Below are 44,674 nucleotides of genomic sequence, written 5' to 3' on the forward strand. Positions count from 1 at the left end.
TAGTTTGGTGTGCCGAAATTCTGGGCCCAGAACGAGGTGAAGCTTTGGCTTTGGTCGCGACCCGTGAAGAACGCCAGTTTCTGAGGGGCGGTTTCGTGCAGTTCGTGCAGCCAGCCGACGGCGGTGCTGATCGCTTCGTCCCACTCGATTTCGCGGAATTCACCCGAGCCACGCGGCCCGACGCGACGCAGCGGTTTGCGCAGCCGGGACGGGGCGTTCACCTGCATGATCCCCGCGCTGCCCTTGGCGCACAGCACGCCCTTGTTCACGGGGTGGTCGCGGTTGCCCTCGATATAGGCGACCTTGCCATCCTTGAGGTGCACGTTGATCCCGCAGCGGCAGGCGCACATGTAGCAGGTGGTCTTGCGGACCTCGTCCGAAACTTCGGGTGACGTATCCAGCTTTGGTTGGCTCATGTGTTTCCCTGTGGCTCATGGCCGCCAATGTTGCGCAGGCGGTTCTATCTTGACGCTACTCTAGGCAATTCCCCGTCCCGATCCAGAGGCTTGCGCCGTTCAGGCCGGTGCGTCGACGTGCGGATCACCGCCCGTGGCCCGGGCGATGATCGGGTTTCAGGCGCCCGCTCGCGTCAGGCGCCGGTCTGCGGCCGCATGTCGTCACGGCTGATGCCGGCCACCGCCACCGGCTTTTTCATCGCATCGCGGCGGAACGGTTCGCCCAGTTCCTGGTTGATCAAGGCTTCGATCAGGGTGGTGATGCCGTTTTTCTGATCTTCGATCGCTTGTGCCAAGGCTGCGGTCAGTTCATCCATGGTGCGGGCCACCACGCCCTTCAGGCCGCAGGCCTGCGCGATGCCGGCATACGAGACCTTGGTGTCCAGTTCGGTGCCGACGAAATTGTCGTCGAACCACAGGGTCGAGTTCCGCTTTTCGGCGCCCCACTGGTAGTTGCGGAACACGATTTGGGTGATGGCGGGCCATTCCTCGCGGCCGATCGCGGTCAGTTCGTTCACCGCGATGCCGAATGCGCCGTCACCGGCAAAGCCCACGACCGGCACGTCCGGGCAGCCGATCTTGGCGCCGACGATGGCCGGCAGGCCATATCCGCAGGGGCCGAACAGGCCCGGCGCGAGGTATTTGCGGCCCGCCTCGAAGGACGGATAGGCGTTGCCGATGGCGCAGTTGTTGCCAATGTCCGAGCTGATGATCGCCTCTTTCGGCAGGGCGGCCTGAATGGCGCGCCAGGCCATGCGGGGGCTCATCCAGTCGGGCTTGGCGGCACGGGCGCGCTCGTTCCAGGTGGTGCCCGGGTCGTCGTCCTCGTGGTCCATGCTGGTCAGCTGCTGGGCCCAGCGCGATTTCTTTTCGGCGATCTTCGCCTTGCGTTCGGCGCGACCTTCGTCGCCCGCGGTGTCGCTCAGCTGGTTCAGGATGCCGGTCGCCACCTTGGCCGCGTCACCCACGATGCCCACGGTGACCGTCTTGGTTAGGCCGATTCGGTCGGGGTTGATGTCAACTTGGATGATCTTGGCGTCGGCTGGCCAGTATTCCATGCCATAGCCCGGCAGGGTCGAGAACGGGTTCAGGCGGGTGCCGAGGCACAGCACAACGTCGGCCTCCTTGATCAGCTCCATTGCAGCCTTGGACCCGTTGTAGCCCAGCGGACCGGCGAACAGCGGGTGGCTGCCGGGGAAGGCGTCGTTGTGCTGGTAGCCGACGCAGACCGGGGCATCCAGACGCTCGGCCAGCGCCTTCGAGGCTTCGATCCCGCCCTTGGACAGAACCACGCCGGCACCGTTCAGGATAACGGGGTTCTTCGCCTTCGAAAGCAGCTCGGCCGCCTGGGCCACGGCGGTTTCACCGCCCGAGGGGCGCTCGAACTCGACGATGGCGGGCAGTTCGATGTCGATCACCTGGGTCCACATGTCGCGCGGGATGTTGATCTGGGCCGGGGCGCTGGCGCGCTTGGCCTTCATGATGACCCGGTTCAGAACCTCGGCCACGCGCGACGGGTCGCGGACCTCTTCCTGATAGGCGACCATGTCCTCGAACAGTTTCATCTGCTCGACTTCCTGAAAGCCACCCTGACCGATGGTCTTGTTCGCGGCCTGCGGCGTGACCAGCAGCAGCGGTGTGTGGTTCCAGTAGGCTGTTTTGACGGCGGTGACGAAGTTGGTGATGCCGGGGCCGTTCTGCGCAATCATCATCGACATCTTGCCGGTGGCGCGGGTGTAGCCGTCGGCCATCATGCCAGCCGATCCTTCGTGAGCGCAGTCCCAGAACATGATTCCGGCCTTGGGGAACAGGTCCGAGATCGGCATCATGGCCGAACCGATGATCCCGAACGCATGTTCGATCCCGTGCATTTGCAGCGTTTTTACAAAGGCCTCTTCCGTGGTCATTTTCATCTGGGCGATCTCCGAACAGGGGTGAAAACAGGCAGGCGCGCCGCCTGGGTCGCCATAGGTTTTGGCGCAATGCCGGCCACCGGGTTAGGGCCAGTCGGGCAGTCGGCTTAGGTCCAGAGCGCGGTCAGGTTGCCTGAACCGCCCCGGCGATCCTGGCGATCCCGTCGGGAATGCGGTCGGACGAAATCGAGGAATAGCCCAGCCTGTAGAAGTTGCGCGGACGGTTCGGGCCGGAAAAAAACGGCGCGCCGGGTTCGATGTGAACACCCTGTTTCTGCAACTGCCGCGCCAGTTCGGCGGTATCGACATGGTCGGGGGCCCGCATCCACATCGACGAACCGCCGAACACCCCGCGTCCGGCGACGGTCAGCCCGTGCCGCTCGATGGCCTCTTCCATGGTCTGCCGGCGGTGCAACAGGGCTTTGGACATGCGGCGGATCTGGGCGTCATAGTGCCCCAGCGACAGGAAATAGGCCGCGGTGCGCTGGATGTGGCCCGGCGGATGCCGGAACACCAGCGACCGAAGGGCGCGCGCCTCGCGGATGAAGGCCTCGGACCCGACCATGTAGCCCAGCCGCAGACCCGGAAACAGCGATTTGGAGAAACTGCCGACATAGATCACGCGGCCGTCCTTGTCCAAGGACTTGAGCGCCGGGGAGGGGGCGCCCAGAAAGGCCATCTCGAATTCATAGTCGTCTTCGACGATCATTGCGTCCAGCGCGCGGGCGCGTTCCAGCAGGTCGTGGCGCCGCGCCACGGGCATGGTCGCCGTGGTGGGGCATTGGTGGCTGGGCGTGGTGTAGATGACATCGGTGTCATCGGGGATGGCGTCGGGCGGCAGCCCGTCCTGATCGACGCGCAGCGCCGCCATGGTGGCATCCGAGCAGCGCAGCAATTCATGCAGCGCGTAATAGCTGGGATCTTCGATCGCTGCCTTGCGCCCGTGTCCCAGAAGGATGCGCGAGGTCAGCCACAGCGCGTTCTGCGCGCCCAGCGTGATCAGGATTTCCTCGGGCCGGGCCGCGATGCCACGGCGGGGCAGCGTGTGGCGGGCGATGAATTCGACCAGCAGCGGGTCGTCCTGATCCACATAGTCGCCGGTCAGTGAGTCGAAATCCTTGTGCCCCAGTGCTCGCACCGCGCACAGCCGCCAGTTGGCATGGTCGAACAGGGTGCGGTCGGGCTGACCGTAGATGAACGGATAGCGGTAGTCCCGCCAGTCCTGCGGTTTGGTCAGAACGTCGCCGTCCGAAAACCGGCGGGCCAGCGCCCTGTCCCAGTCGACAGTCTCGGCGCCGCGCTGGACCGGCGTGTATTTCGGCGGAACCGGCGCGTTCTCGGACACATAATAGCCCGATCGCCCCCTGGCCGTCAGATAGTCATTCGCCAGCAGCTCGGTATAGGCCAGCGTCACGGTGATGCGGCTGACGCCCAGATGTGCGGCCAGCTTGCGTGACGAGGGCAGCTTTTCGCCCACGTGAAATCGCCCCGACAGGATGCCCTCGGCGATCATCTGCTGGATCTGCGCCTGCAGCGTGCCTTGCCCGTCCGGCTTCAGAAAGAAGGTGTCAACTGAAATCCCCATACCTCGTTATAGGGTGGACCTAAGGTGCGGGCAATCTGGACTTATCCTTGATCACCCTCTTCCGGCATTGACATGTCTCTGATAATAATTCTATAAAGCTAGAAATTTAGTTTAATGGAGGGTAGAGCATGTGGGAAAAAGCGGCAGCAGGGTTTTCGGCCATGGGGTCCGAAGCCCGATTGCAGGTGCTCAAGACCTTGGTGCGCGCCGGCGAAGACGGGCTGAGCGTCGGAGAAATCCAGAGCCGGACCGGCATCGCCCCGTCGACCCTGGCCCATCACCTGCGGTTTCTGGCCGCCGGCGGCGTGGTCGAACAGGAAAAAGTGGGGCGCAGCACGATCAACCGGGCCTGTTTCCACGAACTGAAGAACCTCGCGCAGTTCATTCTCAGCGAATGCTGCGCGGACCAGCAAGGAAAGGCCGCCAACGATGGCTGAGTTGACGCAGACCCCAAAGGCGGTTGGCAAGCGCCTGACCGACTATCTCAAGACCCCTTGGGCGCCGATTGCGGCGATCCTTGCCTTGGTTGCCGTGCTGGACCCGGGCAACTGGGTCGCTGTCGTCAGCTTCGCGGGAAGGGCGCTGGCGCATACCGGTCAGTACATCTTGTTTGCGGTTCTGTTGCTTTCGTATCTCAAGGCCACGGGAGCGGAAACGATGGTGGCCCGCGCCTTCGAGGGGCGCGAAGCCCGGATGATCTTTCTGGCCGCCCTGTTCGGCGGGCTGGCGCCGTTCTGTTCCTGCGAGGTGATTCCGTTCATCGCCGGCCTGCTGGCCCTTGGCGCGCCGTTATCGGCGGTGATGGCGTTCTGGCTCAGCTCGCCTCTGATCGACCCGCCGACCCTGCTGATCACCGCCGGTGCGCTGGGCTGGCCCTTTGCCATCGGCAAGGCCGCGGCCGCGGTGGCCCTGGGCCTGTTCGGAGGCTTTGCCGTGCGCTTTCTGATGCGTCGCGGGGCGTTCGCCCGGCCGTTGCGCCGGTACGAGCCGGCCGGATGCTGTGGCTGCGCCCCGAAGCAAAACGAGAAGCCCGTGTGGAAGTTCTGGCAGGTGCCCGAGCGCCGCGCCCGGTTCCGGGCCGAATTCGTGCAGAATGCCCTGTTCCTTCTGAAATGGATGGCCTTTGCCTATGTGCTCGAGGCGCTGCTGGTCAGCTATGTTCCGGCGGACCTGATCGCGCGCGCGGTCGGGGGCGAGGGCGTGGTTCCGATCGTGATCGCGGCCTTCGTGGGCATGCCCGCCTATCTGAACTCGTATGTCGCGCCGCCGCTGCTGGCCGGGCTGATGGAACAGGGGATGAGCGCCGGCGCGGCCATGTCGTTCATGATCGCGGGCGCGGTCAGCTCGATCCCGGCCATGGCTGCGGTGTGGTCGCTGGTCAAAGCACGTGTCTTTGCGGCCTACCTGGGCCTTGGCATCAGCGGCGCGATCGCGGCAGGTTTCCTGTTCCAGATGCTGTGAAACGCATGCCACCCGGCGACGGTCCGGGTGGCGTAGCCCGCCGGCCGATCAACTGCCCGCGCAATATTTCGGCAGCTTGAACCGGTATCGCGGTTCGCCGGTATCCATGTAGACGCGCTTTTCGATGCAGGCGGTCGTGCCGACGGTCTGCGCGATCGGGGCCTCGGTCGCCGTGATCGAAGCGGCAGACCCATCTGGCAGGCGCACCGAAGCAATCACCCCGTTCTTCAGGTCACCGTTGATCGGCGTCGCCGACAGGACCGGCACGGTCAGGAAGGCCTCGTGTTCATGCCTGCCATCACCGCTCAGCAACAGCAGGGCCGCCGCCACTCCGATGACGCTGACGCCACCGAGAATGACCAGTCCCCTGGTTTTCATGAATGCGTAGATCGAGACCGCCCGGTGCGGCCCGACGACTTTGGACAGTATGTTCAGCATAATCCGTTCCGATGAAAAAGGCCCCGTACCTGCGCGGTCGGGGCCCAAATCTGATTAGTTGCGATGGTCATCCTCGTCGTCTTCTTCGGCACCGCCCTTGGGCAGGTTGAAGAAGCTGTCGGCATCGACGATCGGTTCCGCGTCCTTTTCTTCTTCGTCGTCATCGGACAGCGAGAAGGTTTCCAGCCCCTCGATTGCCGTGGGGATCTTGGGCGCGGCGTCCATCTCCAGCGACTGTTCGGTCGAGACCAGCTTGCGGCGCTCGTCATCGCTCATCACGCCACCTTCAGCGGCCTTCTTCGCAGCGGCCTTCTGAACGGCTGCATCCAGTTCGGACTGTTTGCACAGGCCCAGAGCCACCGGATCGATCGGCTGCATGTTGGCGATGTTCCAGTGGGTGCGCTCGCGGATCGACTGGATCGTCGGCTTGGTGGTGCCTACCAGTTTCGAGATCTGGCCGTCGGAAAGTTCGGGGTGGAACTTGACCAGCCACAGGATCGCGTTGGGACGGTCCTGCCGCTTGGACAGCGGGGTGTAGCGAGGCCCGCGGCGTTTTTCCTCGCCGGCTGCGGCCGGGTTGAACTTTAGCTTCAGCTTGTGCAGCGGATCCTTCTCGGCCTTGTCGATCTCGTCCTGGGTCAGCTGGTTGTTGGCGATCGGGTCGAACCCTTTGACGCCGGCGGCCACATCGCCATCGGCGATGCCCTGAATTTCCAGCTCGTGCATGCCCACGAAATCCGCGATCTGCTTGAAGCTGATCGTGGTATTGTCCACCAGCCACACGGCGGTCGCCTTGGCCATCAGGGGTTTTGCCATGAGCCCGTCTCCTTTGAATACATCTGTCCCGTCGCCGGAATTCGGCGGCCCCGAGGTCTTGGGGCAGGTTTCCGTTGTCGGGGAACTCGGGGCGTATATAGTCGCGCAAAAGCCGGAAGGGAAGAGGCGAATGCGTTGGGTGGTTCTGTGGGCGTTCAGTGCGGTGGCCGCGCTAGCCGAGGGCGAGAAGGCAGGGGAATTCGACTATTACGTGTTGTCGCTGAGTTGGTCGCCCAACTGGTGCGCCCGCGAGGGTGACGCGCGCGGGTCCGACCAATGCGATGCGCGCCACGATCACGGCTGGATCCTGCACGGGCTGTGGCCGCAATATCACCAAGGCTGGCCGTCGTATTGCCCCACGCCCAAAGCGCCGCCCTCTCGCGGGAAGACCCGTGAAATGCAGGATATTCAGGGCAGTTCCGGCCTGGCCTGGCATCAGTGGAAGAAACACGGCACCTGTTCGGGCCTGTCCGCGGCAGACTATTACGCGCTGTCGCGGCAGGCCTATGAGCGTATCAACCGCCCCGCGGTGTTCCGCAAGCTGGACAAGCCGGTCAAACTGCCGGCGCGCGTGGTCGAGGAGGCCTTTGTCAAAGCCAACCCGGGGCTGGAACCCGACATGATCACCGTCACCTGCAACAGCGGATACATCGAAGAAGTACGAATCTGCCTGTCGCGCGAATTGGACCCGGTGCCCTGCGGGCGGGACGTGATCCGGGACTGTACCGCCTCGGACGCGGTGTTCGATCCGATTCGCTAGAGCTTCTTGTTCTGGCAGTCGCGGGCATAGTCCAGTGCCTTGGCGGTGCCTTTCAGGTCGATCGCCAAAACCCGCTCGCCCGCCGGATTGTAGACCGTCATCGTCTTGTTCCGGGCGATGGCGGTAACAAAGTTCCGGTCGGTGAAGAACACGGTCGCACCGGGCACCCGATCCTGCTTGAAGCCGATGGCGGTGGCGTCAAAGCTCTTGCCATCCAAATCGAACCGAATCGGATAGGATTTGCCGGGCTCGATGTCGCCCCAACCCTTGTGGAAAACGGTGAAATAGCCCCGATTGTCCAGCGCGTCATAGCCCAGACGCACCACCGACAGGTCCTGATACACCGTTTGGATCAGGCAGCCGTTACCCAGATTAGGATCCATCATGATGTTCCAGCCTTCGACGAACCCCTTGTCTATCAACTGCTGTGACCAAGCGGAGGTGGCGGTGAAGGCGGCAAGAACGAGCGCGATGACGCGGGTCATGGTCGGAATCTCCGGGCAAACAGGGTTCAGACCCGCAGGTTAGAGAAGTATCGTCAGATTTCAATCGGATCGCGACTCGATCCGGGACCTTTCGCCCTGCCGAAGGACCTGTACACCCGGCAATCCCGCCCATAGAGTTCGTGCGAATTCGTTGGACAGGACCCGCAGGATGAAACTTGCCACCGCCGCATACTCTCTCAGCTGGCTGGATAGTTGGGCGCAGTATGAAGACAAGCTGGCCGACTGGGTTGCGCAGGCCGCGGGGCAGGGCGCGCAGTTGCTGGTGTTCCCGGAATACGGTGCAATGGAGCTGTCAACTCTGGATGGTGCTGAGGTGGCCGGCGACCTGGAGCGCTCGATCCAGGCCGTTTCCGACCGGATGGAGGAAGTCCACACCCTGCACCGGCGCCTTGCTGTCGAGTACAATGCGTACATTCTGGGCGCGTCCGCACCGGTGAATGCAGGGCAGGGCCGCCCCGTGAACCGGGCCGCGTTCTACTCGCCCGCCGGTGGCCACGACCACCAGGACAAGCAGATCATGACCCGGTTCGAGCGCACCCCTTGGAAAATCGCGCCGGGAGGGCCGCTGAAACTGTTCGACACGGCGTTGGGCAAGATCGGCATTCTGATCTGCTATGACAGCGAGTTTCCTCTACTAGGCCGCGCCCTGTCCGAGGCGGACCTTATCCTTGTTCCGTCCTGCACCGAGGCCCTGTCGGGCTATTGGCGCGTTCGCATCGGTGCGATGGCGCGGGCGTTGGAAAACCAATGTGTGACCGCGATGGCCTCGCTGGTCGGCGACAATGACTGGTCTGAGGCGGTCGACAAGAACACCGGCATGGGCGGAGTGTTCGGCCCGCCCGATGTGGGCTTCCCCGAAACCGGCGTTCTGGCACAAGGCAGCTTGAACCGGCCGGGCTGGACCTATGCCGAGGTCGATCTGGACGCGATCGCCCATGTGCGGGCTGATGGCGGGGTTCTGAACCGGTCACACTGGTCGGAACAGGATCCCCGCGTCCAATCGGTCACATTGTCGCGCCTTTAGGCGATTCCGCCCTTGAAAAATTGGCAAAAGGGGACCATTTAAGCGCACACCTGCGGATTCCGCGGGACAACGCAACAATGGAGACAACATGGCCAAGGAAGATACGCTCGAATTTCCCGGTGTCGTGAAGGAACTCCTGCCCAATGCGACGTTTCGGGTCGAGCTGGAAAACGGCCATGAAATCATCGCACATACGGCAGGCAAGATGCGCAAGAACCGCATCCGCGTTCTGGCCGGCGACCGTGTTCAGGTCGAGATGACCCCCTATGATCTGACCAAGGGTCGGATCAACTACCGCTTCAAGTAACGCCTGCCGCAATGGCGTTCATCCTGGGATCGGGCAGCCCCAGACGGCTGGACCTGCTGGCGCAGCTTGGCGTGCAGCCCGATACGATTTCTGCCCCCGACATCGACGAGACGCCGCGCAAGGGGGAATTGCCCTTGCGGTATTGCGCGCGTATTGCCCGCGAGAAGGTGCATGCCGTGCAGGCGAACCCGGACGATATCGTCTTGTGCGCCGACACGACGGTTGCGCTGGGCCGACGCATACTGGGCAAGCCCGAAGATGCCGGCCAGGCCGCCGAGTTCCTGCTTGCCCTGTCGGGACGTCGCCACCGAGTGATCACCTCGGTCGCGGTGCGTCGCGGTGATCGGGTGCTGCAACGCGACGTTGTCAGCCAAGTCAAGGTCAAGCGTCTTTCGGACGTGGAAATCAACGCCTATCTCGCCACCGGCGATTGGCAGGGCAAGGCGGGTGGCTATGCCATTCAGGGGCCCGCGGGTGCGTTCATTCCATGGATCTCGGGTTCGTTCACCGGGATCGTCGGGCTGCCCCTGGCGGAAACCGCCGGGCTGCTGCAAGGCATCGGCTACCCTCTGTATCGCGAGGCATCATGAAAGGTCGAACGATCATCCTGGATCACATTCAGGGCCGCGAAGCCGCCGCGTTGATGGTGGATGGCAAACTGGATGATTTCCTGATCGCCGCCGATGCGCCTGCCCCTGGGACTATCTATCGGGCCCGGGCCGAGCGGCCAGTCAAGGGGCAGGGCGGAATGTTCCTGAGCACCCCGGATGGTCCGGCTTTCCTTCGGCAGGTCAAAGGGTTGGCGCCGGGCGAAATGCTGCTGGTGCAGGTCACGGGTTATGCCGAGCCGGGCAAGGCCCTGCCGGTGACAAACCGCATCCTGTTCAAAAGCCGCTATGCCATCGTCACGCCGGATGCGCCCGGGCTGAACATCTCCCGCTCAATCCGCGATGACGAGGAGCGCGACCGGCTGCTGGTGATCGCGCATGAGCAGATGGACGGCAGCCCCTTCGGTCTGATCCTGCGCTCCGGTTGCCAGGGCGCGGATGCCGATGAGATCGCCGAAGACATCGCCGCCATGCGAGCGCTGGCCGAACAGGTCGTGAATGACACCGGAAACGCGCCGGAAACGCTGTCTCAGGGTGACGCGCCGCATGTTCTCGCCTGGCGCGAATGGGTGGAGCCCGCCGAGGTTTCGACCCAGGCGGGCGGGTTCGCGGACCATGGCGTACTCGAGGCGTTGGACACCGCACGCGGCGCATCCCATCCCTTGATGGGTGGGGCGCATATGTATATCGAGCCCACCCGGGCGTTGGTGGCCGTGGACGTGAACACCGGTTCGGATAGCTCGCTGGCGGCGGGAACAAAGGCCAATTTCGCCTGCGCCAAGGAACTGCCGCGTGCCCTGCGCGTGCGGGGGCTGGGCGGGCAGATCACGCTGGACCTTGCGCCGATGCCCAAGAAAGACCGGCGCGGATTCGAATCCGCACTCCGCGCTGCCTTTAGGGCAGACAGCGAAGAAACCGTTCTTGCCGGCTGGACACCGCTGGGGCATTTCGAGTTGCAGCGCAAACGTGGCCGCATTCCATTGTCGGAGGTCCTGAAATGAGCTGTCCGATCTGCGGAGAAGATACGGTCCAACGGTTTCGTCCATTTTGTTCGAAACGCTGCGCGGACATTGATCTGGCCAAGTGGCTGAACGGCTCCTATGCGGTTTCGTCGCAGCGCGAGGAAGACCTTGATGGTGAGATTCAGGATGCTGTCGAAATCAAGGATCGCCCGCACTGAAAAAATCTGAAAAAGCCTCTGGACACCGCGTTTGGCAAGTCATAGAAGGCCTGCACCCAACGGCAAACGCCGTTCCCGTGCCCGGGTAGCTCAGGGGTAGAGCAGTGGATTGAAAATCCTCGTGTCGGTGGTTCGATTCCGCCCCCGGGCACCACTTTTTAAAGCAAAATCAGAACACTAGTCCTCGCACAGTTTTAACTTTGTGCTTTACACACTCATCGCACAGTTTTGAAGTGCGTTGATGGAGGGGTTTGCGGGTTGAAAAGCTGTATTGGACACAGTGTTTGGAATCAATGTGTTGAACACAGCAATCCCAACACAGTCTTTGCCCCACCGTGTTTTGGAACACACTCGAATACAGCGTTTTTTTTAGCGTGGTTCGACTACAACGCTTCTGGGCTATTCAACTGGTCAACGGAATAAGCAAAACGCCCAGCACAGCTGCCGTTGTCGCTCCTACGGGCCATGCGTTCAGCGGGATCTGCCGCTTCGAAGAGCTCCGAAGCTCGCTGGTACGCAATCTTATCCGCCTGCGTCCCGTACTTGATCGGGGCATACCCCTTCTTGGCGGTTTCGCTTCGTTTCGCCCATAGTGGAGTATCGTGCCACTGGCTTAGGTCATCTCCGGCGATCAACGCCAACGTGTAGTCTCGGTACAAAGGACTGAGAGACTGTAGCGTGGCTTCAGTAGACAAGAAGTCTTTCGCCTTGGGGTGTAGTTCGTTCCACCTCAGTGGAACGCCCTTCTTTGACTTGTTTGACCAAGCCTCACAGGGCTTTTGGCAAATTACCACGTCACGCCCACTTTCGATGGGTTCCGTCTTCCTCTCGAAAGAAGGTGCGTCACTTCAAGAGGTCGTCCACCAAAGCTCGTCCCCGTCCTTGTGAACCCAAATATCGCCAACAGTCTCAGCGACAGTAGTCATCAAGTTGAACCAGCGAGAGCTGTCGCCTTGGTCGGTTTCTTTCCTGCCGCAGTGGTGTCACTGGCTATGCGGCTGGACACATAACCCTCGCGGTCAGACACTCGGCTATGACCTGATCAGCGGGTGTCAGGAATTGTTCCACCATAGTCCGCCGCGCTTCCAGCCCGAGGCCGGATCGCCCCTGCCGTTCGGTCGAAACCCGTTATAAAACAACATACTCGGCCATGCCTTGCCCTCTCCGTAAACGACAAACCAGCGTTTGTTGTAGAAGGCTTCGGATTTCTTGGACCAGCGGGCAACAGGTTTTGCTGAGGTGCGTTGTGGCTCCAGTCATGTGGGGGCATGGCTGTTTGTCATCTGACATTGCGCGTCAGATTGGCGAACGAGCAAGATGCGGACGAACAGGTCAATTGTTTGCGGTAGACGGGTGTCTGCTTTTGTTTCCAATTACTCCCTTCGTCAGCACCAGTTGTGGAAACGCGTTGTATGTTTGATCGGCTTGAGGGCAGAAAAAGCTCGCAAGGTAGAATTTTTCCTAAGAGCCAAATTGCAGCTCCAACATCGATCATGCGGAGCCCGCATTCGGTGCACGCTCAACTACTGCATTCAGCCCAAAAAATCGTAGCTCATTGCCAACCAATGAAATTTCAGATCTTGGTTGCAGAGATGTTTTGAGTTTAGACGCCTCTCCTGAATTGAGATGGTGTCATTCCTGTGCTTCTGATGAAAGCTCGCGTGAAATGCGCCTGGTTGGAGTAACCCAAGGATTTCGATATCTCAAATATCGTTAACTCCGGCACCTTCAGCATGTCTATTGCGGCTTTTGTCCGTTCCCGGGACAGAATTTCGGAAAAGCTGGTCCCTTCTTTTTGAAGATCGCGCTGCAGGTGACGGTCACTTAGGCCAAGCAACCGCGCGATGAATTGTAGTGACAAGCGTGGATCGTAGAGGTAGGTGCAGACCAGCGCGGCAATGGCGCGCGTCGTGGGAACCATCTGATCATGTGTGTCAGGATCGGGCAAAATGACCGCCTCTGAAACCATTTCCCCGCGTTCGATGTGGATTTCCGTGACCGGCTGATTAAACCGAAGTCTTGCTTCCGCGGATTGGGCCAGCCATTCGAGGTCGGGGTGATGATCCGACTGTAGGTTCAGCCGCTTCGGAGCCCAGGACGGTCCCAGTGCACTCCGGATGGTTTCTAGCATGAGTTGAAGGACATAGAGTTCAACCTGCCGGACCTGCTCGCGATCGCCGGCAATGGCGTTGCGGCCGAAAACCAGACCATTCCAGACCGGTCGAACAAAGAAATCGGCTCTGCTGTATTCCAGCTTCGCCATTTTGCAGAAGGTGACCAAGCGTTCGAAAAGTGTTTTCTGATCATAAAGTTGCCGCAGGGCGCCATGCATCTGCACGCTGGAAACGGATCCGGCATCAAAGCCGATGTCGAATTTTCCGGTGCTCGTCGCGGCTTCGCTTGCGATTGTCCAGAGCTGGTGCTCCGCGATCATCAGCTCCGGTTCTTGTATCATACGTTCGTCGATATCGACAGCTTGCAGGAGTTTCATTGGGTCACAGCCAGCGTCTTCGCAGGCAATCGCGAAGTTCAGCGCGTACCTAAGTTTTACGACTGCGACCAACACCTTCCGCCATCATCAGAGCGCACACGACGTAGTATCGCAAGGCATTTACCATTTTGCGACCTCAAATTTACCATTTCATCCTGAAACCGAAAAACTGTTAGGCGGCCTCTTTCACGCCTAGTACGCTTTTCGTGCGAGGAGCTAACATTGCCGCCTATGATTTTTCTGTGCGCGAGACACTCAAAAAAAGTAATCGATGATCGGCCGAGGCTCCCACATGCCGAAACAAGACCAGGGGAGTCCGACAAATCATGTCCAAGACAATAACCGCAACGGCGGTCGTTGCAGTGCTGGCGATCGCGTCACCTGCGGCTTCGCAGGAAAATACGCCGCCGCCGATTCTGTTCACCAATGCAAACGTGTTCGACGGTTTCAGCCCCGATTTGATCATGGGGGCGAACGTGCTGGTGGAAGGCAACGCGATCACGCAGGTTTCGACCGACCCCATCGATGCGCCGAACGCATTTGTCGTCGATGTCGGTGGCAAGACGATGACGCCCGGTTTCATCGACATGCACCAGCACGTGATGCTGAACCCGCCGGAGGGGACGGCCGCCTATCAGACCCGCTGGGACGATGCGGCGGGCGGTGCCATCGCGCTTCAGTACATGAACGATCACATGCTGATGAAGGGGATCACCACGATTCGGGACATCGCCGGCGATCCACTGGATATTGCCAAGGCCATCGACATGGGCCTGGTCCGGGGGCCGCGTGTCTACTCGTCGGGCGGCGCTATCGGCCAGACCGGCGGTCACAGCGACTGGGCGGGGCGCAACGTGCCGCCGGCCACGCTTGAGAACGGTCAGGACATGGGGCAGCTGACGTCGAATACATGGGTGACCGATGGGGTCGATGATGTGACCCGCGCGGCGCGCCTGAACTTCCGGCGCGGCGCTGCGTTTCTCAAGGTCATGGGCGGCGGCGGCGTGGCCAGCGAATTCGATCCGCTCGAGATCCTCGGGCTTGCCGAGGACGAGGTCGCCCGGGCCGTCGAGATCGCCAGGGACAATGGCACCTATGTCGCCGTGCATGCCTATCACGACGAGAGCTACGACCGGCACCTGCGGCTCGGCACCCGCTCGTTCGAGCATGGCTTCCTGATCTCGGAGGACATGGTCAAGCGCATGGTGGCGAAATACAACGAAACGAAAGACATCGTCTGGAGTTTCCAGTGTTATGTCAGCGTGAATACCTTCGGATCCTACGAGAGCATGCCGGCCTTCTTCACGCACGAGCAGAAGCTCAAGGGCGTGGCGGTTGGCGAAGGCGTACGCGCCATGTCCAAGTGGATGAACGACTATGGCATGTTCATCATCGGAGGCTCGGACATGTTCAGCCCCGGCCTGGTTGAGAAGATCAAGGAGGACATCGTGTGCCCCACGTCGGTCGGGTTCAGCCCGGCACAGGCGCTGAAGCACTACACGGGCAACGCGGGTATCGTGCTGAAATGGTCCGGGCCCAAAGATCCCTATCCGACCTATCACCTCGGCCGGATCGCGCCGGACAGCTATGCCGACATCCTGATCTGGGACGGTAATCCTTTGGAAGACATCAACCTGATCCTCGATGAGAGCAAGCTGCAACTCGTGATGAAGGATGGTCGCGCCTACAAGAACACGCTGGTCGAGAGCGACAGCATTATGTACCGCCCGGCGGTTCGTGAGCCGCAAGTCTATCCATGATCATCTGATCTGGATCGCGCGGGGCGGTTTCTACCTCGGCCGCCCCGCGGTCAAAAGAAGCTCAACAGAAAATTTGCAGGGGACCGCAATGCGAAAACCTCTCATTGTCGTACTGTCGTTTGCACTCGCCTCAGGCGCGATCGCTCAAGATGAGCCGCGACAGCTTTTGTTCACCAATTGCAACGTTTTCGACGGTGTCGCGGACAGCCTCGCCAAAGGCCGCAACGTGTTGATCGAAGAAAATCTTATCGCGTCCATCGGGGATGCGTCGCTCTCGGCCGTGGGTGCCGAAGTCATTGATTGTGAAGGCCGCACCCTCATGCCCGGCCTGATCGACGCGCACACTCATCTTTACATGAATATGCCCGGCGGTGTCGCTGGTATGGAGAGTGGCATGTGGGACGAGATCGGCCCGCGCGCCGCACATATGGCCAACGAATATCTCTACAGTGGCTTTACAACCGTTCGTGAGATGGGCGGTGGCGGCTCTGGCCTGAAGAAGACGGTCGATGCCGGCCTCGTCGAAGGACCGAGGATTTACCCGAGCGGCGCATTCGTGTCGCAGACATCCGGCCACGGAGATTTGCGCTTCGGCTCGCAGCGGAACCCGAACCTGCCTCCTTTTCCGAATGACAGCAACGCTCAGCGCCTCGGCATCACGACTGTGGCCGACGGCGAGGATGCCGTCCTCGCAGCGGTCCGGCAAAACCTGTCCCAAGGAGCAACCCAAATCAAACTTATGGCGGGGGGCGGCGTTGCGTCGATTCTTGATCCCCTGCATACGCTTCAGTTTCTTCCTGAAGAGATCGAAACTGCAGTTCGCGTAGCGGCCGACTGGGATACTTATGTCGCCGTGCATGTCTTCTCCGACGAGGGGATCCGTCGAGCTGTAAATGCCGGTGTGCGAAGTATCGAGCATGGTTTTTTTGCGAGCCGTGAGACCTTGCAGCTGATGAAGGATAATGACGTATTCCTTGTGTCGCAGATGACCGGAATATCACCGTATCTCGAACAAAACCCTGGGCTGCAGAGCCCGGAGAACCAGGCAAAGCTGGCGCTCGCGACCGACCTAGCCAAGGACTTTGTCGAGAACGTCAAGGCGATCCGACCGAAGATGGCTTTCCAGACTGATGTCGTGTTCGCGACGGGCGAGTTGCTAAGGACGCAACTCGACTACGAGAAGTGGTTTCACGCTGAGCTTTTCGGCAATCACGCAATGCTGGTTGCCGCGACATCGTCGGCAGGCGAGCTCATGGCGTTTTCCGGCAAGGCAAATCCGTATCTTGAGGGTCCACTTGGCGTTATCAAAGAAGGCGCATACGCCGACATCCTGATTGTCGATGGAAATCCCCTCGAAGACATAGGTGTGATCGGCGGAAACGAGAAATGGTACGATGCCGAGCCGCGTCCCCGTGACATCCCGACAATAAGACTGATCATGAAGGACGGCGTTATTTATAAAAACACGCTGAACTGATGATCTTCCGCGGCTTTTTTACCTCGGCCGCCCAGCGAAACATTTTTGGAGAAAGAGATGCATCGTTTGCTGACTATGAGCTTTCTGACGCTGTTTGTTCCGCTCGCCGCGCCCGCTACGGCTGAGCAGATCGCTTGGGAGGATCTGATCGATCCGTCGGCGCAAACCTATGAGGATCCTTTTGAGGATTTAAACTATCAACAGATCGAATCCTTGCGGACGATCGTCCGAAACAGAGAGCTGCTGAACGACGCCAATCTCAGCGAGGCTCAGATGGCCGACGGTGCCGCAAAAATCAATGCGGCACTTGAGGAACTGTCTGAAGACGGGATTGATGCAGATTGGCTGATCGACCAACGCTGGATCGTTGCCGACCGGCGCAAGAAAGCAGCAACAGCGGCTAATCCGAAGCTTGATGGACAAATCGTTACATTGGCGGGTTACGCTATCCCAGCGCCTGTCGAAGCGGAAGGGACCACTGTTGTCTACCTCGTTCCCATACGCGGCATGTGCAGCCATACCCCACCGCCAAACGCCAATCAGATGATCCGGGCGCGAGTAGTTGACGACTGGAGCCCCAGCACTATGCACGAACCGGTGCGGCTGACAGGCAAACTGTCAATTGAAGAAACAAACTATACTTTCCGCATCGTAGACGGCAATGTGCCAATGAGCTCCAGCTATGTTTTGGAGGTCTCGCAGACTGAAACGATGCGAGACCTGATGGCCAGCACGCCAACAACAAATGATTGGGCGGCATCGATTGCTGGTCGCATCTTAGCAGCGGGTCATCGCAAGACCGGCGGGGCAAAGGCGTCGGAATGATAAGACTTCTCGTTGTCGCATTGAGTGTTGCGGTTGCTGGCGCCGCCTCGGCGCAAGGACTGTCCGGGCCTTCTTCGGTCGAAGCTGATCTGGAGCCCGGAGATGGGCTGACCGACCCACAATATCGTTCCGATTTTCCGCGCAATATCGCGCCGGGCTGGTTTCAGTGGAAAGACCGGCTTGCTGAGGGTGGGTTCCGGTTCAACTTGGATTACCTGGCATTGGGCCAAACCACGAACGCTGATTTGGGAACTGGTGAAGCCGCAAGTGGAATCGCTCGTTTCTACGGCAGTTGGCAGGCAATTGAACGGGGTTCTCTGACATTCAAGATCGAAGACCGGCACAGCTATACCGATGTTGCCCCACAGTTTCTTGGGCTGGATGGCGGAGCGCTTTCGATCACAGGGACAGCCTTCAACGATAATGGTTTGTTGTTGACCAACCTGTTCTGGACACAAAGGGCCGAGAACGGTTCGTGGACGCTGCAAGTCGGGCAGATTGATGTAACCGACTTTGTGGATATTTACGGGTTGGTAAGCCCCTATAGTGGTTTCCAAAACCTGTCCTTCAACACCAACCCGACGATAAACACGCCCAACCAAGGCATTGGCATTGCCGGTGGGATAAAGCTGAGCGATAACCTGTACGCCGTCGCGAGCGTCTCAGACGCAAATGCCGACCCGTCTGATCCAAACTTTGATGTGTTCAGCGATGGAAATTTATTCAAATCACTCGAAATCGGCTACACTTCTGGCTTTGATCGCATCTACTTCGACAATATCCATCTGACACTCTGGCATGCGGATGCGGCGGATGATGGTAGCCGTCCAGAGGATTACGGCGCCGCGTTTTCCGCCGCATGGTTTGTTGACAATAAGTGGATGCCATTCTTTCGGGCTGGGGCTTCAAAAGGTACGGCAGCACTCTATGATCGGTCCATTTCTGCCGGTGTCGGCTATTACGGTCGCAATACCGATTTGGCAGGGCTGGGTCTGAACTGGGCTGAGGCAAGAGGCATAGACGGCGATCAGTTCACGCTTGAAGCATTCTATCGCTTTTCAATCTCACCCGGACTGCAGATCACACCGTCGATACAATTCATATCCAACCCGCTTCTGAACCCTGATCAGGATAACATTACATTGTTCGGTCTAAGAACCCGGATCGTTTTCTGATGCGGGCCGAAAGCAGTAACTGAAATCAAAGCAGTTATGGGAGTATTGTTAGGTGAATGTTCTCGGTGGACTGATGGAGGCAGGATGGGCGACTGAACAAGTATTCAAATCTTTCTTTGGCCCAGGATTATTAATGTAATTTTCAATACCTTAAGCTAAATTCGCCTCTGCGATATTCAGAAGTTATACACAAAATGATGCATTTTATCATAACCTATTGAAATTAAGTCTGGAAACTTGATTGAAAGTCCTCGTGTCGGTGGTTCGATTCCGCCCCCGGGTACCATTTCAAGCCTATGAAATAAGACAGAAATCTGCCACTTTGAGCGCTGCGCTTCAGTGCTGGTATTGGTCGAACCGCGACTCGGGGCAACAAATCCACGTGGTGCATCTCGGGGCAAAGCACGGGCAGACCTGTCTCGCCGAGACCTGGACCTGCCGTGCAATACCCGGTGCCACCAGAATCGCCTCCTAAAGGTCGCGATGCACTGCCGGGTTTATTCCTCGATCTCGGTCGCGCGGAACACGGACGGGAGCGCCGCCTCGGCCTTCTCGGAAACGGCTCGCGGCATGTCGCTCTGATGGCCGTGCTTCTGGCAGTCTGGATAGCCAGTGGCGGCTAGAGGCCCATCGATCGACCCGGCTGTCTGACGTCAGCATTCACCGGACCAGGAACGGTGTGAACTCCATCCTCAGTTATCCCAAACATAGCGGTGGACCACTTCAGTGGAGGATCACCATGTGGAGCGCATGACACTGGTTAAACCCCGTCAAGGAAGCAAGGTTGGGTCGCATCCGAAATATCCGTTCTGTCGGCAAAGGTCAGCCAGTTCAGCGGCAACCTCTTCGGCTTCGCCGCCTTGACCGTCTTCCTGCAAAACCCGAATCTCGGCACTCAACAGCCAGGCGACGAATGCTTCCATCTGCATTTCCCGTGCAAGGCCGAGGCTTTTGGTCAGGACAAGTCGCGCATTCGCGAAGTCTCTGTTTCGGGCCAGCACACGGGCGAGCGGCGCTGCTGCAAAGCAACTCAAAACATCGATCCCGGCCTCAATGGAAATCTTTAGTGCCGTGCGCAATGCCTCTGCCGCACGCGCGTCGTTTTCTGCTTTCCAGCAATTGATCCCGCGCGCGATCAGGGCGAAGCTGCGGTCATACACCTTGCCTGTCTCGCCCGCGATTTCCAGCGCTTCGTGGATGTCGTCTTCGGCCTTGTCGAATTGGCCCATCATGCTCAGGGCGTTTGCCCGCGTTGCGAGTCCCAGCACTGAAATCGATCCGGTCGTTCCGGTTTCGACGGTGCGGAACTCATTCTTGAAAAGACCGGCATGATGGTCGATCGCCGCTTTCGCGCTTTCGTAATCCCCGTGGAACCAGGCGGCCTGCGCCAAGGCAAAGGCCGCGTTGGCCTGCAGCCGGGCATCGCCCAGTTCGGTCGCGCTGTCCAGAGCGCGTTGCGAAATTCGGCGCGCGTCACGAATATCGAACAGGATCGTCGTCATGATCCCCTGATCGATCTGCGACGTGATCTTCGAGACCCTGTCCCCCGCGTCATCGCACAATTTCTCTGCCTCGTGCGAGATCTCGAGAATGCGGCGGAAATTACCGCTGGCCACCAGCGAGACGCGCAGGCCCCGGCGAACCCGCAATTCAAGCTCGTACACGTTCTGAGACCCGGTCTCGGCCTTCAGCCTGCCGACGCAACGCAGCGCGTTGTCGAAATACGAAACCGCCGCCTCGAACGAGAACAGTCGGCTGGCAAGCTCGCCGCAGCGCAGATAGGCTTCGGTTGCTTCCTGCCACAGCTCACCCTGATCGGCATGGCGGGCGATGGCCTGGGCGAATTCCAGATCATCGGTGTCTGCACCGGCGTGCAGGGCCTCAAAGATGGCCCGGTGCAGGCGCGATCGGCGCAGTCGCGGAATGCTGCGATAGCTGACTTTCTGCACCAGCGCGTGACTGAACCGGATCTGCTGGTTTTCCGCAGGGCCGTAGGTTTCCAGAAAACCGCCTTCGATCAGGGCCGTCAGCCGAGGCCGGGCTTCAAAGCCCAGTCGTTGAAGTGTCTCGGTCAGCGTACTCCATGTCCAGCGCAGACCGCCGACCGCGGCAACCTGCAGCGCCTTTTTGTTCTCACTGTCCAGCGTGTCGATCCTGGACGCGATGAGAGGCTGGACGCGGGCCGGTACTTCCAGATCGGCAAGGTTGCGGTGCAGGCTTTCGTTGCCTTGTGTCCGGTCCAGACGGTTTCGCAGATGGTGGGCGAATTCCTCGACGAACAACGGGGTGCGACCGCTCATGGTGTCGACGAAGTCGCGCAAGCGGCCGTCGTCGCCTCGTGGCCCCAACAGGCGCGAAATCAATTCCCGGCAGTCGTCCTCGCCGAGCGGGGGGACCGGAAGCAGCTGCAGCCTGCCTTTCTGATCGCTTGTGAAGGGCGTCGCGTTGCGCGAAGTGAGCACCACGAGAACCCGCAGGAAGGAGATGCTTGAAAGCAACTCCTGAACCACGTCCAATGTGCCCTGGTCCGCCCAGTGAAGATCCTCGAACAACAGAAGAAGCGGCTTCTCTTTCCGGGTCGACAGGATCATCCTAGACAGGATGTCGTTCAGCTTGCGGCGCCGGCGCGACGGGTCGCCGGCGGCCTGTTCGACTTCGGTCCGGGCGCGGCGAAAGATCGAAAACAGGGCCTGTCTGGTGTGTTTGTCCAGGAATCTGGTGTTGCCGATCCCCTTTGAAAGCTTCGCTTCCAACTCGGTGTCGGATTGGCAGTCGGACAGTTTCATGCGGGCGTTCAAGGCGCGGATGATTGGCAGATAGGCGGCCGTCTGATCCAGCGAGAAGCAATTGAACTCCCATAGGTCGAACGCCTCGGGCGCGATGTTTTCCACAAGTTCGTGGGTCAGGCGCGACTTTCCGACCCCCGCCGCGCCAAGCAGCAGGACCGAGTTGCCTTCACCCTGACAGGCCCTGGACCAGGCTTCGCGCAGCCGGGCCATTTCGGCCTCGCGCCCGACCAGGGGCGAGCGGTCGCGACGCGCCAGCGATGCCCACCGGGACCGTTGTTCGTTTCGGGCCTTGATCTCGAACAGTTTCAGCGTCTTGTTGCGTCCGTCGATCTGCAATTCGCCGGCGGGTACATGGTCGAACAGGGTTCCGACGCTTTGGATGACCGTTTCCGAGACCGTCACCACGTTCTTGCGGGCTGCGGCCTCGATTTTGCTCGAGATGTTCATGACCGGCCCGAGAAAGGCCTGCTCGTGTCCCTGGGTGTGCTGCAGATCGCTGACCAGCAGTTCGCCGGCGTGGATTCCGATGCGGACGTCGGGGCTCTGATCTCCCTTCCCGGCGATCTGGCGGATGATCTCCTGCGCGCTGGCAATCGCCTTTGCGGCGTGGTCCTCGTCGGCCTGGGGCGAGCCGAAAACCGCCAGCGCGCCGTCCCCTGTGAACAGCGTGGTCGCGCCGTGCTTTTCGCAGATGGTCATGATCTGTTCGATCACCGGCCCCAGATGGCTGACCGCATCTTCGGGGTCCAGATCGCCGATGATCATGGTCGAACGCACGATGTCAGCAAAAAGAACCGAACACATTCGGCGCTCGGTCGGCTCGATCTGTACTCGACTCCGCATTCTCGAAGGCTCCCCCGGTCGGACGTGAGTATGTCTGGTCCGCCCGGATTAATCCAGCCCGATCCGTACGGCCGACCTTACATCAGCGGCGCAGTCGCCTCTGGGATCGGAGGAGGGCGCATGGTGCTTAATCATTGAATTTTCTCCAATAACACTATACGAGTTGCCCATGGTTTTAAGAAATTGGGGACAGAAATGACCGATCACCATACTCGCGGACTGACTTTGGAAGACGTCCAGACCATCATCGGGCGTGGGGTGCTGGACGAGGCGTTTCGCAACGCGTTCATCAAGAACCCCGAAGAGGTCGTGGACCGTCTTGGTATCACGCTGGATCAGGACGATCACGCGCGCAAGCTTCTGGGCGCCATCAGTTCGGTCTTTGCCGGAGAATCGGATCTGAAGACCGCGATGCAGGACATCAAGGCGGCCTACGAACAGACATCCGACGGTGTGCTTCGCCCCCGCTGCGCGTAATCCCGCATGAGCGAGACGCCGCCGGGTCGTGTGACGTCGCAACCTGCGGCGCTTCATCGTCTGTGCCTGGTGTCGATGCCGTTTTCGTCGCTGCAGCATCCCGCGCTGGGGATATCGCTGCTGGCGACCATGGCCAGGGACGCCGGGGTCGCGACCACGGAAAAATACTTCAGCTTCGACTTTGCCGAAACCATCGGCCTTGACGACTATTTCCTGCTGTCGGACGGCAAGGTCTATCAGGCCCTCTTGGGAGAGTGGTTGTTCAGTGATCTGGTCTATCCGCGCCCCGAGCCGGATGCGATGGCCTATCTGCTGGATGTCCTGGGCAACCATGTCGAGGGGGTCGAGTGGCTGACCCATGTGCAAAGCGCGTTGGCAGCCAGAAAACTGACGCGGGATTTTGTGGAGCGGTGCGCCGACGAGGTGATGGCATGCGCTCCGACCGTGGTCGGGATCACATCGTCGTTCCAGCAGGTGATGGCGTCGGTCGCGCTTGTGCGAGCCCTCAGAAAACGATCCGACGACCTGGTGATCGTCATGGGGGGTGCCAATTGCGAGGGGTCGCTGGGCAAGGCGCTTTTGCGGGCACACCCCGAACTGGATGCCGTGTGCCAGGGCGAAGGCGAGCAAGCCTTTGCTGAATTTCTCAACGAGGTGCGAACCCGGCGCGACCTGCCCGCCGTTCGCGGGATGTTGACGCGCTCGGACCTGCGGTATGACCGCCCTGGGCAGCCGCCACGTCTGACGGCAAATCTCGATGCCTTGCCGATCCCGGATTTCAGCGCGTTCTTCGATCGGTTCGAACAGACACCGGGATTGTCCGACATCCTGACGCCTTCGGCCACGATCGAGACGTCACGCGGGTGCTGGTGGGGCGCCAAGCACCATTGCACGTTCTGCGGCCTGAACGGTCAGACGATGGCGTATCGCAGCAAGTCCCCGGACCGGGCGCTTGCCGAGTTCCGCCACCTGGCCGACCTGTATGGGCCTGACATCGTGGTCGTCGACAACATTCTGGACCATCGCTATCTCAAGACGTTGATCCCGCGGCTTGCGCGCGACGAACGCCCGTTTCTGATGCATTACGAGGTGAAGTCGAACCTGTCCCCGTCAGTGATAGCAGCCTTGGCCGATGCCGGCATACGCAAGGTTCAGCCGGGGATCGAGACCTTTGATACGGCCAGCCTGATGCACATGAAAAAGGGCGTTTCCGGGATTCAGAACATCCAGACGCTCAAGCTGTGCGCCGAGGCGGGCGTGTTCGTCGAATGGTGCTTTCTGTACGGCTTTCCCTGCGAGACCGCTGAGACGTTCCACAACCTGTCCCGTCTGATCCCATTGCTTGCGCACCTGCAGCCGCCGGGTTCGGTCGGGCCGGTGCGGGCGGATCGTTTCAGCCCCTATTTCGAACGCCCCGAAGCCTTTGGCATCAAGGTCGCGCCGGCAAAGCCCTATGCGCATGTCTATGCGGTTCCGGCCGAAGATTTGTGGGATCACGCCTATCATTTCGACATTCTCGAGGACGGTTCAGCCCCGGCAGATCGGCGCGCGCAGCCGGTGCTGCACAGCCTGAAGGATTGGCAGGCCAGCGCGGCGGCGCTTTATTTCGATGGCGATCGTGTCGTGGATTCCCGTCGTCCCGAACGCCCGGTCACCCATACCCTGTCCGAGGTCGAACGATCCATTCTGGACCTGTGCCCGACAATCATGGGGGTCGATCTGTTGCACAAGCGGTTGATGGGCAGGTACGACGCCAAAGCCGTCGAGAAGGCCCTTGAACGGTTACAGCGCGCCGGGCTGATCCATGCCGAGGGCAGTTCGGTATTGTGTCTGGTTCTCAGAACGCCGGGCTTTTCGCGTGCGCCGGACTGGGCAGATATTCGCGCAACGCCCCAACACGCCTTCGCCGCACAACGACCGCAGGAATTCGCGCCCGAGAGCCGCTCGGCACCAGCGCCCGGTCCGACGGTCCCGCAGCACGGCTGAGGCAGGGTTGCCCGACGAATGCCCGCCCCCGCAGCGCATCTGCCGCAGGGGCGGTGCTCCGGTCAGTTTCCGTTCAACAGGGTCAGGACGGCTTGGGCGGCCCCCACGGATGAGGCCGGGTTCTGGCCCGTGACAAGGCGCCCGTCGCTCACCGTCAACGGGGCCCAATCGTCGGCTTTTTCGTAATGCCCGCCATTGGCCTTCAACATGTCCTCGAGCAGGAAGGGTACGATGTCGGTCAGTCCCACGGCCGCCTCTTCGGAATTCGAGAACCCGGTGACGCGGCGTCCCGAGACCAGCGGCTTTCCGTCTTGGGCGGTGGTGTGCCTGAAGACCGCAGGCGCGTGGCAGACGGCGCCGACCGGGCGATCCGTCGCGACGAAGGTTTCGATCAGGCGCTTGCTGTCCGCGTCTTCGGCCAAGTCCCACAGCGGGCCGTGGCCGCCCGGATAGAAGATTGCGTCAAAGCCTTCGGCGTCGATTTCCGACAGGCGCCGGGTCGATGCCAGCTGGGCCTGCGCGTCCGTGTCTGCCGCAAAACGCCGGGTGGCATCGGTCTGCGCGGCGTCTTCGTCGCTGGCCGGGTCGATGGGCGGTTGCCCGCCCTTGGGCGAGGCCAACACGATCTCGGCCCCGGCATCCTTGAACACGTAATAGGGGGCCGCGAACTCTTCCAGCCAAAAGCCGGTCTTGCGGCCCGTGTCGCCGAGTTGGTCATGAGACGTCAGAACCATGAGGATCTTCATTGCTTTTCCTTTCGTTTGGCTTGTCTGAAGCTGTCAGTCTTGCGCAACGCGGATCACGCGTTTGCCGAAATTCTCGCCCCGCAGCAGGCCGATCAGCGCCTTGGGGGCGTTTTCCAGCCCGTCGATCATTTCCTCGCGGTACTTGACGCGGCCGGAATTGACCCAGTCACCCATCTGAGCCGCGAAGTCGGGGTAGAGGTGGCCGAAATCCTCGAAGATGATGAACCCCTGCACCGTGATCCGCTTGCGCAGGACCTGACCCAGAAACCAGTTCATCCGGTCCGGCCCTTCGGGCAGCGCGGTGGCGTTGTATTGCGATACCAGCCCGCACACAGGGATGCGGCTTTTGGGGTTGAGGTTTGGGATCACCGCGTCCAGCACCTTGCCGCCGACATTCTCGAAATAGATGTCGATGCCGTCCGGAACGGCCTGGCCGAGCTGCTCGGCGAAATCAGGGGCCTTGTGGTCGATGCAGGCGTCGAAACCCAGCTCGTCCACCGCATGGGCGCATTTCTCGGAGCCACCGGCCACACCAACGACGCGGCAGCCCAGAATCTTGCCGATCTGGCCGACCGTGGCCCCGACCGGCCCGGTCGCCGCGGCGACCACGATGGTCTCACCGGGTTTCGGCGCGCCGATCTGCGTCAGGCCGGCCCAGGCCGTAAAGCCCGGCATGCCGAGCACCCCAAGCGCCCAGGACGGATGCGAGGGCGCCTGGCCGAGGTTCAGCACGCCCTCGCCGTCCGACAGAGCATAGTCCTGCCAGCCATTGAAGCTGAGCACCCAGTCACCTTCGGAAAACCCGTCGATCTTCGAGGAGACCACGCGCGCCACGGTGCCGCCCACCATGACCCCGCCGATCTCGACCGGCGGTGCATAGGAGGGGGCGTCGCTCATGCGTCCGCGCATATAGGGGTCCAGCGACAGGTAAACCGTGCGCAGCAGCATCTGCCCCTCGGCCGGTTCGGGGATATCCGTTTCGACCATGCGCAGCGTATTGGTGTCGGGTTCGCCCTTGGGGCGCTCGGCCAGAACGATCTGGCGGTTTCTGGTGTCAGACATGTCGTGTCGGTCCTGTGGATTGCGTTGAGTGCGTGATCACGCGTTGGTATCGACATGCAGGCGCACGTCGATATTTCCGCGTGTGGCGCGGGAATATGGGCAGACCTGATGCGTCGCCTCGACCAGCTTGCGGGCGCCTTCATCGGACAGCCCGGGCAGATGCGCGGTGATGTCGAGGTCCAGCCCATAGCCACCATCCGACCGCTGCCCCAAACTGACCGCCACCGTGGTGCTGGCGCCGGTTGCATCCAGCCCCAGCGATTTCGCCATCAAATCCATGGCGCTGTCGAAACAGGCGGCATAGCCAAGGGCAAAAAGCTGTTCGGGGTTGTGGCCGTCGGCCTGAGAACCCGGACGCACCATCGGAATCGACAACGAGCCGTCATCCAGCGCGGTCACCCCCGACCGGCCACCGGTGGCCGTTGCGGATGTTTTGTAGAGAATTTTCATGGGCAGGCTCCTGTTTTCGGCTTTCTAATAGACCGGTCGTCTAGTATATGGTCAAAATTTTTTACATGGGGCGTATCGCGGATGCGGTTGATTTCATGGCCGATTCCAGCGGCTCGACCGATCCGGAGAGGCCAGCGACCAGGCTGGCGCCGAGCCACTGGTGATAGATCGCGCGCGCAGTCAGTGCCGGGTCCTCGAGCCGGGCCACCGAACCTTCGGCGATGCCGTCGCGCAGGGTCTGGGTCAGGGCCTCGACGATGCCGTCCACGGCGTTTTGCAGAACACCGCTCATGCTGTCTGACAGGTCCGAAACCTCGGCCGCAAGCTTGACGACCAGGCAGCGCTCTTCGGGGTTTTGCCCGGTCTGTTTGCGGATCCAGCCCTGGAAATAGGCAAGGAATCGATCATGCGCGTTCAGCGAGGGGTTGTTCAGCGTGTCCGCCAGCCCTTGTCGGTAATCGTCGGCAAAACTTTCTAGAAGCGCGCAGCCATAATCCTCTTTCGAGGCGAAGTAATGGTAGAATGAGCCCTTGGGAACTCCGGCCTCTTTCAGCAGGTCGCTCAGGCCGACGCCGACAAACCCACGCTCGGCGGTCAGCCGGCGGCCCACGGCCAGAATCTGTTTCCGGGTATCCTTGCGTTGCGTGCTCATGGGTCACGAGATGGCAGTTAATAGACCGGTCGTCTAGTGGGTTGACGGATGAAAATCCAGATGACGTAACGTCGGGTCATCGCCCACGAAGAAAGTGCACGGATTTCGAAGCCTTACAGTTCCTTCCGCGCCCGCAGCGCTGCGGTGATCGTCCCGTCATCCAGATAATCCAACTCGCCCCCGATCGGCACGCCCTGCGCCAGCGAGGTCAGGCGGACCTGTCCTTCCAGCTGATCTGCGATGTAGTGGGCCGTGGTCTGCCCGTCGACGGTGGCGTTCAGGGCCAGGATCACTTCGGTGATGTTTTCGGCAGTCACTCGGTCAAGCAGGCGGGGGATGCGCAGGTCATCCGGGCCGACGCCGTCCAGTGCCGAGAGCGTTCCGCCCAGCACATGGTAGCGGCCTTTGAATACCCCTGCGCGTTCCATCGCCCACAGGTCGGCCACGTCTTCGACCACGCACAGCTCTCCGGTGGCGCGGTCTTCGGAATTGCAGATGTCGCAGATGTCGGTGGTGCCCACGTTGCCGCAGTTCAGGCATTCGCGCGCGGTGGCGGCGACCTGCTGCATGGCGTCCGACAACGGCGTCAGCAGCAGGGCGCGTTTGCGGATCAGGTGCAGCACCGCCCGCCGGGCCGAGCGCGGCCCCAGCCCCGGCAGCTTGGCCATCAGGTCGATCAGGGCGTCGATGTCACTGTTCGAACTCATGGCCTTTCCTGCGTGGCTTTGGCGGCGGGGGTTTGAGGGGCGAAGATTAGAACGGCAGCTTGATGTCCGCCGGCAGACCCATGCTTTCGGTCAGCTTGGTCATTTCTTCCTGCGACCGCTCGGCCGCCTTGGTCTGCGCATCCTTGATGGCGGCCAGGATCAGGTCCTCGACCACTTCTTTGTCGTCGCTGTTGAAGATCGACGGGTCGATGTCCAGACCTTTCAGCTCGCCCTTGGCCGAGGCCGTGGCCTTGACCAAGCCCGCGCCGGATTCGCCGACGACCATGATGGTGTTCAGATCTTCCTGCATCTGCGCCATCTTGGTCTGCAGTTCCTGCGCGGATTTCATCATCTTGGCCATGTCGCCCAGACCGCCGAGTCCTTTGAGCATCTGTATGTCTCCTGTCATTCGAATTGCGGCCTAAATACGGGCCGTCTGCGTCCTTCACAAGGGCAGCGCGCCTTCTGCGCGGGTGATTAGTCTTCCTCGAATGGATCCCATTCGTCCTCGACCTCGGGCAGGGCTTCGGTTTCGACCTTGGCCGCGCGGTCCTGAGGGGTTTCGATCCGGGTGATGCGGGCCTTGGGGAACTGTGTCAGAACCGCCTGAACCAAAGGGTGTTCTTCGGCCTTGGCCTTCAGCGCCAGCTCGGCCGCGTCGCGCAGTTCGGCGATTGTGGGGGCGTCCCCGTCCGAGACGATCGAGACCGCCCAGCGATTGCCGGTCCAGCGCTGCAGCGCGGACCCGAGCCGCGCGGCCAGGTCGGTGGGGGCCTTTTCGGTGGGCGTGAATTCGATCCGTCCCGGCTGGTACGAGACGAGGCGGACGCCGTTTTCGACCTCGACCAGCAGTTTTACGTCGCGGTTGGCGCGGATCAGTTCGACCACATGCTCGAAAGTTGGATAACGCGCCAGCGCGGTCTGCACATCCTGGGCCAACGCCGCCGTCGGCGCGCCGCCCACGCCACGCGGGGCTGGCGCATGGGCCGAGGCCGTCGCGGTCACGGGCGGGACGCTGTTTCCGGCGACCGGAACGCCGCCCCCCGGCCCGCCGACGGGCGGCGGAGGGCTGTCCTGAAGGCGCTTGATCAACTCTTCCGGGCTGGGCAGATCGGCCACATGGGTCAGACGGATCACCGCCATTTCCGCGGCCATCATGGCGTTGGGGGCGGCCGAGACTTCCTCGAGCGCCTTCAGCAGCATCTGCCACATCCGGGTCAGCACCCGCATCGGCAACGCCTCGGCCATCTGCTGTCCGCGGGTGCGCTCATCGGGTGAGACGGTCGGATCTTCTGCCGCGTCAGGGGTGATCTTCACCACCGAGACCCAATGGGTGATTTCGGCCAGATCGCGCAGCACTGCCAGCGGGTCGGCGCCCTCGGCATATTGCGCACCCAGTTCGGTCAGGGCCCCGGCCGCATCGCCACGCAGGATCATGTCCATCAGGTCAAGAACGCGGCCCCGGTCGGCCAGCCCCAGCATCGCGCGCACCTGGTCGGCGGTGGTTTCGCCGGCGCCATGGCTGATCGCCTGATCCAGCAGCGAGGTCGCATCCCGGGCCGAGCCTTCGGCGGCGCGGGTGATCAAGGCCAGCGCGTCATCCGAGATTTCCGCGCCCTCGGCGGTGGCGATCTTGCGCAGCAGGCCGATCATCACCTCGGGCTCGATCCGACGCAGGTCGAACCGTTGGCAGCGCGACAGCACGGTGACCGGAACCTTGCGGATCTCGGTCGTGGCAAAGATGAACTTCACATGCTCGGGTGGCTCTTCCAGCGTTTTCAGCAGCGCGTTGAAGGCGCTGGTCGACAGCATGTGGACTTCGTCGATGATATAGATCTTGTACCGCGCGCTGGCGGCGCGATAGCGCACGCTGTCGATGATCTCGCGGATGTCGTTCACGCCGGTGCGGCTGGCGGCGTCCATTTCCAGCACGTCCACATGGCGACCTTCCATGATGGCCACGCAATGCTCGCACTGGCCGCAGGGTTCGGTCGTTGGTCCGCCATTGCCGTCGGGGCCGATACAGTTCATGCCCTTGGCGATGATCCGGGCCGTGGTTGTCTTGCCGGTGCCACGGATGCCGGTCATGATGAAGGCCTGCGCGATCCGGTCCGCCTCGAACGCGTTTTTCAGCGTGCGCACCATGGCATCCTGACCGACCAGGTCGGCAAAGGTTTCCGGGCGGTATTTTCGGGCGAGAACCTGATAGGCGGGGCTGGACTGTGTGGTCATGTCTGCTCTGACGGATTCGTACTGACGATGCAGGGTAGAGTTCCCGGTGCCCCGCGTCCACAGCGCCGGTGCAGGTTTTTCGCTTTGGCGGTGGCGCTGGTTGGGCCATACTGGACCAATAGTTTTCAGTGATGCGTTTCCCGAGGGGTGGTTTCGATGTCCAATCTGGTTGTTCATGCCCTGCAGGTCGGGGGCGGTTCGCTTGCCCTGACCTCGATACCCGGCGGAGGCGGCGACTACCGCGGCGACCTGGACCTGATCGGGGGCTGGGCGCCGGGTCTTGTGATCTCGATGACGACCCTGGCCGAGATGGTCGCCGTGGGGGCGGGAGATTTCGGATCGGACATCCAAGGGCGTGCTAGCCGCTGGGCGCATATGCCGGTCGCCGATTTTTCGGCGCCGGGGGATGAATTTGACGGCCAGTGGCCGCCAGTCAGCGCCGCCGCCCGCCATGCGCTGAGCGGCGGCGGGCGAGTTCTGGTGCATTGCCGGGGGGGCTGTGGACGATCCGGCATGGCCGTTCTGCGCCTGATGATCGAATGTGGCGAAGCCCCGGAACCGGCGCTCAAACGCCTGCGGGCCGTTCGCCCCTGCGCCGTGGAAACCGAGGCGCAGTTGCTTTGGGCCGTGGCGCCGGCTCGGGTTGCTACCCCGGACTGACCGTCAGATGACTGCCGGCAAGGCGTGTTCCGCCGGGGTGGTGGGATCCAGCGCGACCGCCTGCAGCATCGCGCAGGGTGACGTGTCCAGCCCCTGCGCGGGGCAGGCATCGGCCTGATCATTGAACATCAGGTCGGCATAGGCGTCCAGGCTTTGCGTATCTGCCCCTGCGCGTGCGCCGCAATACACCCGGATCAGGTCGGCGCGAGCGTCAAAGCGGGCCATGCAGCCCGGCGTGCAATGGGTCAGTTCGCTGCTGCCTTCCACCCGGAAATCGGGCGAGGTTGCCGCGTCGGCCGCCGCGACCGCCTGCGCGACCGACCGGGCCAGATGCGCCAGCGCTGGGCAGGTCCTGCCCGTGCGTTGGCAGACGGTTGCGGAAAATTCGTGCGTGTTGGTCTTCCAGATCATGATGCGCCCTCCGCGCGCTGGGCGGGGCGGACCGGGGCGGACAGCCGATTTCACGGCCAGACCCTGCCCGGACACCCCGTCCGAGTTTCGGTTTCACGTTTGATGGCAGGTCTCCTGACTTGCGGGTCGTTGCTTTGCCGACCTTCCCAACCTTGCGGTCAGTGGTATCTCGGCATCGCTCTCCGCCTACAGTTGCGGGGGCAGTCCCGGCATTGGCCCGTTCCGATTGTCCCGGGGGGCCGCACCGTGTTCCCTTTTCATCCCGGCTGAAGGCGCGGGAACCATCACCCAATCGCTAGCGGTCAGGGTCGGGCCGAGTCAAGCCGCATTCATTCGCGCGGCTGGAACCGGTCCCACGGGACATGCTCGGGCAACCGGCGCAGCACATTCGAATCCCGACGCGCGCGCGCCAGTTGCCAACCGCCCTGCATCATGATGAACAGGGTGTCGGCCGCCATGTCAGGATGCGCGACGCCGAACCGTTCCGCGTGGCCGCGCACCTCGTCGATCCAGCTTTCGTAAAGCCGGTCGGCATGGTCGCGGAAGGCCCGGTTGTCGGGGCTTTCGAACAGGGTGGCGGCGATCGGGCAGGTCTCCCATTGCGGCGAGGTGTCGAACATTTTCGCGATCTTGTGGCAAAGGGTGGTGACTCCTGCGCGGAAATCCTGCGCGTCGTTGAACGCCGCCGCGATCATGTCGCGCATCCCGTCCGAAGCCCAGCTGGCCGCAGCGAGGGCAAGATCCTGCTTTCCCTTTGGAAAATGGTGGTACAGCGAGCCTTTGGGCGCCCGGGCCTCGGTCAGGATCTCGGTCAGGCCGACACCGTTGTAGCCCGAGCGCTGGAACAGCCGGGCGGCGGTCTGGGTCAGGCGATCGCGGGTGTTTTGCGGACGTCGGGTCATCTTGCACGCATCTTGACAGGGCTGGACCGATCGGTCCAGATGAAATTATTAGACCAATCGGTCCAGAGCGCTTGGAGGCATGGATGTTGGATTCGCAGCAGACCGTGAAAGTCGAGGATTTCGAGTTTTCAACGAGCGAGGTAAACCTTTCGGCGCGGCTCTATGCACCGATGGCCATGCCGGAAATCGCGGTCGTACTGAACGGGGCAACCGGCGTGCCGCGGGACTACTACCAGCATTTCGCGCGGTGGCTGGCCGCTGAACGGGGCATGGCCTGCCTGACCTATGACTATCGCGATTTCGGGACATCTCTGAAACGGCGCCTGAAAGACTCGGATGCCACGATGGCCGATTGGGCGCTGAAGGACATGCCGGCGGCGCAGGCCGAGATGCGGCGGCGCTATCCCGATGCCAAGCTTTGGGTCATCGGTCATTCGGTTGGCGGGATGCTGGGGCCGCTTCAGCCCGGGATCGACCGGATCGAGCGGATGATCTGCGTGTGTTCGGGGCTGGTGACCCTGGCCGATCATCCCTGGCCCTACAAAGGGTTGGCGAGCCTGTTCTGGTATGGTCATGTGCCGCCTCTGGTGCGTCTGCTGGGCTATCTGCCGGGGCGGATGCTTGGGTTCGGGTCCGACCTGCCATCCGGGGTCTATTGGCAGTGGCGGAAGTGGTGTACGTCACCCGACAGCTATCTGCCGGAACTGGGCGACACGCTTCCGCCGGCCGATTGGGGCCGAATGACGACCCCGGTGGACGTCATCGCCCTGGAGGATGATCAGACGGTTCCGCCGCCGGCGGTCTGGCGGCTGGCCGAGCTGTACGGGCCTGCGGCGCGGCGCCATCTATTGGCCCCGGCCGCCTTCGGCCTGCGCGAGGTCGGCCATATCGGCGCCTTCGCTCGGCGCAGCCGCGCAATCTGGCCGCGGCTGGTTGCCTGACGACCAGTCCGGCGGTCCTGCATCAGGGAATGATCGGAAAACAGTGTGCCGTGACGGCATCAAGTGAGAGGTTGGACAGCGACCCAAGCGGGGCTCGTTGTGGCTGCTTCCTTCCGGACCTGACCAGGTTGGCGAGGCGCTTGCCCGCGCCAACCTCTCGACCGCCGATATAGGCATCACGCAGGCGCTTGGCAACCCGTCACGGCCACAGCCGAATCCGGAGAAAGCCCTGGTCGTCCAACCCAAGCGGCTCGGGGCTGAAAGCGGCCAGTTCATCCAGGTATTTCTCGGCGCCCGGTCCGGTGCGCAGCACGGCCGCACGCCCGTGGAAACCGGTCAGGGAAAAGCTGGCCGGAGCATCTTCGAGCGGATCGCGTTCCAGCGCTCCGGACAGGTAATCCCGGACGATCGCGCGGATATTCATGCGCGGCATCTGGATCGCCGGATTTTGCCGCAGGATCGGGAAATTGCCACCGCCATTGGCCCGATAGTTGTTGACGGCCACGACAAAAGCCTGTTCCGCCGTGACCGGGGTGCCGTGATGGCAAAGGTTTCGTATCCGCCCATTCTCGTTACCGGTCCGGTGTCCGCCAAGGTCGAAACTCGGCGGGCATGACGGATCGATTTCGTAGGTCACCCCGTGCAGGACGTCAAAATTGTGCCCGGTCGCCTGCGGGTCTATCAGGTCTGCTTCTCGGGCGCCGTCGATTTGCCGGTAGACTGCTGCCGACATTTCCAGCCAATCCCGCAACTGTGCACCGGAAACGACGACCGCCCGCAACTCATTGGGAAACACATGCAGATCCGACACGTGGCGCAGGAACACGTCGCCCCGCGGAACATCGGTGAAATGGCGTGGCCCGGCCCGACCCCCGAATTTGGACGGTGCTACGCTCGACAGCAGCGGAAGGTTTTCCAACTTCGACTCTTTCAGAACCGGCCGCAGCGCTGCGGCTTGGGCGGCGGCGACCAAGGTCAGGCCGCGATCCAGCCCGCAGAAAGTGAAATAGCTGTGCATGGCCTGCTCTGTCCGCCCGACCGGCGATGCCGCACGGCGGCGTGTCCGTGCGTGTCCGGTTTGAAACACTTGCATCATCTCGGGGTCTTCGGGCACAGGCCCCGCATCCGGCTGCGCAGGCTGAACAGAGCGGAGTCGGCCGGATTTCGCGACGATTTTCCACCTTGTCGCATCTCGCTCCAGCGTCAGGTCGATCACGCCCAGATGCGTTCCGGCGGTTCCGGGCATGACCACGGGCTTGCCGTGGATCAGACCGTTTTGCAGGTCCATGCTGGCCACCGGGTCCGGGACGTCTGCGGGAAACAGCATGTGCGTGTGCCCGGCCACGATGGCATCCACGCCGGCCAGAGCCGCCAGCTGGATCACCACGTTTTCGGACATGGGGGCAGGTTCGGCGTCACCAAGGCCGGAATGGGCAAGGGCAATCACCAGGTCACAGCCGCGGTCGCGCAGTTCGGCAATGCAGGTCTGGGCGGTGGAAATCGAATCGGCGACCTCGACCTGCCCGTCCAGATGGTGCGCTTCCCACCGGGCCGTCTGCGGCGGCAGGATCGAAAAAACGCCGACGCGCAGCGGAACCTCTTGGCCGCCAACCCGCATCCGACGTGTTAGTACGACCCAGGGCTGCCAGGCCTGCGCCCGTCCAATGCGCCGGAGATTGCCGCACAGCACCGGAAACGGCGCGTGTTCGACGATGGCTTCCAGAACGCGCAGCCCGAAGCTGAAATCGTGGTTGCCAAGCGCGATTGCGTCATAGCCCAGTTTCTCGAAAGCCGACAACAGCGGATGCTGAGGGCCGGGCTGGTCGGCGGCCCAATCACCCAGCAACGTGCCTTGTAGCGCGTCGCCGTTGTCAAACAGCAGCACTTCGGCGCCCGACTGCCGGGCCTCTTGCCGGGCGGCGCGGATCAGGCTGGCCGTGCGGGTCAGCCCGATGGCTTGGTCCGGCTGGTCGGCGTAATAGTCGAAGCTGGTCAGATTCATGTGCAGGTCCGTCGTCGCCAGGATGCGAAGGACGGATTGGATCGCTTGGCCATGCGCTTGGTGCGCCAAGGTTTTTGTTTTCAACTGCTCTGCTTTTGTGCGTTGTTTTAAATGCATGTTCGCCGAAAGGTAGAATATCCGTTTATTTGTCGGGCATCCATGTGTCTTTTTTGCAGGCGGTGCCGAACGGCGGCCTTGGCTTGGGCATTGCGCTGGGCCGACAGTCGTGGCAGCCCTTGAGCCAATCGCAGGAGCATGGACATGAAACGGGCAGAGCAGGTTACATTCGGCGGATCGGGGCTGAACCGTGCCGCTCATATTCGTGCCAACGGCGAAGAACTGGAGGCGGCCCGCAGGGACCCGATGTCGCGCTGCCTGTTGCTGTGGCGGGGCAAGATCTTGGTGCAGGGCGGCGATCTGGATCAGCTGGCTTGGGTGCCGATGACCCACGCTCTGGTGCAGAGCGGCCCCGGGGGTGCCGTCGAACAGCCCGTTTTCATGGGGAAGTCCGACGCGGGCGCGCCCTTGTTTGCCGCCGACATATCCGATTGGCCGGCCGACGGGCTGGACTTGTCTGGAGTCGGGGCCTTTGTCGATCGCTCCGAGCAGCAGCATCCGAACCTGCCCACCGGTCATGTCTTTGCCGAGCTGCGTCGCATCATGACCCGTCTGTCGCCCCGCGATGCCGAAATCGCCGCGACGGCGAAGGCGGTGATCGGCTGGCACGAAACCCATCGGTTTTGCGCCCGGTGCGGAACCCGCAGCGCCCCGGCACAGGGCGGCTGGCAGCGGGCCTGCCCCGAATGCGGCGCCCAGCACTTCCCGCGCACTGATCCGGTGGTCATCATGCTGGTCACCTTTGGCGACGCAGTGCTGATGGGGCGCTCGCCCGGCTGGCCCGAGGGGATGTATTCACTGTTGGCCGGATTCGTCGAACCGGGCGAAACGCTCGAGGCCGCCGTGCGACGCGAGGTCATGGAAGAAGCCGGCGTGCCGGTCGGTGCGGTCAGCTATCTGGCCAGCCAGCCCTGGCCGTTTCCAGCTTCGCTGATGTTTGGATGCGCGGCGCAGGCCCTGTCGCAGCGGCTGACGATCGATCCGGTCGAGATCGAAGACGCGATCTGGGTGTCGCGCGCAGACATGATGCAGGCATTTGCCGGGGAACACCCGCGGTTGATGCCGGCGCGAAAAGGCGCGATCGCGCATTTTCTTCTGCGCAACTGGCTTGCGGATACCCTGGACTAGCGAGACACTGGCAAAAATACCGAACGATCAAGGCGTACATGCAGTTTTCGGCACAGGAAGACATTCAGGTCCCCATCTCGGACGTTTTCGAGATGGTCGCGGATTTCGGGCGTTTCGAACGCATGGCCCTGCGGCGCGGGATCGAGGTGCGGCGGACCTTCGATACGCCTTCCCCCGGGGTCGGCGCCTGTTGGGATGCCGAATTCAAGGTGCGCGGTCGAACGCGCCGCATGTCGGTCGAACTGGCCGAGTTCGAACGCCCGTCGCTGATGCGGTTCGTGGCCGCGGGTAAGGGCATGACCAGCCTGACCACGGTCGAGTTGCTGCCGCTGTCGCAGCGGCACACGCGGTTGTACATCGAAATGTCGCTGGCCGCCCAGACTTTGCCCGCACGGCTGTTGCTGCAATCGTTCAAGCTGGGAAAAACTCGGTTTCGCCGCCAGTTCCAGTTGCGGCTGGGTGATTTTGCCCGCGAAATGGAAACCCGGTACGCGCACGGGGGCTGACGGCGCCCGGCAGCAAGTCGCTAGCCCCGAGGCCGCGCGGCGGGATAGACCCCCAGTATTTCGACATTCGTGGTGAAATGCTGCAACTCGTCCATCGCCAACTGCACGTTGCGGTCGTCGGGATGGCCGACGATGTCGGCATAGAATTGCGTCGCCGTGAAGGAACCGTCGACCATGTAGCTTTCCAGCTTGGTCATGTTGATGCCGTTCGTCGCGAACCCGCCAAGCGCCTTGTACAGCGCCGCCGGGATGTTGCGGACCTGGAAGACGAAGCTGGTGATCATGCCATGCGCACCCCGGCGCGTCTCGTCCACTTCGCGCGACATGACAAGGAACCGGGTGGTGTTGTCGTCATTGTCCTCGATATGCCGGGCCAGAACGTTCAGCCCATAGATCTCGCCCGCCAGTTCGCTGGCAAGGGCTGCCGAGTGTTTGTCTCCGGCCTCGGCAACCTCGCGCGCGGCGCGGGCATTGTCGGGGCTGACCCGGCCCCGGATGCCGTGTTCCTGCAGAAAGCCCGCGCATTGCGGCAGCAGGACCAGGTGTGAATGCGCCTCGGTAATGTCTTCAAGCGTTGCGCCGGGGACCGCCAGAAGGTTGATGTGCACACGCACGAAGGCTTCGTCGATAATGTGCAGCCCGCTGTGCGGCAGCAGACGGTGGATGTCGGCGACGCGGCCATAGGTGGTGTTCTCGACCGGCAGCATCGCCAGATCGGCCTGGCCCGACCGGACCGATTCGATCACGTCCTCGAAGGTGCGGCAGGGCAGGGGCTCCATGTCGGGGCGGGCCATGCGGCAGGCTTCGTGGCTGTAGGCGCCGGGTTCGCCCTGAAATGCGATGCGATTGGTCATTTGGTCGATTCCGTGCAACAAGTTACAGAATTGGGCGTTTGGTCGCGGTGTCTATACCTTGCCTCTTGCAAGGGGAAGCCTTAGACACCCCGCAGACAGCTGAAATGGACTCGCGATCAATGTTTGACACGATGACAGTTACCAAGGCCGCAGCCGGCCTGTTCGGTGCCTTTCTTTTCTTCCTCCTGGCGAAATGGGGGGCTGACGTTCTGTATAGCACGGACGCGCATGGTGAAATGGCCGCCTATGTGATCGAAACGGAAAGCGCCGGCGAAAGCGCTGACGGCGAAGAAGTGGTCTTTGCCGATCTGCTGGCCGCGGCCGATCCTGAAAAGGGAGCCAAGGTGTTCCGCAAGTGCTCGGCCTGCCACAAGCTCGAGAAGGGCGCGAACGGCACCGGCCCGTACCTGTACGCCGTCGTGAACCGTCCGATCGCATCGGCCGAAGGGTTCGGCGGGTATTCCGCCGCGATGCAGTCGCATGGCGGCAACTGGACGCCCGAGGAACTGGATGCCTTCCTGGCCAATCCGAAAGGCTATATCCAAGGCACTTCGATGAGCTTTGCGGGCCTGAAAAAACCTGAAGACCGTGCCGATCTGATCGCCTATCTGCAGACGATCGGCGGCTGATTGGTCAGGGTCCGTGACTTGCGAAAGCCGCTGCCGATGTGCAGCGGCTTTTTTCGTCTCAACAAATCTTCACAAAGCGCTCACGCAGTCTAAACTTGCAACTGCCATCGCTGGCCCGTTAGCTAGCGTGGACAGACATGGAACCGAGACGAACGCGAAGGATGACCTGCATGAAACCCGTTTTACCTGGCGCGCGTGTACTGAGTATTCGGCATTGGGCGTCAGCGTTGGGGCTTTCGGCGGCGATCATGGCGCTGCAGACAGTGCCGGGCGTGGCAGATGAGGGCGACATCATCCGCAGCCACGGGTATTCGTATTTCGGCAACCTGGACTATCCGGCCGACTATGCGCATCTGAACTATGTGAACCCCGATGCGCCCAAGGGGGGCGAGCTGTCGCTGGCGGCGTCGGGGACGTTTGATTCGCTCAACCCCTATTCCCGCAAGGGGCGGGCCGGTGCGTTAACCACGTTGCAATACGACCGGTTGATCGACAGTTCGGATGACAGCATTGGCCAGTATTACGGCGTGCTGGCCGAAAGTCTGGAATATGACGCCGACCGCAACTGGGTCATCTTCCATCTGCGCCCCGAGGCGACCTTCTGGGACGGCACACCGGTCACGGCCGAGGATGTCGTCTACAGCCACCGCCTGTTCATCGAGCAGGGCCTGCCATCCTATGCGCAGGCCGTGGGCCGCATGGTCACTGGCGCCGAAGCTCTGGACACCCACACGGTGAAATTCACCTTCAATCCTGAATTGACCGCCCGCAGCCGGATCGAGACGGTGGGGTCCACCCCGGTGTTTTCGAAGGCCTGGTTCGAGGCCGACCCGTCGCGTCGCCTGGACGAGCCGCGGCTTGAGGTCGCCGTGGGGTCGGGACCATACAAGCTGGACAGTTACGACATCAACCGGCGCATCGTCTACAAGCGGCGCGACGACTATTGGGGCAAGGACCTGCCGTTCAACAAGGGGCGGTTCAACTATGACAGCATCCGGGTCGAGTATTTTGCGGATCAGACCGCGGCCTTCGAGGCGTTCAAGGCCGGCGAATACACGTTCCGCATCGAGAGCGACCCCAAGCTGTGGGCGACCGGGTATGATTTTCCCAAGGTCGCGCAGGGCTATGTGGTGAAGGATGCGATCCCCGACGGCAGTCCGCCGAATCCGTCCGGTTTCGTGTTCAATCTGGCGCGCCCGCAATTCGCCGACAAGAATGTGCGCAAGGCGCTGGCGCTGGCGTTTAATTTCGAATGGGCCAATGAATCGCTCCTGTACGGTCTGAACTCGCCGCGTGATTCCTTCATCGAAGGCACCCCGCTCGAGGCGAAGGATGTCCCGCAGGGTCCCGAGTTGGAGTTTCTGAAGTCGCTGGGCGACGTGGTGCCGCCGGAACTGCTCACCCAGCCGGTGGAAACGGTGCATCAATCGAACCCGGCACGGCTGAACGACCGGCGCAACCTGCGCAAGGCCGCGAAGCTGCTGGACGAGGCCGGATGGCCCGTGGGCGAGGGCAACGTGCGCCGCAACGCCCAGAGTCAAACCTTGCGGGTGAACATCCCGTACCCCTCCAACCTGCCGACCTCGACGGCCACGATGATCGAGACCTTCGTGCAGAACCTACAGGCCATCGGCGTGGACGCGACGGCGGAAAAGGTCGACCCGGCGCAATATACGCTGCGCAGCCGCGAACGTGACTACGACATGGTGTATTCCACCCGCTACAGCGCTTTCCTGTCCACCGGCGGCGGGCTGAGCCAGATGTACGGCTCGAAAGAGGCCGCGTTCAGCCTGTTCAACCCGGCCGGACTTGCCAGCCCCCTGGTGGACGCCATCATCGAGGCGTCTTTCGCCACGACCAACCAGACCGAGCAGGACGCGGCGCTGATGGCGCTTGACCGGGCCCTGCGGTACGAGTTCTTCATCATCCCCGACGGGTATATCGCGGAATACTGGACGGCCTACTACGACATGTATGAATATCCCGAACAGCTGCCGCCCTATTCGCTGGGTTATCTGGATCTGTGGTGGATCAACCCGGAAAAGGAAGCGGCCCTGAAAGCGGCAGGCGCGTTGCGGTAACATGGGCGCCTATATCCTTAGACGCCTGTTGCTGGTCATTCCGACCCTTCTGGGCATCATGATCGTCAACTTCACGCTGGTGCAGTTCGTGCCTGGCGGGCCAATCGAACAGATCATCGCCCAGATCGAAGGGCAGGGCGATGTGTTCGCGGGTTTTGCCGGATCGGGCGATACCGGGGCCGGTGCCGAACCCGGCGGCGGCGTCTTCGATGACAAATACGTGGGCGCCCGCGGGTTGCCGCCGGAATTCATCGCCGAACTGGAGAAAGAGTTCGGGTTCGACAAACCGCCGATCGAGCGGTTCCTGAACATGATGGGCAACTATCTGACGCTGGATTTCGGCGAAAGCTACTTCCGCTCGGTTTCGGTGATTGACCTCGTGCTGGAAAAGATGCCGGTCTCAATCTCGCTGGGCCTTTGGTCGACGCTGATTGCTTATCTGGTCTCGATCCCGCTGGGCATCCGCAAGGCGGTCAAGGATGGTTCACGCTTTGACACCTGGACCAGCGCTGCCATCATCGTGGCCTATGCCATTCCGGGCTTCCTGTTCGCGATCCTGCTGCTGGTTTTGTTTGCGGGCGGGTCCTACTGGCAGATCTTCCCGCTCAGAGGGCTGACCTCGGATAATTGGGAAGACCTCAGCCTGCTGGGCAAAGTGGCCGACTATTTCTGGCACATCGCCCTGCCGACCATCGCGCTGACAATCTCGGCCTTTGCCACGCTGACGCTGCTGACCAAGAATTCGTTTCTGGACGAGATCAAGAAGCAATACGTCATGACTGCCCGCGCCAAGGGCCTGAGTGAACGGCGGGTTTTGTACGGCCACGTATTCCGCAATGCGATGCTGATCGTGATCGCCGGCTTTCCGGCGGTGTTCATCGGCGTGTTCTTCGGCGGGTCGATCATCATCGAGACGATATTCTCGCTGGATGGTTTGGGCCGTCTGGGCTTTGAGGCCGCGGTGGCGCGCGATTATCCGGTGATCTTCGGGACGCTGTTCATCTTCGGTCTGCTCGGGCTGGTCGTCGGCATCATCAGCGACTTGATGTATGTGCTGGTCGATCCGCGCATCGATTTCGAGAAACGCGAGGGGTAAATGGCGCTTTCTCCTCTGAACCAGCGCCGCTGGCGCAATTTCTGCCGCAACCGCCGGGCCTTTTGGTCGCTGATCATCTTCTCGGTGCTGTTCGGCCTGTCGCTGTTTGCGGAATTCATCGCCAATGACAAACCGATCCTGGTGAAGTACCGGGGCGAGTTCTACACGCCCATCTTCAATTTCTACGCCGAGACCGAGTTCGGCGGCGATTTCGAGACCGAGGCGATTTACCGCGATCCCGAGGTTCAGTGCCTGATCGACAGCGGCGGGCTGGAGGAGTGTTTCGACGACCCCGAAGGCATCATCGAGCAGATCGAAGCGGGAACATTCCAGGCCGAAGGTTTCGAGCGGGGCTGGGCGATTTGGCCGCCGATCCCCTATTCCTACAACACCAGCGTCGACCGCCCCGGCGCAGCACCCCTGCCGCCTAACGGGCAGAACCTGCTGGGCACTGACGACACCAAGCGCGACGTTCTGGCGCGTGTCATCTATGGCTTCCGCCTGTCGATCCTGTTTACCTTGATCGTCACCGGTGCGGCCAGCCTGATCGGCATATTCGCCGGCGCGCTGCAGGGCTTTTTCGGCGGCTGGCTGGACCTGATCTTCCAACGCATCATCGAGATCTGGTCAGCGACGCCTTCGCTTTACGTCATCATCATCATGTTCGCGGTGCTGGGGCGAAGTTTCTGGCTGCTGGTGTTCCTGATGATCCTGTTTTCCTGGACGGGGCTGGTGGGCGTGGTGCGGGCCGAGTTCCTGCGCGCCCGCAACCTGGAATATGTGCGCGCGGCCAAGGCGCTGGGCGTGGGCAACCTGACGATCATGTTCCGCCACATGCTGCCCAACGCGATGGTGGCCACGCTGACCTTCATGCCCTTCATCGTGACCGGCACGATCGGGGGGCTGGCCAGCCTCGATTTCCTTGGCTTCGGGCTGCCGTCCTCGGCCCCGTCTCTGGGTGAGCTGACCCTGCAGGCCAAGCAAAACTTGCAGGCCCCGTGGCTGGCCTTCACCGCCTTTTTCACCTTTGCCATCATGCTGTCGCTGCTGGTCTTCATCTTCGAAGGCGTGCGTGACGCGTTCGACCCGCGAAAGACCTTCTCATGAGCTTGCTGGATGTGAAAAACCTCAGGGTCTCGTTCCACCAGGACGGGCAGGTGACCACGGCGGTTCGGGGCGTGTCGTTCCATGTCGATCGCGGGGAAACCGTGGCGCTGGTGGGCGAATCCGGCTCGGGCAAATCGGTCACCGCGCTGTCGACCGTGTCGCTGCTGGGCGACAGCGCAATCGTCGAAGGATCGGTCACCTATGACGGCCAAGAGATGATCGGCGCCTCGGAGCAGCGTCTGATGGAGGTGCGCGGCAACGATATCAGCTTCATCTTCCAGGAGCCGATGACCTCGTTGAACCCGCTGCACACGATTCAGAAGCAGATGGCGGAATCGCTGGCCCTGCACCAGGGGCTGACGGGCGACGCGGCGCGCGCCCGGATCGTCGAATTGTTGAACAAGGTCGGCATCCGCGACCCCGAGGAACGGCTGGACGCCTATCCCCATCAGCTGTCCGGCGGACAGCGGCAGCGGGTGATGATCGCCATGGCGCTGGCCAATCAGCCCGATATCCTGATCGCTGACGAGCCGACCACTGCGCTGGACGTGACCATTCAGGCGCAGATCCTCGAGCTGCTGGTCGAGCTGCAGAAATCGGAAAACATGGGGATGTTGTTCATCACCCATGATCTGGGCATCGTGCGGCGCATCGCCGACCGGGTCTGCGTGATGAAGGATGGCGAGATCGTCGAGACCGGCCCGGTGGCCGAGATCTTCGACAACCCTCAGCACCCCTATACCCGCAAGCTGCTGGCGGCCGAACCCAAAGGCATTCCCGATCCGATAGACCCCGCGGCCGAAGAAGTGGCCCGGACCGAGCATCTGAAGGTCTGGTTCCCGATCCAGCGCGGGTTCCTGAAACGCACGGTCGGCTATGTGAAGGCGGTGAACGACGCTACGCTCAGCGTGCGGGCAGGCGAGACCTTAGGGATCGTGGGCGAAAGCGGCTCGGGCAAGACCACGCTTGCGCTTGCGATCATGCGTCTGATCGCTTCCGAGGGCGGGATCACCTTCCGTGGGCAGGATGTGCGCCGCTGGTCCACGCGTGAACTGCGCCGCCTGCGGAAGGACATGCAGATCGTATTCCAGGACCCGTTCGGCAGCCTCAGCCCGCGTATGACCTGCCAGCAGATCATCGCCGAGGGTCTGGCGATCCACAAGGTCGACCCGCACCGCGCGCCGCGCGAGTTGGTGGCCGAGGTGATGACCGAGGTGGGCCTGGACCCGGCGGCCATGGACCGCTACCCGCACGAATTCTCGGGCGGGCAACGCCAGCGCATCGCGATTGCCCGCGCCATGGTGCTGCGGCCCAAGCTGCTGGTGCTGGATGAACCCACCAGCGCGCTGGACATGACGGTTCAGGTGCAGATCGTCGAACTGCTACGCGACTTGCAGAAGAAATACGGGCTGGCCTACCTGTTCATCAGCCACGACCTGAAGGTGGTGCGGGCGATGTCACACAAGGTGATCGTCATGCGCAACGGAGACGTGGTCGAGATGGGCGCTGCCGAAG

At 61.8% G+C, this 44,674-nt stretch carries 42 protein-coding genes, 1 tRNA gene, 1 other RNA gene and 1 riboswitch (1 of these 45 cut by a window edge); of the genes, 24 read left to right on the top strand and 20 right to left on the bottom strand.

Going from position 1 to position 44,674, the window contains the following annotated elements; genetic code table 11:
• The 3 genes from AC2FM3_RS07735 to pdxR form a co-directional block, all read right to left on the bottom strand.
• On the bottom strand, positions 1–416 hold the 5' portion of the coding sequence (locus tag AC2FM3_RS07735; RefSeq protein ID WP_496680405.1) for a molybdopterin oxidoreductase family protein. Its footprint begins 2,398 nt before the window's first position; the window shows 416 of its 2,814 coding nt (coding positions 1–416); its start codon is at positions 414–416; its stop codon lies off the left edge, out of view.
• Between the two features lie 173 nt (positions 417–589).
• Positions 590–2,368: a sulfoacetaldehyde acetyltransferase gene (gene xsc / locus AC2FM3_RS07740; RefSeq protein WP_496680407.1), complete on the bottom strand. Its 1,779-nt coding sequence runs from the start codon at positions 2,366–2,368 to the stop codon at positions 590–592.
• 124 nt (positions 2,369–2,492) lie between these two features.
• Positions 2,493–3,953, bottom strand: coding sequence for a MocR-like pyridoxine biosynthesis transcription factor PdxR (pdxR, locus tag AC2FM3_RS07745; RefSeq protein ID WP_496680409.1), 1,461 nt, complete (start codon positions 3,951–3,953; stop codon positions 2,493–2,495).
• 128 nt (positions 3,954–4,081) lie between these two features.
• On the opposite strand from pdxR, the gene AC2FM3_RS07750 reads away from it, so the two are divergent.
• On the top strand, positions 4,082–4,390 hold the full coding sequence (locus tag AC2FM3_RS07750; RefSeq protein WP_496680411.1) for an ArsR/SmtB family transcription factor: 309 nt from the start codon (positions 4,082–4,084) through the stop codon (positions 4,388–4,390).
• Positions 4,383–5,414, top strand: coding sequence for a permease (locus AC2FM3_RS07755; RefSeq protein ID WP_496680412.1), 1,032 nt, complete (start codon positions 4,383–4,385; stop codon positions 5,412–5,414). Before AC2FM3_RS07750 ends, AC2FM3_RS07755 begins: the two co-directional genes overlap by 8 nt.
• Positions 5,415–5,462: 48 nt before the next feature.
• Here AC2FM3_RS07755 and AC2FM3_RS07760 read toward each other — a convergent pair whose 3' ends face one another.
• On the bottom strand, positions 5,463–5,852 hold the full coding sequence (locus tag AC2FM3_RS07760; protein ID WP_496680414.1) for a hypothetical protein: 390 nt from the start codon (positions 5,850–5,852) through the stop codon (positions 5,463–5,465).
• Positions 5,853–5,906: 54 nt separating this feature from the next.
• On the bottom strand, positions 5,907–6,668 hold the full coding sequence (locus tag AC2FM3_RS07765) for a DUF1013 domain-containing protein (protein WP_496680415.1): 762 nt from the start codon (positions 6,666–6,668) through the stop codon (positions 5,907–5,909).
• A gap of 130 nt (positions 6,669–6,798) precedes the next feature.
• On the opposite strand from AC2FM3_RS07765, the gene AC2FM3_RS07770 reads away from it, so the two are divergent.
• Positions 6,799–7,428, top strand: coding sequence for a ribonuclease T2 family protein (locus AC2FM3_RS07770; protein ID WP_496680417.1), 630 nt, complete (start codon positions 6,799–6,801; stop codon positions 7,426–7,428).
• Here the strand turns inward: AC2FM3_RS07770 and AC2FM3_RS07775 are convergent.
• On the bottom strand, positions 7,425–7,913 hold the full coding sequence (locus tag AC2FM3_RS07775; RefSeq protein ID WP_496680418.1) for a hypothetical protein: 489 nt from the start codon (positions 7,911–7,913) through the stop codon (positions 7,425–7,427). The genes AC2FM3_RS07770 and AC2FM3_RS07775 overlap by 4 nt on opposite strands.
• A 169-nt stretch (positions 7,914–8,082) precedes the next feature.
• Here AC2FM3_RS07775 and AC2FM3_RS07780 point away from each other — a divergent pair, with 169 nt between their 5' ends.
• The 6 genes from AC2FM3_RS07780 (at position 8,083) to AC2FM3_RS07805 (ending at position 11,207) form a co-directional block, all read left to right on the top strand.
• Positions 8,083–8,958: a carbon-nitrogen hydrolase family protein gene (locus AC2FM3_RS07780; RefSeq protein WP_496680420.1), complete on the top strand. Its 876-nt coding sequence runs from the start codon at positions 8,083–8,085 to the stop codon at positions 8,956–8,958.
• 88 nt (positions 8,959–9,046) lie between these two features.
• On the top strand, positions 9,047–9,265 hold the full coding sequence (gene infA, locus AC2FM3_RS07785) for a translation initiation factor IF-1 (RefSeq protein WP_005620785.1): 219 nt from the start codon (positions 9,047–9,049) through the stop codon (positions 9,263–9,265).
• Positions 9,266–9,276: 11 nt separating this feature from the next.
• Positions 9,277–9,855, top strand: coding sequence for a Maf family protein (locus AC2FM3_RS07790; protein WP_496680422.1), 579 nt, complete (start codon positions 9,277–9,279; stop codon positions 9,853–9,855).
• Positions 9,852–10,874 (top strand): ribonuclease E/G, encoded by a 1,023-nt coding sequence (locus AC2FM3_RS07795; RefSeq protein ID WP_496680424.1) that lies wholly within the window; start codon positions 9,852–9,854, stop codon positions 10,872–10,874. Before AC2FM3_RS07790 ends, AC2FM3_RS07795 begins: the two co-directional genes overlap by 4 nt.
• Complete coding sequence (locus AC2FM3_RS07800) at positions 10,871–11,053, top strand: DNA gyrase inhibitor YacG (protein ID WP_496680425.1); 183 nt, start codon at positions 10,871–10,873, stop codon at positions 11,051–11,053. The genes AC2FM3_RS07795 and AC2FM3_RS07800 overlap by 4 nt, the downstream gene beginning before the upstream one ends.
• 79 nt (positions 11,054–11,132) lie before the next feature.
• Positions 11,133–11,207: transfer RNA gene (locus AC2FM3_RS07805), tRNA-Phe, on the top strand.
• A gap of 1,449 nt (positions 11,208–12,656) precedes the next feature.
• Here AC2FM3_RS07805 and AC2FM3_RS07810 read toward each other — a convergent pair.
• On the bottom strand, positions 12,657–13,544 hold the full coding sequence (locus AC2FM3_RS07810; protein ID WP_496680426.1) for a helix-turn-helix domain-containing protein: 888 nt from the start codon (positions 13,542–13,544) through the stop codon (positions 12,657–12,659).
• Between the two features lie 326 nt (positions 13,545–13,870).
• Between AC2FM3_RS07810 and AC2FM3_RS07815 the strand changes: the two genes are divergently transcribed.
• The 4 genes from AC2FM3_RS07815 (at position 13,871) to AC2FM3_RS07830 (ending at position 18,781) form a co-directional block, all read left to right on the top strand.
• Complete coding sequence (locus AC2FM3_RS07815; RefSeq protein WP_496680427.1) at positions 13,871–15,304, top strand: amidohydrolase family protein; 1,434 nt, start codon at positions 13,871–13,873, stop codon at positions 15,302–15,304.
• 88 nt (positions 15,305–15,392) lie between these two features.
• Positions 15,393–16,781: a metal-dependent hydrolase family protein gene (locus AC2FM3_RS07820; protein ID WP_496680428.1), complete on the top strand. Its 1,389-nt coding sequence runs from the start codon at positions 15,393–15,395 to the stop codon at positions 16,779–16,781.
• A gap of 75 nt (positions 16,782–16,856) precedes the next feature.
• The gene (locus AC2FM3_RS07825; RefSeq protein ID WP_496680430.1) at positions 16,857–17,606 is read left to right on the top strand and encodes a DUF3299 domain-containing protein; all 750 of its coding nucleotides are present in this window, start codon (positions 16,857–16,859) and stop codon (positions 17,604–17,606) included.
• Entirely contained in the window at positions 17,603–18,781 is a 1,179-nt protein-coding gene (locus tag AC2FM3_RS07830; protein WP_496680431.1) for a carbohydrate porin, read from the top strand. Before AC2FM3_RS07825 ends, AC2FM3_RS07830 begins: the two co-directional genes overlap by 4 nt.
• Before the next feature lie 770 nt (positions 18,782–19,551).
• Here AC2FM3_RS07830 and AC2FM3_RS07835 read toward each other — a convergent pair.
• A complete protein-coding gene (locus AC2FM3_RS07835) occupies positions 19,552–22,413 on the bottom strand; it encodes an ATP-binding protein (protein ID WP_496680433.1) in 2,862 nt (953 codons plus the stop codon).
• Between the two features lie 195 nt (positions 22,414–22,608).
• Here AC2FM3_RS07835 and AC2FM3_RS07840 point away from each other — a divergent pair, with 195 nt between their 5' ends.
• On the top strand, positions 22,609–22,890 hold the full coding sequence (locus tag AC2FM3_RS07840; protein WP_149776248.1) for an Os1348 family NHLP clan protein: 282 nt from the start codon (positions 22,609–22,611) through the stop codon (positions 22,888–22,890).
• A 6-nt stretch (positions 22,891–22,896) separates the two neighbouring features.
• The gene (locus tag AC2FM3_RS07845; RefSeq protein WP_496680434.1) at positions 22,897–24,876 is read left to right on the top strand and encodes a RiPP maturation radical SAM C-methyltransferase; all 1,980 of its coding nucleotides are present in this window, start codon (positions 22,897–22,899) and stop codon (positions 24,874–24,876) included.
• A gap of 62 nt (positions 24,877–24,938) precedes the next feature.
• On the opposite strand, the gene AC2FM3_RS07850 is transcribed toward AC2FM3_RS07845, so the two are convergent.
• From AC2FM3_RS07850 to AC2FM3_RS07880, 7 genes are all read right to left on the bottom strand, one after another.
• On the bottom strand, positions 24,939–25,622 hold the full coding sequence (locus AC2FM3_RS07850) for a type 1 glutamine amidotransferase domain-containing protein (RefSeq protein ID WP_496680435.1): 684 nt from the start codon (positions 25,620–25,622) through the stop codon (positions 24,939–24,941).
• Between the two features lie 33 nt (positions 25,623–25,655).
• Complete coding sequence (curA, locus tag AC2FM3_RS07855; protein ID WP_496680437.1) at positions 25,656–26,684, bottom strand: NADPH-dependent curcumin/dihydrocurcumin reductase; 1,029 nt, start codon at positions 26,682–26,684, stop codon at positions 25,656–25,658.
• Positions 26,685–26,720: 36 nt separating this feature from the next.
• Positions 26,721–27,134, bottom strand: coding sequence for an organic hydroperoxide resistance protein (locus tag AC2FM3_RS07860; protein ID WP_496680439.1), 414 nt, complete (start codon positions 27,132–27,134; stop codon positions 26,721–26,723).
• 61 nt (positions 27,135–27,195) lie between these two features.
• Positions 27,196–27,786, bottom strand: coding sequence for a TetR/AcrR family transcriptional regulator (locus AC2FM3_RS07865; protein WP_496680441.1), 591 nt, complete (start codon positions 27,784–27,786; stop codon positions 27,196–27,198).
• 113 nt (positions 27,787–27,899) lie between these two features.
• Positions 27,900–28,493 carry a recombination mediator RecR gene (recR, locus tag AC2FM3_RS07870; RefSeq protein ID WP_496680442.1) on the bottom strand — a complete coding sequence of 198 codons (594 nt, stop codon included), beginning with the start codon at positions 28,491–28,493 and terminating at the stop codon, positions 27,900–27,902.
• Positions 28,494–28,539: 46 nt separating this feature from the next.
• Complete coding sequence (locus tag AC2FM3_RS07875; protein ID WP_170360889.1) at positions 28,540–28,884, bottom strand: YbaB/EbfC family nucleoid-associated protein; 345 nt, start codon at positions 28,882–28,884, stop codon at positions 28,540–28,542.
• Between the two features lie 86 nt (positions 28,885–28,970).
• Positions 28,971–30,725 carry a DNA polymerase III subunit gamma/tau gene (locus AC2FM3_RS07880; RefSeq protein WP_496680443.1) on the bottom strand — a complete coding sequence of 585 codons (1,755 nt, stop codon included), beginning with the start codon at positions 30,723–30,725 and terminating at the stop codon, positions 28,971–28,973.
• A 156-nt stretch (positions 30,726–30,881) separates the two neighbouring features.
• Between AC2FM3_RS07880 and AC2FM3_RS07885 the strand changes: the two genes are divergently transcribed.
• Positions 30,882–31,385 (top strand): protein-tyrosine phosphatase family protein, encoded by a 504-nt coding sequence (locus tag AC2FM3_RS07885; RefSeq protein WP_496680444.1) that lies wholly within the window; start codon positions 30,882–30,884, stop codon positions 31,383–31,385.
• 3 nt (positions 31,386–31,388) lie between these two features.
• Here AC2FM3_RS07885 and AC2FM3_RS07890 read toward each other — a convergent pair whose 3' ends face one another.
• On the bottom strand, positions 31,389–31,796 hold the full coding sequence (locus AC2FM3_RS07890; RefSeq protein WP_496680446.1) for a hypothetical protein: 408 nt from the start codon (positions 31,794–31,796) through the stop codon (positions 31,389–31,391).
• An 87-nt stretch (positions 31,797–31,883) separates the two neighbouring features.
• Positions 31,884–32,097: riboswitch (cobalamin riboswitch) on the bottom strand.
• Between the two features lie 28 nt (positions 32,098–32,125).
• Positions 32,126–32,698, bottom strand: a complete 573-nt coding sequence (locus AC2FM3_RS07895; protein ID WP_496680447.1) for a TetR/AcrR family transcriptional regulator — start codon at positions 32,696–32,698, stop codon at positions 32,126–32,128.
• 83 nt (positions 32,699–32,781) lie between these two features.
• On the opposite strand from AC2FM3_RS07895, the gene AC2FM3_RS07900 reads away from it, so the two are divergent.
• Positions 32,782–33,639: an alpha/beta hydrolase family protein gene (locus tag AC2FM3_RS07900; protein WP_496680448.1), complete on the top strand. Its 858-nt coding sequence runs from the start codon at positions 32,782–32,784 to the stop codon at positions 33,637–33,639.
• Positions 33,640–33,701: 62 nt separating this feature from the next.
• Here the strand turns inward: AC2FM3_RS07900 and ffs are convergent.
• Together ffs and AC2FM3_RS07910 are read right to left on the bottom strand one after the other, a co-directional pair.
• Positions 33,702–33,798, bottom strand: an RNA gene (gene ffs / locus AC2FM3_RS07905) — signal recognition particle sRNA small type.
• A gap of 40 nt (positions 33,799–33,838) precedes the next feature.
• A complete protein-coding gene (locus AC2FM3_RS07910) occupies positions 33,839–35,758 on the bottom strand; it encodes a bifunctional 2',3'-cyclic-nucleotide 2'-phosphodiesterase/3'-nucleotidase (protein ID WP_496680449.1) in 1,920 nt (639 codons plus the stop codon).
• Between the two features lie 144 nt (positions 35,759–35,902).
• Here AC2FM3_RS07910 and nudC point away from each other — a divergent pair, with 144 nt between their 5' ends.
• Both nudC and AC2FM3_RS07920 read left to right on the top strand, forming a co-directional pair.
• Entirely contained in the window at positions 35,903–36,886 is a 984-nt protein-coding gene (gene nudC, locus AC2FM3_RS07915; RefSeq protein WP_496680451.1) for an NAD(+) diphosphatase, read from the top strand.
• A gap of 38 nt (positions 36,887–36,924) precedes the next feature.
• Entirely contained in the window at positions 36,925–37,392 is a 468-nt protein-coding gene (locus AC2FM3_RS07920) for an SRPBCC family protein (protein WP_496680453.1), read from the top strand.
• Positions 37,393–37,412: 20 nt separating this feature from the next.
• On the opposite strand, the gene AC2FM3_RS07925 is transcribed toward AC2FM3_RS07920, so the two are convergent.
• Positions 37,413–38,246: a prephenate dehydratase gene (locus tag AC2FM3_RS07925; RefSeq protein WP_490360572.1), complete on the bottom strand. Its 834-nt coding sequence runs from the start codon at positions 38,244–38,246 to the stop codon at positions 37,413–37,415.
• Between the two features lie 119 nt (positions 38,247–38,365).
• Here AC2FM3_RS07925 and AC2FM3_RS07930 point away from each other — a divergent pair, with 119 nt between their 5' ends.
• The 5 genes from AC2FM3_RS07930 to AC2FM3_RS07950 all read left to right on the top strand — a co-directional run.
• Positions 38,366–38,875: a c-type cytochrome gene (locus AC2FM3_RS07930; protein WP_496680455.1), complete on the top strand. Its 510-nt coding sequence runs from the start codon at positions 38,366–38,368 to the stop codon at positions 38,873–38,875.
• Positions 38,876–39,045: 170 nt separating this feature from the next.
• Positions 39,046–40,956, top strand: a complete 1,911-nt coding sequence (locus AC2FM3_RS07935) for an extracellular solute-binding protein (RefSeq protein ID WP_496680457.1) — start codon at positions 39,046–39,048, stop codon at positions 40,954–40,956.
• A gap of 1 nt (position 40,957) precedes the next feature.
• Complete coding sequence (locus AC2FM3_RS07940) at positions 40,958–42,052, top strand: microcin C ABC transporter permease YejB (protein WP_496680458.1); 1,095 nt, start codon at positions 40,958–40,960, stop codon at positions 42,050–42,052.
• The gene (locus tag AC2FM3_RS07945) at positions 42,053–43,159 is read left to right on the top strand and encodes an ABC transporter permease (RefSeq protein ID WP_496680459.1); all 1,107 of its coding nucleotides are present in this window, start codon (positions 42,053–42,055) and stop codon (positions 43,157–43,159) included.
• A partial coding sequence (locus tag AC2FM3_RS07950; RefSeq protein WP_496680460.1) for an ABC transporter ATP-binding protein occupies positions 43,156–44,674 on the top strand: 1,519 nt, incomplete at its 3' end. The genes AC2FM3_RS07945 and AC2FM3_RS07950, both read left to right, overlap by 4 nt.

This window comes from Ruegeria sp. BHSB172 (genome assembly GCF_059613165.1).

What these genes read in the sequence shown, in the direction of transcription:
- xsc (WP_496680407.1), bottom strand. Translation starts at nt 2,368, where the DNA reads ATGAAAATGACCACGGAAGAGGCCTTTGTAAAAACGCTGCAAATGCAC.
- pdxR (WP_496680409.1), bottom strand. Translation starts at nt 3,953, where the DNA reads ATGGGGATTTCAGTTGACACCTTCTTTCTGAAGCCGGACGGGCAAGGC.
- AC2FM3_RS07750 (WP_496680411.1), top strand. Translation starts at nt 4,082, where the DNA reads ATGTGGGAAAAAGCGGCAGCAGGGTTTTCGGCCATGGGGTCCGAAGCC.
- AC2FM3_RS07755 (WP_496680412.1), top strand. Translation starts at nt 4,383, where the DNA reads ATGGCTGAGTTGACGCAGACCCCAAAGGCGGTTGGCAAGCGCCTGACC.
- AC2FM3_RS07760 (WP_496680414.1), bottom strand. Translation starts at nt 5,852, where the DNA reads ATGCTGAACATACTGTCCAAAGTCGTCGGGCCGCACCGGGCGGTCTCG.
- AC2FM3_RS07765 (WP_496680415.1), bottom strand. Translation starts at nt 6,668, where the DNA reads ATGGCAAAACCCCTGATGGCCAAGGCGACCGCCGTGTGGCTGGTGGAC.
- AC2FM3_RS07770 (WP_496680417.1), top strand. Translation starts at nt 6,799, where the DNA reads ATGCGTTGGGTGGTTCTGTGGGCGTTCAGTGCGGTGGCCGCGCTAGCC.
- AC2FM3_RS07775 (WP_496680418.1), bottom strand. Translation starts at nt 7,913, where the DNA reads ATGACCCGCGTCATCGCGCTCGTTCTTGCCGCCTTCACCGCCACCTCC.
- AC2FM3_RS07780 (WP_496680420.1), top strand. Translation starts at nt 8,083, where the DNA reads ATGAAACTTGCCACCGCCGCATACTCTCTCAGCTGGCTGGATAGTTGG.
- infA (WP_005620785.1), top strand. Translation starts at nt 9,047, where the DNA reads ATGGCCAAGGAAGATACGCTCGAATTTCCCGGTGTCGTGAAGGAACTC.
- AC2FM3_RS07790 (WP_496680422.1), top strand. Translation starts at nt 9,277, where the DNA reads ATGGCGTTCATCCTGGGATCGGGCAGCCCCAGACGGCTGGACCTGCTG.
- AC2FM3_RS07795 (WP_496680424.1), top strand. Translation starts at nt 9,852, where the DNA reads ATGAAAGGTCGAACGATCATCCTGGATCACATTCAGGGCCGCGAAGCC.
- AC2FM3_RS07800 (WP_496680425.1), top strand. Translation starts at nt 10,871, where the DNA reads ATGAGCTGTCCGATCTGCGGAGAAGATACGGTCCAACGGTTTCGTCCA.
- AC2FM3_RS07810 (WP_496680426.1), bottom strand. Translation starts at nt 13,544, where the DNA reads ATGAAACTCCTGCAAGCTGTCGATATCGACGAACGTATGATACAAGAA.
- AC2FM3_RS07815 (WP_496680427.1), top strand. Translation starts at nt 13,871, where the DNA reads ATGTCCAAGACAATAACCGCAACGGCGGTCGTTGCAGTGCTGGCGATC.
- AC2FM3_RS07820 (WP_496680428.1), top strand. Translation starts at nt 15,393, where the DNA reads ATGCGAAAACCTCTCATTGTCGTACTGTCGTTTGCACTCGCCTCAGGC.
- AC2FM3_RS07825 (WP_496680430.1), top strand. Translation starts at nt 16,857, where the DNA reads ATGAGCTTTCTGACGCTGTTTGTTCCGCTCGCCGCGCCCGCTACGGCT.
- AC2FM3_RS07830 (WP_496680431.1), top strand. Translation starts at nt 17,603, where the DNA reads ATGATAAGACTTCTCGTTGTCGCATTGAGTGTTGCGGTTGCTGGCGCC.
- AC2FM3_RS07835 (WP_496680433.1), bottom strand. Translation starts at nt 22,413, where the DNA reads ATGCGGAGTCGAGTACAGATCGAGCCGACCGAGCGCCGAATGTGTTCG.
- AC2FM3_RS07840 (WP_149776248.1), top strand. Translation starts at nt 22,609, where the DNA reads ATGACCGATCACCATACTCGCGGACTGACTTTGGAAGACGTCCAGACC.
- AC2FM3_RS07845 (WP_496680434.1), top strand. Translation starts at nt 22,897, where the DNA reads ATGAGCGAGACGCCGCCGGGTCGTGTGACGTCGCAACCTGCGGCGCTT.
- AC2FM3_RS07850 (WP_496680435.1), bottom strand. Translation starts at nt 25,622, where the DNA reads ATGAAGATCCTCATGGTTCTGACGTCTCATGACCAACTCGGCGACACG.
- curA (WP_496680437.1), bottom strand. Translation starts at nt 26,684, where the DNA reads ATGTCTGACACCAGAAACCGCCAGATCGTTCTGGCCGAGCGCCCCAAG.
- AC2FM3_RS07860 (WP_496680439.1), bottom strand. Translation starts at nt 27,134, where the DNA reads ATGAAAATTCTCTACAAAACATCCGCAACGGCCACCGGTGGCCGGTCG.
- AC2FM3_RS07865 (WP_496680441.1), bottom strand. Translation starts at nt 27,786, where the DNA reads ATGAGCACGCAACGCAAGGATACCCGGAAACAGATTCTGGCCGTGGGC.
- recR (WP_496680442.1), bottom strand. Translation starts at nt 28,493, where the DNA reads ATGAGTTCGAACAGTGACATCGACGCCCTGATCGACCTGATGGCCAAG.
- AC2FM3_RS07875 (WP_170360889.1), bottom strand. Translation starts at nt 28,884, where the DNA reads ATGCTCAAAGGACTCGGCGGTCTGGGCGACATGGCCAAGATGATGAAA.
- AC2FM3_RS07880 (WP_496680443.1), bottom strand. Translation starts at nt 30,725, where the DNA reads ATGACCACACAGTCCAGCCCCGCCTATCAGGTTCTCGCCCGAAAATAC.
- AC2FM3_RS07885 (WP_496680444.1), top strand. Translation starts at nt 30,882, where the DNA reads ATGTCCAATCTGGTTGTTCATGCCCTGCAGGTCGGGGGCGGTTCGCTT.
- AC2FM3_RS07890 (WP_496680446.1), bottom strand. Translation starts at nt 31,796, where the DNA reads ATGATCTGGAAGACCAACACGCACGAATTTTCCGCAACCGTCTGCCAA.
- AC2FM3_RS07895 (WP_496680447.1), bottom strand. Translation starts at nt 32,698, where the DNA reads ATGACCCGACGTCCGCAAAACACCCGCGATCGCCTGACCCAGACCGCC.
- AC2FM3_RS07900 (WP_496680448.1), top strand. Translation starts at nt 32,782, where the DNA reads ATGTTGGATTCGCAGCAGACCGTGAAAGTCGAGGATTTCGAGTTTTCA.
- AC2FM3_RS07910 (WP_496680449.1), bottom strand. Translation starts at nt 35,758, where the DNA reads ATGCATTTAAAACAACGCACAAAAGCAGAGCAGTTGAAAACAAAAACC.
- nudC (WP_496680451.1), top strand. Translation starts at nt 35,903, where the DNA reads ATGAAACGGGCAGAGCAGGTTACATTCGGCGGATCGGGGCTGAACCGT.
- AC2FM3_RS07920 (WP_496680453.1), top strand. Translation starts at nt 36,925, where the DNA reads ATGCAGTTTTCGGCACAGGAAGACATTCAGGTCCCCATCTCGGACGTT.
- AC2FM3_RS07925 (WP_490360572.1), bottom strand. Translation starts at nt 38,246, where the DNA reads ATGACCAATCGCATCGCATTTCAGGGCGAACCCGGCGCCTACAGCCAC.
- AC2FM3_RS07930 (WP_496680455.1), top strand. Translation starts at nt 38,366, where the DNA reads ATGTTTGACACGATGACAGTTACCAAGGCCGCAGCCGGCCTGTTCGGT.
- AC2FM3_RS07935 (WP_496680457.1), top strand. Translation starts at nt 39,046, where the DNA reads ATGAAACCCGTTTTACCTGGCGCGCGTGTACTGAGTATTCGGCATTGG.
- AC2FM3_RS07940 (WP_496680458.1), top strand. Translation starts at nt 40,958, where the DNA reads ATGGGCGCCTATATCCTTAGACGCCTGTTGCTGGTCATTCCGACCCTT.
- AC2FM3_RS07945 (WP_496680459.1), top strand. Translation starts at nt 42,053, where the DNA reads ATGGCGCTTTCTCCTCTGAACCAGCGCCGCTGGCGCAATTTCTGCCGC.